This is a genomic window from Brevibacterium sp. UMB1308A, assembly GCF_030230605.1.
Taxonomy (GTDB): domain Bacteria; phylum Actinomycetota; class Actinomycetes; order Actinomycetales; family Brevibacteriaceae; genus Brevibacterium.
In genome coordinates this window covers 1-57,671 of record NZ_JASPDO010000009.1, presented here as the reverse complement: position 1 = coordinate 57,671, position 57,671 = coordinate 1, and the positions used below count along the sequence as shown (strand labels likewise).

The 57,671-nt window shown below is 57.6% G+C and carries 51 protein-coding genes, 1 tRNA gene, 1 pseudogene and 1 CRISPR repeat array (1 of these 54 running past the window's edge); of the genes and pseudogenes, 19 read left to right on the top strand and 34 right to left on the bottom strand.

The features are described 5' to 3' along the window. The 3 genes and pseudogenes from QP868_RS05830 to QP868_RS05820 form a co-directional block, all read left to right on the top strand. Positions 1–251, top strand: partial view of a FecCD family ABC transporter permease gene (locus tag QP868_RS05830; protein WP_245527069.1) — the end only. Its footprint begins 802 nt before the window's first position; only the last 251 of its 1,053 coding nucleotides appear in the window; its start codon lies off the left edge, out of view; it ends in the stop codon at positions 249–251. 20 nt (positions 252–271) lie between these two features. Beyond that, positions 272–1,057, top strand: a pseudogene (locus QP868_RS05825) (ABC transporter ATP-binding protein). Between the two features lie 101 nt (positions 1,058–1,158). Then, the gene (locus QP868_RS05820; RefSeq protein WP_284925667.1) at positions 1,159–2,148 is read left to right on the top strand and encodes an ABC transporter substrate-binding protein; all 990 of its coding nucleotides are present in this window, start codon (positions 1,159–1,161) and stop codon (positions 2,146–2,148) included. 40 nt (positions 2,149–2,188) lie between these two features. Here QP868_RS05820 and QP868_RS05815 read toward each other — a convergent pair whose 3' ends face one another. Continuing rightward, on the bottom strand, positions 2,189–2,800 hold the full coding sequence (locus QP868_RS05815; RefSeq protein ID WP_284925666.1) for a GNAT family N-acetyltransferase: 612 nt from the start codon (positions 2,798–2,800) through the stop codon (positions 2,189–2,191). Positions 2,801–2,805: 5 nt separating this feature from the next. Then, positions 2,806–3,603 carry a serine hydrolase gene (locus QP868_RS05810; protein ID WP_284925665.1) on the bottom strand — a complete coding sequence of 266 codons (798 nt, stop codon included), beginning with the start codon at positions 3,601–3,603 and terminating at the stop codon, positions 2,806–2,808. Positions 3,604–3,718: 115 nt separating this feature from the next. Here QP868_RS05810 and QP868_RS05805 point away from each other — a divergent pair, with 115 nt between their 5' ends. Then, positions 3,719–4,795, top strand: coding sequence for a dipeptidase (locus QP868_RS05805; RefSeq protein ID WP_284925664.1), 1,077 nt, complete (start codon positions 3,719–3,721; stop codon positions 4,793–4,795). A 45-nt stretch (positions 4,796–4,840) separates the two neighbouring features. On the opposite strand, the gene QP868_RS05800 is transcribed toward QP868_RS05805, so the two are convergent. From QP868_RS05800 to QP868_RS05775, 6 genes are all read right to left on the bottom strand, one after another. Further along, entirely contained in the window at positions 4,841–5,383 is a 543-nt protein-coding gene (locus tag QP868_RS05800) for a hypothetical protein (RefSeq protein WP_284925663.1), read from the bottom strand. Positions 5,384–5,467: 84 nt separating this feature from the next. Next, positions 5,468–5,698 (bottom strand): hypothetical protein, encoded by a 231-nt coding sequence (locus QP868_RS05795; RefSeq protein ID WP_284925662.1) that lies wholly within the window; start codon positions 5,696–5,698, stop codon positions 5,468–5,470. Positions 5,699–5,764: 66 nt separating this feature from the next. Beyond that, positions 5,765–6,628 carry a DUF817 domain-containing protein gene (locus QP868_RS05790; protein WP_473964630.1) on the bottom strand — a complete coding sequence of 288 codons (864 nt, stop codon included), beginning with the start codon at positions 6,626–6,628 and terminating at the stop codon, positions 5,765–5,767. Positions 6,629–6,650: 22 nt separating this feature from the next. Beyond that, positions 6,651–8,126: a peptide MFS transporter gene (locus QP868_RS05785; protein ID WP_284925660.1), complete on the bottom strand. Its 1,476-nt coding sequence runs from the start codon at positions 8,124–8,126 to the stop codon at positions 6,651–6,653. A gap of 145 nt (positions 8,127–8,271) precedes the next feature. After that, the gene (locus QP868_RS05780; RefSeq protein ID WP_284925659.1) at positions 8,272–9,081 is read right to left on the bottom strand and encodes a ribokinase; all 810 of its coding nucleotides are present in this window, start codon (positions 9,079–9,081) and stop codon (positions 8,272–8,274) included. Continuing rightward, a complete protein-coding gene (locus QP868_RS05775; RefSeq protein WP_284925658.1) occupies positions 9,069–10,058 on the bottom strand; it encodes a nucleoside hydrolase in 990 nt (329 codons plus the stop codon). The genes QP868_RS05780 and QP868_RS05775 overlap by 13 nt, the downstream gene beginning before the upstream one ends. 82 nt (positions 10,059–10,140) lie before the next feature. Here QP868_RS05775 and folP (QP868_RS05770) point away from each other — a divergent pair, with 82 nt between their 5' ends. After that, positions 10,141–11,019, top strand: a complete 879-nt coding sequence (gene folP / locus QP868_RS05770) for a dihydropteroate synthase (RefSeq protein ID WP_284925657.1) — start codon at positions 10,141–10,143, stop codon at positions 11,017–11,019. A 32-nt stretch (positions 11,020–11,051) separates the two neighbouring features. Next, positions 11,052–11,777, top strand: coding sequence for a pyrimidine reductase family protein (locus QP868_RS05765; RefSeq protein ID WP_284925656.1), 726 nt, complete (start codon positions 11,052–11,054; stop codon positions 11,775–11,777). 10 nt (positions 11,778–11,787) lie between these two features. Here QP868_RS05765 and QP868_RS05760 read toward each other — a convergent pair whose 3' ends face one another. After that, entirely contained in the window at positions 11,788–12,321 is a 534-nt protein-coding gene (locus tag QP868_RS05760; protein ID WP_284925655.1) for a LysE family translocator, read from the bottom strand. Positions 12,322–12,837: 516 nt separating this feature from the next. Beyond that, positions 12,838–12,910, bottom strand: a tRNA-Asn gene (locus QP868_RS05755). A gap of 138 nt (positions 12,911–13,048) precedes the next feature. Here QP868_RS05755 and QP868_RS05750 point away from each other — a divergent pair. Together QP868_RS05750 and QP868_RS05745 are read left to right on the top strand one after the other, a co-directional pair. Next, the gene (locus QP868_RS05750) at positions 13,049–14,845 is read left to right on the top strand and encodes an AMP-dependent synthetase/ligase (protein WP_284925654.1); all 1,797 of its coding nucleotides are present in this window, start codon (positions 13,049–13,051) and stop codon (positions 14,843–14,845) included. A 988-nt stretch (positions 14,846–15,833) separates the two neighbouring features. Continuing rightward, complete coding sequence (locus QP868_RS05745) at positions 15,834–18,251, top strand: HNH endonuclease signature motif containing protein (RefSeq protein WP_284925653.1); 2,418 nt, start codon at positions 15,834–15,836, stop codon at positions 18,249–18,251. A gap of 215 nt (positions 18,252–18,466) precedes the next feature. On the opposite strand, the gene QP868_RS05740 is transcribed toward QP868_RS05745, so the two are convergent. Next, positions 18,467–19,222 (bottom strand): hypothetical protein, encoded by a 756-nt coding sequence (locus tag QP868_RS05740; protein WP_284925652.1) that lies wholly within the window; start codon positions 19,220–19,222, stop codon positions 18,467–18,469. 38 nt (positions 19,223–19,260) lie between these two features. Between QP868_RS05740 and QP868_RS05735 the strand changes: the two genes are divergently transcribed. Then, complete coding sequence (locus QP868_RS05735; protein ID WP_284925651.1) at positions 19,261–20,199, top strand: HhH-GPD family protein; 939 nt, start codon at positions 19,261–19,263, stop codon at positions 20,197–20,199. Here the strand turns inward: QP868_RS05735 and QP868_RS05730 are convergent. From QP868_RS05730 to dacB, 17 genes are all read right to left on the bottom strand, one after another. Further along, positions 20,173–20,697, bottom strand: coding sequence for an amino-acid N-acetyltransferase (locus QP868_RS05730; RefSeq protein WP_284925686.1), 525 nt, complete (start codon positions 20,695–20,697; stop codon positions 20,173–20,175). The genes QP868_RS05735 and QP868_RS05730 overlap by 27 nt on opposite strands. An 85-nt stretch (positions 20,698–20,782) precedes the next feature. Beyond that, a complete protein-coding gene (locus QP868_RS05725; RefSeq protein WP_284925650.1) occupies positions 20,783–23,395 on the bottom strand; it encodes an ATP-dependent Clp protease ATP-binding subunit in 2,613 nt (870 codons plus the stop codon). Positions 23,396–23,525: 130 nt separating this feature from the next. Next, positions 23,526–23,849, bottom strand: a complete 324-nt coding sequence (locus QP868_RS05720; protein WP_284925649.1) for a histone-like nucleoid-structuring protein Lsr2 — start codon at positions 23,847–23,849, stop codon at positions 23,526–23,528. After that, entirely contained in the window at positions 23,818–24,051 is a 234-nt protein-coding gene (locus QP868_RS05715) for a hypothetical protein (protein WP_284925648.1), read from the bottom strand. Before QP868_RS05715 ends, QP868_RS05720 begins: the two co-directional genes overlap by 32 nt. A gap of 45 nt (positions 24,052–24,096) precedes the next feature. Further along, on the bottom strand, positions 24,097–25,599 hold the full coding sequence (lysS, locus tag QP868_RS05710) for a lysine--tRNA ligase (protein ID WP_284925647.1): 1,503 nt from the start codon (positions 25,597–25,599) through the stop codon (positions 24,097–24,099). A 33-nt stretch (positions 25,600–25,632) separates the two neighbouring features. Continuing rightward, on the bottom strand, positions 25,633–26,526 hold the full coding sequence (locus tag QP868_RS05705) for a Rossmann-like and DUF2520 domain-containing protein (RefSeq protein ID WP_284925646.1): 894 nt from the start codon (positions 26,524–26,526) through the stop codon (positions 25,633–25,635). An 8-nt stretch (positions 26,527–26,534) separates the two neighbouring features. After that, positions 26,535–28,259, bottom strand: a complete 1,725-nt coding sequence (locus tag QP868_RS05700) for a PH domain-containing protein (RefSeq protein WP_284925645.1) — start codon at positions 28,257–28,259, stop codon at positions 26,535–26,537. An 8-nt stretch (positions 28,260–28,267) separates the two neighbouring features. Further along, positions 28,268–28,732 (bottom strand): PH domain-containing protein, encoded by a 465-nt coding sequence (locus QP868_RS05695; protein ID WP_284925644.1) that lies wholly within the window; start codon positions 28,730–28,732, stop codon positions 28,268–28,270. Further along, positions 28,729–29,190: a DUF3180 domain-containing protein gene (locus QP868_RS05690; RefSeq protein ID WP_284925643.1), complete on the bottom strand. Its 462-nt coding sequence runs from the start codon at positions 29,188–29,190 to the stop codon at positions 28,729–28,731. Before QP868_RS05690 ends, QP868_RS05695 begins: the two co-directional genes overlap by 4 nt. Then, positions 29,187–30,116: a 2-amino-4-hydroxy-6-hydroxymethyldihydropteridine diphosphokinase gene (gene folK / locus QP868_RS05685; protein ID WP_284925642.1), complete on the bottom strand. Its 930-nt coding sequence runs from the start codon at positions 30,114–30,116 to the stop codon at positions 29,187–29,189. Before folK ends, QP868_RS05690 begins: the two co-directional genes overlap by 4 nt. Further along, positions 30,109–30,900 (bottom strand): dihydropteroate synthase, encoded by a 792-nt coding sequence (gene folP / locus QP868_RS05680; RefSeq protein WP_284925641.1) that lies wholly within the window; start codon positions 30,898–30,900, stop codon positions 30,109–30,111. Before folP (QP868_RS05680) ends, folK begins: the two co-directional genes overlap by 8 nt. Before the next feature lie 5 nt (positions 30,901–30,905). Further along, positions 30,906–31,472: a GTP cyclohydrolase I FolE gene (gene folE / locus QP868_RS05675; protein WP_284925640.1), complete on the bottom strand. Its 567-nt coding sequence runs from the start codon at positions 31,470–31,472 to the stop codon at positions 30,906–30,908. Then, positions 31,472–33,640, bottom strand: a complete 2,169-nt coding sequence (gene ftsH / locus QP868_RS05670) for an ATP-dependent zinc metalloprotease FtsH (RefSeq protein ID WP_284925639.1) — start codon at positions 33,638–33,640, stop codon at positions 31,472–31,474. The genes folE and ftsH overlap by 1 nt, the downstream gene beginning before the upstream one ends. Positions 33,641–33,683: 43 nt before the next feature. Then, complete coding sequence (gene hpt / locus QP868_RS05665) at positions 33,684–34,235, bottom strand: hypoxanthine phosphoribosyltransferase (protein WP_005883997.1); 552 nt, start codon at positions 34,233–34,235, stop codon at positions 33,684–33,686. A gap of 36 nt (positions 34,236–34,271) precedes the next feature. Continuing rightward, complete coding sequence (gene tilS, locus QP868_RS05660; RefSeq protein WP_284925638.1) at positions 34,272–35,252, bottom strand: tRNA lysidine(34) synthetase TilS; 981 nt, start codon at positions 35,250–35,252, stop codon at positions 34,272–34,274. Further along, positions 35,245–36,243, bottom strand: a complete 999-nt coding sequence (locus QP868_RS05655; protein ID WP_284925637.1) for a zinc-dependent metalloprotease — start codon at positions 36,241–36,243, stop codon at positions 35,245–35,247. Before QP868_RS05655 ends, tilS begins: the two co-directional genes overlap by 8 nt. After that, on the bottom strand, positions 36,240–37,664 hold the full coding sequence (gene dacB / locus QP868_RS05650) for a D-alanyl-D-alanine carboxypeptidase/D-alanyl-D-alanine endopeptidase (protein ID WP_284925636.1): 1,425 nt from the start codon (positions 37,662–37,664) through the stop codon (positions 36,240–36,242). The genes QP868_RS05655 and dacB overlap by 4 nt, the downstream gene beginning before the upstream one ends. 143 nt (positions 37,665–37,807) lie before the next feature. Between dacB and QP868_RS05645 the strand changes: the two genes are divergently transcribed. Then, positions 37,808–38,296, top strand: coding sequence for an inorganic diphosphatase (locus QP868_RS05645; protein ID WP_005883990.1), 489 nt, complete (start codon positions 37,808–37,810; stop codon positions 38,294–38,296). A gap of 101 nt (positions 38,297–38,397) precedes the next feature. After that, on the top strand, positions 38,398–39,042 hold the full coding sequence (locus QP868_RS05640; protein ID WP_284925635.1) for a VOC family protein: 645 nt from the start codon (positions 38,398–38,400) through the stop codon (positions 39,040–39,042). Positions 39,043–39,085: 43 nt separating this feature from the next. Here the strand turns inward: QP868_RS05640 and QP868_RS05635 are convergent, their stop codons facing one another. From QP868_RS05635 to QP868_RS05610, 6 genes are all read right to left on the bottom strand, one after another. After that, entirely contained in the window at positions 39,086–39,865 is a 780-nt protein-coding gene (locus QP868_RS05635; protein ID WP_284925634.1) for a CPBP family intramembrane glutamic endopeptidase, read from the bottom strand. Further along, entirely contained in the window at positions 39,855–43,220 is a 3,366-nt protein-coding gene (locus QP868_RS05630) for an efflux RND transporter permease subunit (RefSeq protein WP_284925633.1), read from the bottom strand. Before QP868_RS05630 ends, QP868_RS05635 begins: the two co-directional genes overlap by 11 nt. A 104-nt stretch (positions 43,221–43,324) precedes the next feature. Continuing rightward, the gene (locus QP868_RS05625) at positions 43,325–44,587 is read right to left on the bottom strand and encodes an MFS transporter (protein WP_284925632.1); all 1,263 of its coding nucleotides are present in this window, start codon (positions 44,585–44,587) and stop codon (positions 43,325–43,327) included. Then, positions 44,584–45,156 (bottom strand): peptide-methionine (S)-S-oxide reductase MsrA, encoded by a 573-nt coding sequence (gene msrA, locus QP868_RS05620; RefSeq protein ID WP_284925631.1) that lies wholly within the window; start codon positions 45,154–45,156, stop codon positions 44,584–44,586. Before msrA ends, QP868_RS05625 begins: the two co-directional genes overlap by 4 nt. Then, complete coding sequence (locus QP868_RS05615; protein WP_284925630.1) at positions 45,153–46,013, bottom strand: hypothetical protein; 861 nt, start codon at positions 46,011–46,013, stop codon at positions 45,153–45,155. Before QP868_RS05615 ends, msrA begins: the two co-directional genes overlap by 4 nt. A 47-nt stretch (positions 46,014–46,060) precedes the next feature. Next, entirely contained in the window at positions 46,061–46,774 is a 714-nt protein-coding gene (locus QP868_RS05610; protein ID WP_284925629.1) for a peptide deformylase, read from the bottom strand. A 102-nt stretch (positions 46,775–46,876) separates the two neighbouring features. Here QP868_RS05610 and cas3 point away from each other — a divergent pair, with 102 nt between their 5' ends. From cas3 to cas2e, 8 genes are read left to right on the top strand one after another with little or no spacing between them, the layout of a single operon-like run. Beyond that, positions 46,877–49,735, top strand: coding sequence for a CRISPR-associated helicase Cas3' (gene cas3 / locus QP868_RS05605; RefSeq protein ID WP_284925628.1), 2,859 nt, complete (start codon positions 46,877–46,879; stop codon positions 49,733–49,735). Continuing rightward, positions 49,732–51,372 (top strand): type I-E CRISPR-associated protein Cse1/CasA, encoded by a 1,641-nt coding sequence (casA, locus tag QP868_RS05600; RefSeq protein ID WP_284925627.1) that lies wholly within the window; start codon positions 49,732–49,734, stop codon positions 51,370–51,372. The genes cas3 and casA overlap by 4 nt, the downstream gene beginning before the upstream one ends. Continuing rightward, positions 51,372–51,965 (top strand): type I-E CRISPR-associated protein Cse2/CasB, encoded by a 594-nt coding sequence (casB, locus tag QP868_RS05595; protein WP_284925626.1) that lies wholly within the window; start codon positions 51,372–51,374, stop codon positions 51,963–51,965. Before casA ends, casB begins: the two co-directional genes overlap by 1 nt. A 26-nt stretch (positions 51,966–51,991) precedes the next feature. Next, the gene (gene cas7e / locus QP868_RS05590) at positions 51,992–53,134 is read left to right on the top strand and encodes a type I-E CRISPR-associated protein Cas7/Cse4/CasC (protein ID WP_284925625.1); all 1,143 of its coding nucleotides are present in this window, start codon (positions 51,992–51,994) and stop codon (positions 53,132–53,134) included. Position 53,135: 1 nt separating this feature from the next. Next, positions 53,136–53,840, top strand: a complete 705-nt coding sequence (cas5e, locus tag QP868_RS05585; protein WP_284925624.1) for a type I-E CRISPR-associated protein Cas5/CasD — start codon at positions 53,136–53,138, stop codon at positions 53,838–53,840. Next, a complete protein-coding gene (cas6e, locus tag QP868_RS05580) occupies positions 53,840–54,556 on the top strand; it encodes a type I-E CRISPR-associated protein Cas6/Cse3/CasE (RefSeq protein WP_284925623.1) in 717 nt (238 codons plus the stop codon). The genes cas5e and cas6e overlap by 1 nt, the downstream gene beginning before the upstream one ends. Next, positions 54,549–55,496: a type I-E CRISPR-associated endonuclease Cas1e gene (gene cas1e, locus QP868_RS05575; RefSeq protein WP_284925622.1), complete on the top strand. Its 948-nt coding sequence runs from the start codon at positions 54,549–54,551 to the stop codon at positions 55,494–55,496. Before cas6e ends, cas1e begins: the two co-directional genes overlap by 8 nt. Continuing rightward, positions 55,493–55,855 carry a type I-E CRISPR-associated endoribonuclease Cas2e gene (cas2e, locus tag QP868_RS05570; RefSeq protein ID WP_102238436.1) on the top strand — a complete coding sequence of 121 codons (363 nt, stop codon included), beginning with the start codon at positions 55,493–55,495 and terminating at the stop codon, positions 55,853–55,855. Before cas1e ends, cas2e begins: the two co-directional genes overlap by 4 nt. Before the next feature lie 67 nt (positions 55,856–55,922). Further along, a CRISPR array of direct repeats spans positions 55,923–57,598; the repeat unit is 28 nt; unit sequence GTGTTCCCCACGCCCGTGGGGATGAGCC. Positions 57,599–57,671 lie beyond the last annotated feature (73 nt).

Genomic DNA, 57,671 nt, shown 5'->3' with positions numbered 1-57,671 from the left:
CCGCTGGTGTGGCGATCACGGGAATCATTGCGTTTGTTGGTTTGGTGGTTCCGCACTTGGTGCGTTTGATGTTCCGTTCCGACCACACGTTCTTGCTCCCAGCCTCGTTCTTTCTAGGAGGAACGTTCCTGGTTGTCGCCGACACGTGCGCGCGGATGATCTTTAACCCTGTTGTGCTCCAAACCGGAACCGTAACAGCACTGGTGGGCGCACCATTCTTGCTGTTCCTGGTGATGCGGAGGGCACGGTGACGACAAACGGGGAACAGGCGATGAGTACCGGCGTCACTCTGGAAAACGTGGCGGTTGCGTACGGCAAACGCACTGTACTGAGCGATGTGTCTGCGACGTTCGAACCAGGTCATGTTCACGGCATTATTGGACCCAACGGGGCGGGTAAATCAACGCTTCTGCACGCGATCCTTGGTGTTCGTGCCTACACGGGTTCTGTACGAGTGGACGGTCATGAAATAGCGCACATGAGCGCTCGGGAACGCGCCGAACACGTCGCGTTTGTCGCTTAAGACACGCCACCTCCGGACGACTTCACCGGCCGTGAGCTCGTTTCGATGGGCCGGTACGTGCGCCAAGATCGGTTCACTCTGAAATCTGCCCACGACGTCGAGGTGATTGACGCCGCGTTAGAGCAGGTGGGGGCCACGGACTGGGCTGACCGGCCCGTACGCCAAACCAGTGGAGGCGAGCGCCAACTCACTTCGCTGGCCCGCGCGATCGCGCAGGAAGCGCCCACTCTGGTCCTTGACGAACCCACCTCGGCCTTGGATCTCAACCACGAACAGCGGGTGCTGCAGTTGCTACGCCCGTGGGCCAGCGGACACCGCACCGTGATCGCGGTCCTCCACGACATCACTCAAGCCGCACGGTACTGCGACGAACTCGTGCTGCTGGCTCCCACCTCGGCGGGTTCCCAGGTGGTGGCGCAGGGCCCGCCCGAGGTCGTTCTCACCCCCGCTTTCTTAGAAAGCGCGTACGGGGTCAAAGTGGATGTGCGTCGCTCAGAGGTCACTGGGATGCTAACCGTCACACCTTTAGACTGATGCGACTGTGAGATTGCGCATATGTGCACATGCGAATAGGTGCATGCACGTGTGCGCCGACTATCCTTGAGCTGGCCCGTTAGGGGTCTAGAAGGAGAAAAATGCTGAAGAAGGTTGTCCGATCCGCTGTCCGCACGTGTGCGGTGGGAATGATTGGCGTTCTGGCGTTGACGGGATGTTCGAACGGTCAGTCTGAAGACGCTGGAGGTGCTGGAAACTCTGAGGGCAACGGTGACACCGGTGCTAGTGAGTTCGTTGTTCCAAAAGAGAAGCCCACTCGCGTCGTTGCAACCAGCTCTGAAATATCCGATATGGCTCTCTTGCTCACAGGTGCTGACAACATGGCAGCCGTGAGCGCAAGCTCGAAGAACCCTCAAATGGGCATGGTGCCATTGGAAGCCAGGAAGGTCGAAAACACTTTGCCACCGGGCGTGAACCCAGACGCTGAACAGATTCTGGCGTTCAAGCCTGACCTGGTGCTCACCACCGCGCGTCACGGGGGAGAAAAGTCCGCAGCGGAGCAGCTACAGAAGGCGAACGTGCCGGTGCTGCAGTTGCACACCGAGGACTTCAGCACCCCAGAGAAGTACGCGGAAACGCTCAAACGGGTGGGTGAAGCACTCCACGAAGAAGACAAAGCAACATCCGAATCAGATGCGCTTATGAAAAAGATCAAGGAGATCGACGACAAGCGCATGGACGCTGACCATGAACCGTCTGCGCTCGCTCTCATGGCGCGCGGTGACAAGATCATGGTGATGGACTCAGACCAGATGCTTCCCGGGCTTGCGATCCGTGCTGGTGCGAAGGACGCAACCGAAACGCTGGGTATTGAGAACACCTCACCGATTGACGTAGAAAAGCTGGTCAAAGCTCAACCGGACATCATTTTGCTCGAAGACTTTATGGGCAAGGGCAAGGAGCCGTTCGAGTCGCTTCTCAACAACCCGGCCGTTGCGCAGATTCCTGCCGTGAAGAACAACCAAATCCACGTGGTTCCCATGACCGAGGCATCCGGTGTGGCTGGTGTAAACCTTCCAACCGGATACCAAAAGGTGCTGTCGATCGTTGCGGAGTCGAAGGCGTCTTAACGTGGGCCTCAGCGGTTCCGCTACACCCGGCCTGTGGGCTTTAATCTGGCCACGGGCCGGTGTCGGTGCGCGGGTCTTTGGGTGTGAGGGTTGCGATTCGCGAGTCGTAGAGCTTGCCTTTGTTGGTGTGTTCTAAGCGGATCGTGCCGTCGTAGACAAAGCCACACTTTTGCGCCACACGAGCACTCGCGTAGTTAGGCACACCGTCGTGGACTTCGCAACGCCAACCGATCGCGCCTAGCCCCAGCTCAAAACCCCAGTCGATGATCGCGTTGAGTGCCTCGCTGGTGTAGTCCTTGCCGCGGTGTTCGGGGTTGGCCCAGTAGCCAACCTCGCCGCGGTCTCCTGCGATGAGTGGGTTGTTGTACGAAATCATGCCGGCAACCTGCGCCGAGGCGGTATCGGCGTCCGCGTCTGGGGAGCCTTCCGTGAGTGCCTCCTTGAGGAGCATGATCCAGGTGGGCTGGTCGGATTCCCACCATTGGGTTGTCAAAGAGATGAACGATTCCGCATCACTGAGCAGATACGGTGAAGGGACCATGGTCCACTTTTGGATCAGTGGGTCCTGGCAAATGTCGCAGATGGCCTGTGCATCACCGGGTTGCAGCGGACGTAGCACCAAACGTTCAGTTTCGATTTCAACAGGTTGCATAGGTTTTAGCCTACATGCGCAGATCTACCCGTGACATACGCGCGCACCTGAGCACCCAGCGCACGCATTCTCTGCATGACTGGTTCACGTTGATCGTCCATCCCTTTCCAGTTCGCAAGTACCGCGTATGACACTGTGGCCTTTGGGCCGGTGACGATACCCACATCAGCCCGGACGACCTCGGTGGTTCCTGTCTTATGACGCAACAGCACTCCGTCTTCATGAATGTGCGCCAGAGGGTCAAGGTAAAAGGCGTCAGCGAACATAGACGTGTCCGCATCGGAGGCAAGCCACGACAACACTTGAGCGCTCACCTCGGGAGAGACAACAGTGCCATGGTGCAGCTGTTCCATGACGTGCGAAAGTTCCCGGGCAGTTCCAGCTGAAGATGCCCAGGGGAGGTCAGGTGTGCGTTCTTCGTCGCGAATGAAGTCCAAAAGTGCCGTGTGCTTATATCCTAGTTCGCGGGAAACGGAACGCACAGTATCCAACCCGCACATGTGAATGAGGGCGTTGGTTGCCAAGTTATCTGAGAACGCGCCCACGAGCAAAGCCGCGTCAGCAACTGCAATGTTTTGATTGACGAACCTGTATAGGATTCCCGATTCTTCAACTAAGTGGTCTTGCGGAATGTCGATGGGGGACGTGGGATCCAGGTCGCCGTTCAGGATTCGGCGTGCGACCTCTACGAGAAGGAAGATTTTGCCGATGCTGGCGGTTTCGCACAGAAGATCGGCACCTTCTTCATGTAGTACTGGAGCGTCGATGTCCCTGATGTCGATACTCCAACGAACAGTGTCCACAACCAATCTCCTTTGTGCGTTTGCGACGAACAACTGGGGGTGTCCGCATGCTTGGATGCCCATGTCGCAGTCCTACTCTCTTCTGACATGATAGAAGCCACGAAAGGAGCGATTCATGTACCCCGTAATCGACGGACACAACGACCTGGCTTGGAAGAGCCGCGTGGAACGCCAGTACCGCACAGAAGGGCTGGATGGCGAAGTTCCGGTTCTCCACACTGATATTCCGCGTCTGCGCGCCGGTGGGGTAGCCGGGCAGTTCTGGTCGGTATGGATCGATCCTGTGTTGGAAGGTGCGCAACAAGTCACTGCCACGCTTGAACAGATTGACTTTGTTCACCGGCTCATCGCGTCGTACCCTGAACACTTCCAGCTGGCTTTGACTGCTGATGACGTGCGTGCGTCGATGAAAGCCGGTGTGATCGCGTCGCTCATTGGTGTAGAAGGTGGGGCACAGATCGACGGGTCCCTAGCAGCGTTGCGCCAGTATGCGCGCTTGGGCGCTCGGTACATGACACTCACGTGGTCAAAGACCACCGAATGGGCCGATTCCGCAACCGATGACGCGCGTCATGGCGGACTCACCGACTTTGGGCATGAGGTTGTGAAAGAGATGGAGCGGATCGGCATGATTCCTGATCTGGCTCACGTCGCCCCCAGTGTGATGCGCCAAACCCTTGACTTGGTAGACACGCCTGTTCTGGTCACACACTCAGGTGCACGAGCGCTGTGTGAACACCCGCGCAACGTACCCGACGACGTGTTGGCACGCATTGGTGACGCCGATGGAACCGTGATGGTTCCGTTCGTTCCCAAGTTCATTTCGCAAGAACGCTATGAGTGGGAAGAAAGCGACCAGTCAACACCCGCACCTGCGGTGACCCTCAAACAGGTTGCCGATCACGTGGACCACGTGCGCGAACTCGCCGGGGTCGACTCCGTGGGAATCGGGGCGGACTTCGACGGCATCGACGCAACGATTGACGGCCTTGGCCACGTGGGAACGTACCAAGACCTGTTCGCAGAACTTGAGTCACGCGGGTGGACACACCAGGAGCTCGAAGGGCTCGGAAATAAGAACGTGCTCCGCGTTCTTGAAGCCCATGACCCCGCTTACCGTGCATTCGTTCGTGGCGAAACAGTTCCCACTGAGCCACGTCAGTTCGCCCCGCGGGTGGACACGGAAAGCTAGCAACCACCTCGGCCGGGGGCCGGGACGGCATCATGAGCCGGGCGTTTACTCTTGCAGACGCGTGGTGCCGTCTGGTCCGCCGGTGGTGTTGATTTGCTTTGCGTAACAGTGGTCAGCGTCTAAGGAGTAGAAGCGGCACCACTGGAGGGCGTCGTCGGGATCGTCGTACGACGAATCGATGACCGTGACGTAGTAGCCCGGCTGGCGATACGAGGCATAGTCTTCCGACTTCAGCAGTAGCACTTGCGAGGCGCCATACTCGTTTGCGAGTTCCTGGTGTTCTTCGTAGATAGCGTCTTCGTCCCACACCTGGCCGTCGGCTTCCATACCGACTTTCTTTGACGAGATCTGAGGGACCCATTTCCCAATCAGATTCTGATCGACGACAACTTTGTCTTCTTCAACTTTCTGGTCGAGCTTTTCTGCACTGCTGAGGCTGGTGTCGTCAGAGGTGTCTGAGCCTTCAGCGTCGTCTGACACCGCCGGTTCCTCTTCGTTGCTGCCTACGCCTGACTGGTCTGGCTCGGCGTCCTGCTGGTCTTCAGCCACAGGTTCGGGGGAGGACACTGTAGCGTTGTCGTCGCGCATAAACAGGTAGGTGCCACCCACCGCAAGGGCCGCGACAAGAATGAGCGCGCTTACACCTATGAGGATTCGGGACGTTTGGGATCCCTACGCCGAGGTGGTTGCTGGCTCCGCAGAGTGCGTGGGTTGCGCTGACTGAGCGGGGTGCGCTGGTTGCTGGGAAGGCATGGCCGGGGCAGGCTGGCCGGGTTGAGGCGGTTGTGCAGCCTGACCGGGTTGAGGTAGCTGTGCAGGATGTGGCGGTTGTGTCGTGTTTGAGGCCTTTTTGAATTTCGACTTGAATTGCGCAACCTTCTGCGGATTGAAGTTGGCGCTCATCGCCACACCCCGTTCTCTTCCCAACCCACGCTATTTCGTTATGCGTAATTGTATAGGGCGACAGGTTCAGACTTTCTTGTAGGGCCGTGGCGGGTAGACAAAGGTTACGAGCACTACGGAGATAATCATGAGCAGGAACCACGCGACAAGTTTCTGGATAGACACGAGTTCCCAGCCGTTTTGTTGGGAGGGGTAGATCCAGGCACCTGCCCAGGTGGCAATGTTTTCGGCTAACCAGATGAAGAATGCTGTGCCTATAAAAGGGAGAAGAAGCGGAAGATGCCGGTAGGGGCGGCTACGGTGATTTTTAAACAGCATGACGCACGGGGCGAAACATGCGATCACTGCAAAAGTAAGGATCCAGCGGAAATCGAAGATGTAGTGGTGGGTAAAGAAGTTGATGTAAATGGCCAGTGCGATCACCGCGGTGAGCCAGCGTGGGGGATAGCGGTTAAACCGAAGGTCGAACAGCTTATAGACGCGCACCATGTATGAACCGACGGCGGCGTACATGAACCCTGAGTAGAGGGGAACGTGCCCAATACGAAGCACGCCGTGATCGCCGTAACTCCACGAACCCACGGCGGTTTTGAACACTTCCATGCCGGTACCAACGACGTGAAACAGCATGATGATCCACAGCTCTTTGCCCGTCTCGAGCTTCAGAGTGATCATGAGGATTTGGATGATCACTGCAGCGATAACAAGTGCGTCGTTACGGCTGACGATTGCGCTTTCTGGCCACCAGAGTCGAAACGCAATAAGAACAACAAGGAAGCTTGCGCCAAAGATGCAAGCCCACGCCTGCTTAAGAACAAACACCGTGAACTCCACGACCCAACGTGTGAGTCCCGAAGCGTGACGGTGTTTGTATAGCCAAGCGTGGGCTTTGCCGTCTAAGTAGTGTTCAAGCTGAGTTGATTCGAACATCATGTCAGCGCAATGTAGATGCTTACCGGACACCCTTCATGAGCTTCACAACTGGTTTAGCAACTGCCAAGACCACAATTCCCACTACGATGGATCCGGCACCAAGAGCAGACCAATAAGGAACTTGGTTAGCAGCGTCATAGTACTCAGAGAAGACTCCAGACAGGGCAGTTCCTACACCAGAGGACAAGAAGAACACAGCAATCATTTGGGATGTGTAAGCCTTGGGCGCCAAACGGGTCGAGAGGCTCAAACCGATAGGCGAAATCAAGAGTTCAGCGATCACGAACAGCATGAAGATGAGGGTGACCCACAGGAGTGGGACGGTGTTCTTTTCTGCATTCGCGTACACCAGGAACATGAGGAAGGCGCCACCAATGATGATCAGTGCCAGACCGGCTTTGACAGGGGCTGAAGGTTGACGGTCACCCATTTTGAGCCAGATAGCGGAGAAAACCGGTGCGAGTGCGATAACGAAGATCGGTGGGATCAGCTGGATCCAGTTGATTGGCATTTCCCAGCCGAACAGGGTGCGGTCCAGCTGGTTTTGCGAGTAACTGGTCATGACGTTGAAGATCTGCTGGTACAGCGACCAAAAAGCAATGGACGCAATGAAGTAGGGAATAAACGACAACACACGACTGCGCTCTGTGCTGTTGACGTCCTTGGAAGCGAGCATGACGGTAAAATAAATCACCGCGGCACCCAAGGAAACAAGAGCAGTCCACGTCGCCAAATTCTCCTTGTTCATCAGACCGCTCGTCCACAGCGCGAAGATCGCGAGCACAGTTCCAATGATCGAGGCTGGTAGAACCCACATCTTCTTGCGGGGGAGTGGTTCCGGGACGTGGCGGGCTTCAACAGGCATCTTGTGGCGACCAGTCAGGTAGATGACAAGACCCAACGCCATTCCTGCCGCTGCTGCACCGAAAGCAATATGGAAGCCAATACGCTGCTGCAAAATACCTGTAAGAAGAGGCCCCAGTAAGGCGCCCAAGTTCACGCCCATGTAGAAGATCGAGAAACCGGCTTCACGGCGGGAGTCCTTTTCGTCGTAGAGGCTTCCCACAAGAGCTGATGCGTTAGCTTTAAGGCCTCCAGACCCCAAAGCAACCAGGATCAGACCAACGGCGACACCGCCTAAACCAGGGAGCAAAGCAAGAGCAATGTGCCCAGTCATGATGATGACAGCTGACCAGAAGAGAACAGGTTCAGCGCCCATCAGGCGGTCAGCAATCCATGCTCCCAGCACGGTCGCTAAGAACACTGCACCACCATAGGCGCCAACAATTGCCAGCGCTGTAGGTTCTTCCAGGCCAACACCGCCCAGGTCCACGGCCGTGTACAGGTAGAGGGCCAGAAGCCCGGTCATTCCGTAGTAGGAAAAACGCTCCCACATTTCGAGCCCAAACAGTTGGGCGAGAGGAAGTGGATGGCCGAAAAAGCGAGTGTCCCTCGTCTGAGAGTGTTCTCCCGTGTGTGTGGCTGCTGAAGCCATGCGAATCCTTAGGTTACGACAATGTATGCAGAGCCAAACCTTAAGGGTTCAGAATGAACGAAAGCCACTTCAACGGGCGGATTTGGTGCAATGGTGATGAATAACACACTCAGTGACGTGGGTCAATGAACGGTGTTGACGTGGCTCACACCGTCCAGATTTGTGCGCCCTGATGGGTCACAGAGTGCGACCCTTTGTGCACCGCAACCGTGAGTGCGTCTTCCTTTGACGCGCCCTGGGCGAGCATGGCACACAAGGTGCCGGTGAAAACATCTCCTGCGCCGGTCGAATCGAACGCTTCAACTTCTGGGGCGGGTGCGAAAATGCCGTCCCACAATGCTCCACGAGCCCCGAAAGTCATGGCAATCGAGTGGTTTTCGCTTCCTAACTGTTGTGACTCGAACTCGTTAGCAACCACAATGTCGCACATCTCCACGAGTCTGCGCATGTCCTCTTCCCACGGGGACGGGTTGAACACGGTGGTAGCCCCGCCCTCTTTTGCCACTTCCAGTGCACCAATAATCGCTGGGGTGGGGACTTCGTTCATGCTGGTCACAACGTCACCGGGTTCTACCAGTTGTCGAACGGCTTCGATCTGATCGTCGCCCACGTGCTGATTCGCGCCGGGGTCCACTACGATCGAGTTTTCGCCGCGTGAATCCACCACAATATATGCAGAGCCTGTGTAGCCGTCGACTTGTCCTAAGTGGCTGACATCGACATCGCAATTGACTAGGTGCTTGCGATACCTTTTGCCGTCGTTGTCACTTCCTGTGAGACCCACCAGGTAGGTCTTTGCGCCTGCTCGTGCAGCTGCGACGGCCTGGTTCGCGCCTTTGCCGCCTGGCTGGATGACCAGTTTGTTCGTAAAGATTGTTTCGCCGACGCGCGGGTGCCGGTTAACCATGAGGACGGTGTCGACGTTGACGGATCCGACGACGATTACTTTGCCCATGTATCTTCTCCTGCAATGACGGTGTTGATAAAAAGCTGTTCCATAGCTTCGTAGTCGACTTCTGTGATGACCTGCGTGTGGAATGGCTCATCATCTGGGTGTGTGTCCGTGTGCGAGGTCCGTTCGTCCATCACCGTGCGTCCGCGTGTGAGAGTGCCGTCGAGTTCAATGTCTACAGCAAACCGCGCATGAGTAGTGAGTTCTGGTGCGGCAACACTCATAACGGCACCTGCATCGCCCAGGCATGAAGCCGCGTGGTCAGGGATACGGGTTTCACCTGCGTTGCGGGTTTGGGAGTATGCCAGCATCTGTCCAATGGTGCGGATCCGCGCATCCTCCGCCGAGGTGTACTCGGCTACTTGCTGGCTGCTGACAGTGACCGTGTAGAAGGGTTCCAGGGGGTATAGCGTGATGGGGATTCCGCTGTGGAGTACTTCGTGGGCAGCCTCAGGGTCGCTCCATGCGTTGAATTCGGCAGATGCAGTGACGTTACCGTACCGGCGTGCCCCACCCATCCAGACGATCCTGTCAATGTGTGTGCGTGCCTGTGGGTATGCGCGAAGAAGCAGGGCAATGTTCGTCAATGGTGCCAGAGCGATGAGAGTGACCGGGCGCGACGACTCAGAAAGTACGCGGTAAAGAAACTCAGTGGCAGGTTCCTCCACGGGTTGTCGTGGGGAGCGGGGGAGCTGTACTCCGCCCACACCGTTTTCGCCGTGATAATGGTCCGCACTACGGTGGTCATCTGCCAGGGGGCCGGTCGCGCCTGAGGCGACGGGCACCTCGGCCGCCCCACTCATGTCCAAAACGTCCAAGGTGTTGCGAACAACCTGACCCACACCCACGTTGCCAGCCACGCACGTCACACCTAGTAGGTCGATGCTGGGGCAGCGGGCGGCGAACATGAGGGCGTAGGCGTCGTCGAGTCCGGTGTCAACATCGAGGATGGCGGGAGTGGAAGGTTCGGATAAGAGCACATGTATATGTGTACGCTGTAGTGACGCGAAACACAAAATTGCCGGTCCTGGTGGTGTTGAGACGTGGAAGTACTATGTGTGTATGCGAGGGAGTATAGGGCCCACGGGGCTGGGGAAGAATGAAAAAGTCGCGATTATGGCGGTCGTGAATCGAACTCCCGATTCCTTCTATGACAAGGGTGCCACTTTCGGTTTGGACGCCTCGGTGCGGGCGGCGGTGGGTGCGTTGGACGCGGGTGCTCACTGGATTGACATTGGGGGAGTGCCATTTGGGCGCGGGCCGTACGTGAGCGCAGAGGAGGAGTGCGAGCGGGTGGTGCCGTTTGTGCGTGCGCTGTTGCGGGAGCGGCCAGAGGCGGTGATTTCCGTGGATACGTACCGGTCGCAGGTTGCGCGTGAAGCGCTTGAGGCTGGGGCGCAGATCATTAACGACACGTCGGGTTTTGTGGACGCCGACATGATCGACGTCATTGCGCAGGCGGGTGCGTATGCGATTGTGTGTCATTCGGCCGGTAAGCCGCGTGAAGAGAAGTCGGCGGCGTACTACGACGATGTGGTGGCCGAGGTTGTGGCGTTTGTGCGGGAGCGCGTTGAGCGTTTGCAACAGGCCGGGGTGGCGAGTGACCGGATCATTGTGGATCCCGGGCACGATTTGGATAAGAACACGCTGCACTCTTTGGAGTTGACTCGCAGGTTGGATGAGATGGTGGACCTGGGGTTCCCGGTGATGGTGGCGGTGTCGAATAAAGACTTCATTGGCGAGTGTACGAAGCGGGAGCAGGGTCAGAGGTTGGCCGGTTCGCTTGCCGCGATGACGGCGTGTGTGATGTCTGGTGCACGGATTGTGCGCATGCATGACATTGATGCGACGGTGGATGCGGTGCATATGACCGAGGCGATTTTGGGCTTGCGTGAACCGTTTGAACTGATCCACAACACGCATCCCACGCATAACGTTTAGGGGCTAGGGGATTGCTTGGCTAGGGGAGTGGGATGGAAATTCACGAATTGGACCAGCTGACCGACGATGAGTTGTTGGACATGTATGCGTTTCCGTCTGGACCGTGGGTGCGGATGAACTTCATAAGCTCCATTGACGGTGCGGCCACGGTTGACGGGCTTTCCGGCGGGTTGGGTGATGAGCACGATCAGCGGCTGTTGCGGTTGCAACGTTTGCCTGCGCATTGTGTCATGGTGGGGTCCGGCACGTTGAAAGCTGAAGGGTACGGGGCTATGCGGATGTCGCAGGCGGACCAGGAGTGGCGGGTGCGTCATGGGCTTGCGGCCCACCCCACGTTGGTTGTCGTGTCTAACAGGCTCAGTGTGGAACCTGAGGAGGCGATGTTTGTTGAAGCGCCTGTGCGGCCCGTGGTGGTGACGAGTGAGGCTGCTCCGGCTGGGAGGCGGGAGCGGTTGGCAGATGTCGCCGAGGTCGTTGTCGCGGGCGAGCATTCCGTGTCTCCTGTCAGGGTGGTTGAGGAGTTGAAGGCCCGGGGGTTGACGCACGTTCACGGTGAAGGTGGTCCGCAGGTGTTTGGCGAGTTCGTTGGTGCGGGTGTGGTGAACGAGCTGTGTGTGACGGTGGCGCCGTGGATTGTGGCCGGTGAGGCACCTCGCATTGCGCACTCCGAGGCCGAACATCCAACCAGGATGACCCTCACCTCGGTGCTTCGCCAGGGGAGCGAAATTTTCCTGAGGTACCGCCTGTGCAAAAGGTAAGTCGCAGGAACTAGGAGATCAACGTATAGACGACGAGAATTGCGAGCATAACCGCTGACAACTGATTAATCAGTTTTATCCGCCGTGAGCTTAAATAGGTGTGAGCGGCGCCGCCAAGCCAAGCCCAGAGGAGATGAGACACGACTGCGCAAACCCAGAACACGGCGATCGGTGTGATTGCTCGGTTTTCATGCGGAACCAAGACTGTAAAGGCAATAAATGGAAACAGCCAGGCCTTCAATGAAGTGACGTGGACAAGAAACCCGGCACCGAGGCCCGTCACAATACTTGTTGAGGGTGTCGTTTCTACTCCAGCTTCCCGCCACAGTCGGTACGCAAGGTACAGAAGATACAGCGAACCGACTATCTTTAGAGCCAGATAAAACGGGCCTGCTAGTTCAACTCCCCAGCGCACAAGAACTTCGCTGGTGGCAAGTACTACAAGAAATCCGCTCACGACCCCGATCACAAACGGGAGAACGGATCTAAGCCCCTTCTGCGACGCTCGGCCGAAAATGGCTACATTGGCAGGACCTGGAGTCACACTCGATATGAAGGCATAAGCCGTAAAAAGTGCCAGTTCTATTTCAACTCACCTCGTCCTATAACCGCTTCAGCATGCTGGTTTCAGTCGATCGCACTCGATCCCTTAACGGTCTCGGTTGGGTTTGCGCCTCCTATCCAAGGACTTGCTCTTGTTCACTTCCCATCGTGGTGGTGGCTGTGCATGCCACTTTTTACGTTCACTGCAGTTTATGGTGACACATATCACATGTCACATGTCAATAGCTTGGTATGACTTGAAACAGTGGCCGTACGTTGCGTATAGCTTTTCGTGCGCTACGCCCTGCGAATTGGTGCGCCATCGGATAGTGATCTCGGCTAGTGCGAGAGTCCTGAGATGAATAGCAAAAGTGGCACACTGAACCACTTTTGCTGTGTGCCACTTTTGCATTGCACGTTCGAGTCGACATCTGCCTGCACGTCTGATAAGCAAACGTTTCCCCAGGTCAGGGCACTAAAAAGCGGGACACGCACTGCGCGTCCCGCTTTATTTATGCTCCCCCGGCTGGGCTCGAACCAGCGACCCTTCGATTAACAGTCGAATGCTCTGCCAACTGAGCTACGGAGGAATATCGTGCTGAGCACGAGAATTAACAGTAACAGCTTTTTAAACGAACTCAAAATTGATGCGCCACGCGGTTCGTATATACGCGCTTTCAAACGTAAACTGAACGGTTGTAAAGTCTCTCCAACCCCTGAAGGTCTACGTGTCAGTTCGCGAAGCGTCGACGCCTGTCGAAGAAAATCTGTCCTACCCGGCGAGTATTCCGGCGGTCCTTGTCGAACGTCTACGGGACTACCCGAACGACGTTTACTGTGAGCGCCGCGGCGCATCGGGCATGTTTGAGCAGATCACCGTGCGTGACTACGCTCGTGACGTGTTCACCATGGCGCGTGGGTTGATCGCCCACGGGTTGAAGCCCGGCGACCGTGTGGGTCTTATGGGCAACACCAGTTATGACTGGGTCGTGTGCGACTTGGCTGTCATGTGCGCCGGTGGGGTGGTGGTCCCCATCTATCAAACGAGCTCCACGAAGCAAGTGGAATGGATCGCAGAAAACTCGGACCTGACCACGCTGATCGTGGAGTCAGAAGAGTATGAGAAGGTCACCGCTCCTGTTGTGGAGCAGATGTCCCTGGATCTTCACGTGATCGACAGGGGAGATGTGAAACGTCTCCAGGATGCCGCAAATGAGACCCCGCAGGACGAAGTCGATACCCGCATCCACGCACTCCAGCCCGATGACATCGCAACCATCGTGTACACCTCGGGAACCACGGGAAACCCCAAAGGCGCGCTACTGAGCCACGCCAACTTCATGCACCACGCCGTCAACGGTGTGGAAAACCCGGCGCTGGGCGGGACAGTTCTGGCTGGTCAAGACAGCCGGATCCTCATGTTCTTGCCGCTGTCGCACGTGTTTGGACGGTTCATCGAGTTCGTGTGCCTGTACAGCCGGTGCGTTGTGGGGTACACGCCGTCGATGAAAACGGTCGTTGACGACCTCGGCGATTTCAAACCAACCTGGCTCCTGGCTGTGCCTCGGGTCTTTGAGACCGTGTTTAACAAGGCACGCAACGCGGGCAAGCTGCAGAAGATGATTTTCGATTGGGCGTCCCGCGTCGCGTACGCGTACTCGGTGGCCCAAGACCGAGGTGGCCCCGGGTTGGCTCTGAAAGCCCAGCATGCAGCGGCGGACGCGGTGGTGTTCTCGAAACTGCGCAAGGCCCTGGGTGGCGATGTTGCGTACGCGATTTGCGGTGGCGCGCCGCTGGGGCAGTGGTTAGGGCATTTCTACCGCGGGCTTGGGATTCAGATTCTTGAAGGCTACGGGGCGACGGAGACAGCCGCTCCCACATCTGTGAATCTTCCCGGGCATTTGAAGGTTGGCACGGTGGGGACAGCGTTTCCTGGTGCTTCTTTGCGAGTAGTGGAATCCGGCGAAATTCAGATTAAGGGGCCGCACGTTTTCCGTGGCTACCTGGATAACCCTGAGGCGACCAAGGAAGCCTTTGACGACGGCTGGTACAAGACGGGCGACCTCGGGAAGTTGGACGACGAAGGTTATCTCACGGTGACGGGGCGCGTGAAGGAGCTGCTCGTGACGGCTGGTGGCGAAAACGTGCAACCGGCAGTTCTTGAAGATGCACTTCGCAGGCACACGCTCATCTCTGAAGTGGTTGTCGTGGGGGACCGGGAGCGGTTCGTGGGAGCCATGATTACGCTCGACGGTGAAATGCTTCCCGGCTGGCTCAAGACTAATGGTTTGCCTTCCATGAGCGTTGAAGAGGCTGGGCGCCACCCCAAGGTGCGCGAGGCTATCGACACTGCCGTGAAGTATGCGAACGAGAACGTTAACCGCGCGCAGTCGATTCGCAAGTACGTGGTGCTGCCGCGGGATCTCGAGCAGACAAAGGACGAGCTTTCGGCGTCGCTGAAGGTGCGGCGCCCAGTTGTCCTGAAGCACTTCGCCCGGGAATATGCCGCGCTGTACGACAAGTAGTTTGTGTGCCTGTGGGTTGTTGGGGGTGGTCCAGTCAACTGTAGTTGTGCAGTTGCTGTGCTCTTGCGTTTCTTGTTCCCTTCGGTTGCGGGCGAGCTGGTAGAGGCCGTTTAGGGCGTATTGTCGCCGAGGCCGTAGCTAGGCCTTGTTTTCGAGTTTCCGGTTGTCATCTTCCGCTCGCTGGAGTGTTGATTAAGTACGGCGCGTCCTCCTGCGTGGTTAACGACCTTTCGCGACCAGATCGCGCTAAGTGAGCGAGACGGCGCATTATATTGCGCAGTCTTGCTCGCTTTGCGCCGTTTCGTGTCTGGGTGGGGGGGCTGTTTCTTGTCCGGGCGCCTGGCTTGTTTAGCTACGTGCCTTTGCTTTCACTTCCGAAGCTGGTGTTTGGGTTTGTCTGGCATCGCCGCTCGTATGCCCGAGGTGGGTGGTGACTGGACTTAGGGGACTGTCGGGTAGTTCCTCACATTGCCGAGGTGGCTCATTGCTGTCACTTGGTTGACTGCTGGCTGATTAGTAGCTCGAGAGTGTGCGTGGGCGGAAGTTCAGCCTCTTTGTTCTGTCGGGGTAGCCCGCGGTAAGGAACGCTAGACGGGTACTCGCTTCCGAGTGGGGTTGTGGCTAGCCGAGTGTTTACGTTCTTGGTTATCTTTCATGTCCAGGTGGCGCAAGGTGAGCGAGACGGCGCGTTATATTGCGTGGTTTTGTTCGCTTTGCGCCGTTTCGTTGCTCGCCAGGGGCTGTTTCTTGTCCGTGCGCCTGGCTTGTTTAGCTACGTGCCTTTGCTTTCACTTCCGAAGTTGGCTCGCGGTGCGCTTGCTGGCGTCCGCATGTCCTCCTATCAGCACCGGTTTCTTCCGTTGTGGAAGGTTTTTTTGTGTGTGCGACTGAACGCTCGTTCGAACACAAATAGAAACAAAATGAACAAAACTCTTGACCCGCCAATCGAACGCAAATAGAATAGAAGAAAGCAAGGAGGTGAACCCACATGACCACAACACACGCGGATACGCGCAACGGCATGCACGACGGCCCGGCTGCTGAACTATTCGAAACAGTCAAAAACACCACACGGATGATGGACGAAGTGAGTGTGAAACAAGCCGAAGCCGTAGCTGCCGTGATTAGCGCCCACATCACCCCAGTCGATGAGTTCACTCATGGTTTACACGCAGTGTTTACCTCTAATCCCGGGGCTGGCCCACTCGTCACAGGCGGCACGGCAGGGGAAAGCTCAAATGCGGGAGCAGTTGCTGGCTCTTCCTTCGGCGCGACTTCTTCTCACACGGCTTCTGTGGGTGTGGATGATGTGGTGGCGTGTGTGGTGTTGCCCTCGGGTGAGGTGGCCACAGTGGCTAGTGTGGAACGTGTGCCGGATGAGTTGCCGACCCCGACCGAAGGGGTGTTAGCGAAACTGTTGGATTGCACACGGTCCCAACTCATTACCCGGGTGCGGAAGATGATGACAGCGGTCGTGCTCATGCCCAAGTTGTGGTCACTTGCTAAGGCTGGTGTGGTTGGGTTTGACCGGGTCTTGTATACGGTTGGCAGAGTGAGTCGTGCTGGGGTGTGTATCCCGGTGTTTGATGACATGCTCACCAACAAACCCGTGAACGTGCCCTGGAAAACGTTTAGGCGGCACGTCAACGAGGTCCTCGCCATGCTTACGACTCCTGAAACCCAGGTGGAGAACGCGAAGCGTAACCGGGGCGTGTCGTATTGGGTGAATGATGATGGGACAGCCACGCTGTCGCTGACGGGGCCGGTGTTGGAGATGGAAGCGTTTTATCAGCGAGTGCGTGGGACTGCCAGGGCGATCCTGGCAAACCACATAGAACCCTTTACCGCCAGGCTGACAGATGAACAACAAGCCTTGTTTATTACCGAAACCAACGGAGACACAACAGAAATACGCGTAGGCGATTTGGGTCGGGTTGAGGTTGATGATGACCGGCTCATGGATCAGTTGACTCTGGATTTGATTACCGGGGCTAAACCCTCAACAACCCTGCGTGTCCGCGTGACCCCGACAGGTAAACACGCCCCCATCAAAGCCACCTACACCAAAGACACCTTCGACCCAGGTGTTCCTGGCGCGGAAGCCGATGGCGTTTTCGAAGTCGGCGGTCCAGGTGAGGAAAACGCCCGTGGCGATGCCCGTGATGTGGGTGGCCCTGGTGTGGGTGGGTCTGGTTCTGTGTGGGCTGAGAAACGTGAAGCTCGGCAGGCTGAAGGCGTGTACGAGCTTGAGTTGTGCGTGTCGATGCCTGAAAAAGAAGAATGGTTAAAAGCCCAAGCCGGTATCACCGTCACAGTCCCAGTCCTGCACTTCCTCACGCACAACCCACCACCAAACAAACACAGAGACAAATACCGGAGCGATGGTTCAGGAAAAGACCCCGGGGCAGACAAACACAGACCCGAAAACCAAGACCCCGGAAGAAACCAAACCGACGAACGAATACATGAGAACCAAGGGAGCAGTGCGCCAACAGGGACTAATGTGCCGCCGGGTAGTGAAGAAACTCTAAATCCGGAAGAGTTCTTGAACACCGCGGAACGCCTGAATGTCGGTGAGACCCTGGGTGCTGATAGTGCTACGGGTAGTGAGCTTGATTTTGGGTTGCCAGTTGAGGTGGATCCAGGTGCGCGGGTTCCGGTGATGATGAATGGCCGGGTGCCATTAGACGTAAAGACTGCTGATGAGGTGATCGTGCAGGCGAAGTGGGTGTACCGGATGTTCACAGACCCCGAAACCGGGGTAGTCCTGGAATCCACACCGACGAAGTATTACATACCAGCAGCTTTGAAACGCATGGTGGAAGCTAGGCATCCTGATTGCAGTGCCCCGTGGTGTGCCACACCTGCCCGGGTGTGCGAAAAAGACCACATCGAACCGTTCAACCATGAAGACCCCGAGTCGGGTGGGTTGACGGTGATGGAGAATCTGCACCCGTTGTGTAAGCGGCATCATCAAGAGAAAACCCAGAAACGACTCCGCGTCGACAAGATGGATGACGGTTCCCTGGCGTGGGTGTTGCCCAGGATTGGTGCCATGCTGGTCTACCCGCCAGAATCACGGATTAACCAACTCCAGTACGAACGGTTACTTGAGTACTTCGACACCGGTGACCAAGACATCAGCCACACCATCAACGAATACCTAGCAACAGAACACGAAACCACGCACCGCTCTCAATCCGGGACTGGTCATGGTGCAGAACCCACGGAGGCAGGCAGCCCTGAGTCCACGGCCGCGAACCGCTTTGAACCAGGGACTGCTGAAAGTCCAGGGTGGGCCCAGGAGTTCCCCCGTGAGGTTGCAGACGAGTACGCAATCGCAGCGGAAGTGTTCAACGGGGACACCCGCCCCTGGGAACCCAGCGAAGAACCACCACCATTCTGACCAGGGAATGCCTAAACTTGGCCGCTATAAACAGGGTCGCTCTAACCTCGGTCTTTCTGACTACGACGAGGGCCAGACCGCCGGGTCACGGCCGGGACTAATGCTGGATTACCGGGAAGTGGGGGGCTACGAAAGGGCGGGCTATTCTCCCACGGCGACGAAAACTTTCCCCGCCAGCCCTACTCCTAGCTCTAACCTCAGCCTTACTCCGGGCCTTAGTTCTGTTCCTTGTCCTGAGTCTTTTCCTCGCCTGCAGGCTTGTCCTCGCCCTCAGGTTTCTTCTCTTCTGGCTTTTCGACCACGAACTTAGCCGGCTGGCTCTCGATGTCGCCCAGCTTGGTCACTAGCGTGTATTCGCCCGGGTCAAGTGTGTCTTTTGTGCGGTTGCACTTGTCGTCCGTGGGGATCATGTCCCACGGCAGAACCGATTTCTTGTTTGCACCAGCCACAAACACCTGCGTTTGGTCCTTCTGCTCGCCACTCACACAGAACGCGGAACTCCACACGGTGTCCTTGTCCTTTTTCACCGTGAACGTCTGTTTCTGCGGCCCCACGTCGATTGCGCACGACGCGTTGTGCTTATTCGTCACGCCCAGCTCTAGTTTGATGACCGAATTGGGCTTGTAGCTGGGCTTGTCGGTCTTGGCTGAAATCTCAACAGCTTCAGTAGGGCACTTACCCGACGCCTCATCAGGCCCTGGTTCCGCAGGCTCCCCACCAGCACCATTGGTCCCATCAGACTCACCTGCGCCGCCCTGCGAACCGTCTTGGCCCTGCTCATTACCAGACCCAGCTTGCACCTGCGACTCCCCCGGCCCAGCCGTGTTCTTTGTGAGCCCTTGCGCCAACAGCACAATGCCCACGGTAAACAGGGCCAGAACAACAACCGCCAACCCCAGCACGGTAATGCGCCGCCTGCGGTACACGGAGGCGGGCAATCGACCAGGACGAGAGTTGTTATTCTGAGACATCACTTGAAGCCTAGACCGCCAGCCGGAGATGTTAAACCTTGACACACCAAAAAGTCGCTCGCGCGCTCACTCACTGGTTCGCCAGCGCACAGCGGCCCCTCCCCTGGAGAGCCGCGGACACCTCGGCCTGGGCGGTGCTCGTCTCTGAAATCATGTCCCACCAGACCCCCATGAGCCGAGTGGAACCGGTGTGGCGGGCGTGGATGGAGCGCTGGCCCACTCCCCGCGCGCTGGCTGACGCCCCCACCGCCGAGGTGTTAGTCGCCTGGGGCTCGCTCGGTTACCCCCGGCGCGCATTGCGGTTGCAGGAATGCGCCCGAGCGATTGGGGACGGCGAGGTTCCGCGCACCGAAGAAGGCTTGTTGGCCCTACCCGGGGTGGGACCGTACACGGCGGCCGCGGTTGCGTCGTTTGCTTTTGGTCAGCGCACGATTGTGCTCGACGTGAACGTGCGGCGGGTGTTGTCGCGGGTGTTCGCCGGCGTTGACCACCCCAAACCAGCCTTGAGCAAAAAAGAACACGCATGGGCCAGGCAGTTCGTCCCCAAGGACCACCACGTTGAGTTCAACGCCGCGGCCATGGAGTTGGGTGCTTTGGTGTGCACGTCCCGCAACCCCTCGTGTCACGAGTGCCCACTAGCGGAGCACTGCGCATGGCTCAAAGCTGGGCAACCAAAAAGCGGCGCCCGACCCAAAACCCAAGCGTGGCACGGCACCGACCGGCAGCTTCGCGGGGCCATCATGACCGTACTTAAAGAGTCCGCGGTGCAAGGCTGTGCACTGCAAGAAGACTACTTTACGGCTCCGGCCGCTGATTTTGAGGACAGCGTCATCACAGAGCTTCCAGAGCCTGTGGGTTCGTCCCTGACCCGCGTGCGAGCTTTGGGGACACACGACCGGATCGCCCGGCTCATCGATGACCTGGTGAGCGACGGCCTAGCAGCCCGCAACTCAGGCGTTCTCAGCCTGCCCCAGTGAAATCATCATCCGGTAGTTGCCCAACGTGTTGGGTTTCACCCGGGCCAAGTCCAGGAATTCGGCCGTACCTTCGTCCTGTGAACGCAACAGTTCAGCGAACACTTCAGGAGACACTGGGGTTCCCGTGATCTGCTCAAACCCCACGGAAGCAAAGAAATCGCGTTCGAACGTTAAACAAAACACCCGGTCGACGCCCAGGTCTTTTGCCCGCTGAAGGAGACTCTCAATGAGCGCGCGACCCACACCTCGGCGGCGGAACTGAGCGCTGGTTGCCACTGTCCTCACCTCTGCCAAGTCTTCCCAGAACACGTGGAGTGCGGCACAGCCGGCCAAAGTGCCGTCGGGGTCTGTCACCACCATGAACTCTTGAATGTTCTCGAAGTAGTTCACGTGGTCTTTGGGCACCAGGATCCGTTCGTCAATGAGCGGCTGGCACAGTGCCCGGATAGCGGCCACGTCCGAGGTGCGGGCCGGCCTGATGAGCAAACCGGACTCCAGTTGCTGGCATCGTTGGCCGTCGCCCGCACCGTGAGGTTCTAGCTTGGTGGGTTCAGAAGAAGTCACACACCAATGCTAGATCCTCTTACTCTTCGGTGGTTTGGTTAGCCTGTGCTACCGCTTTTCCACCTGCACCGTCAGTGTCGTCCGTGACGTCCGGTTTGCCAGCCTCTTCGTTCGCAAGACCAGCTTCCGGAATCGCGCCCGTGTTGTCTTCTTCGTCCTTGGAACGTGTCAGCACACGGTCATCCATTTCACCGCGGAAGGTGAACGTGGCCAGAGGCCCTTCGCCTTCCACATCCACGTAGATGCGCTGTCCCGAGTGCAACTCGTTGAACAGGATCTTTTCCGACAGTGGATCTTCGATGTCCTGTTGGATGGTGCGACGCAGAGGACGTGCACCCAGAACTGGGTCGAACCCACGGTCCGCAAGAGCGTTCTTGGCGTCGGCAGACACCTCGATGCTCATGCCCTGATCGGCCAGACGCGTGTCCAGGCGAGTCAGGAACAGGTCCACAATCTTGACGATTTCGTCCTTCTGGAGCTGTGGGAACACAATCGTGTCGTCGACACGGTTGAGGAACTCAGGACGGAAGTGCTGCTTGAGCTCTTCGTTGACCTTTTGCTTCATACGGTCGTAGCTGGTTGACGTGTCGTTGTCAGCCTGGAAGCCCATGGGGGTTCCACGGTTGATGTCGCGCGTACCCAGGTTCGTGGTCATGATGATGATGGTGTTCTTGAAGTCCACCTCACGACCCTGCGAGTCGGTCAAACGACCGTCTTCCAGGATCTGTAGCAACGAGTTGAAGATGTCCGCGTGGGCCTTTTCAACCTCGTCAAACAGCACGATTGAGAATGGACGGCGGCGCACCTTCTCTGTGAGCTGCCCACCTTCTTCGTATCCCACGTATCCCGGAGGCGAACCGAACAGACGCGACACAGTGTGCTTCTCAGAGAACTCACTCATGTCCAGGCTGATGAGCGCGGACTCGTCACCGAACAAGAACTCAGCGAGTGCCTTAGCGAGCTCCGTCTTACCCACACCGGTAGGACCGGCGAAGATGAACGAACCGGACGGACGCTTGGGGTCTTTCAGCCCAGCACGCGTACGGCGGATTGCCCGCGACACCGACTTGATCGCATCGTTCTGACCAATAATGCGCTTGTGCAGTTCGTCTTCCATGCGCAGAAGACGCGACGACTCTTCTTCCGTCAACTTGAACACAGGGATGCCGGTGGCCTTAGCCAGAACTTCAGCGATCAGCTCTTCGTCAACGATCGCTCCGCCACCCTTAGCACCTGAACGCCACGCTTTTTCGGCCTTGTCGCGTTCCTTAGTGAGCTCCATTTCCGTGTTGCGCTCATCAGCTGCAAGCTCAAAGTTCTGCTTGTCGATCGCAACTTCTTTACGCTTGCGAGCTTGTGCGATCTTCTCGTTGAGATCCTTGATTTCCTGCGGTTCACTCATGCGGGTGATGCGCAGTTTGGCACCAGCTTCGTCAATGAGGTCAATCGCCTTGTCCGGCAGGTAGCGGTCGTTGATGTAGCGGTCAGAAAGGTTGACTGCAGCTTCCAACGCACCGTCGGTGATGGTCACCTTGTGGTGGTTTTCGTACTGGTCACGCAGACCACGCAGAATCTGAACTGCGATATCGAGCGTAGGTTCTGGCACCTGGATAGGCTGGAAACGACGTTCCAGAGCCGCGTCCTTCTCGATGTTCTTGCGGTACTCGTCCAACGTGGTGGCACCAATTGTTTGGAGTTCCCCACGGGCCAACATGGGCTTCAGGATCGAGGCGGCGTCAATCGCACCTTCGGCTGCACCCGCACCCACCAGGGTGTGGATTTCGTCAATGAACAGGACGATGTCCCCGCGAGTACGGATTTCCTTGAGGACCTTCTTCAGGCGCTCTTCAAAGTCACCGCGGTAACGCGAACCAGCCACCAGTGAACCGAGGTCCAAGGTGTACAGCTGCTTGTCTTTGAGTGTTTCAGGAACGTCACCGGCCACGATCGCCTGCGCGAGACCTTCGACAACCGCCGTCTTACCTACACCGGGTTCACCGATGAGAACCGGGTTGTTCTTGGTCCTACGCGACAGCACCTGCATGACGCGTTCCATCTGCTCTTCACGCCCAATGACCGGGTCCAGCTTGCCTTCCCGTGCAGCGGCGGTGAGGTTGCGCCCAAACTGGTCAAGCACCAGCGAACCAGACGGCGTGCCTTCTTCACGCGCACCGGTGGAAGCGGGTTCCTTGCCCTGGTAACCGGAAATGAGCTTGATAACTTCCTGGCGCACACGGCCGAGGTCGGCGCCCAGCTTCACGAGTACCTGAGCGGCAACGCCTTCACCTTCGCGAATGAGGCCCAAAAGAATGTGCTCGGTACCGATGTAGGTGTGTCCCAACTGCAGGGCTTCCCGCAGGCTGAGCTCCAACACTTTCTTTGCACGCGGGGTAAAAGGAATGTGACCGGTAGGAGCCTGCTGGCCCTCACCAATGATGTCGACTACCTGTTCACGTACACCCTCGAGGGAAATGTCCATTCCTTCGAGCGCTTTGGCAGCGATCCCTTCACCTTCGTGGATGAGCCCCAAAAGAATGTGTTCGGTTCCGATGTAGTTGTGCTTAAGAAGCTTGGCTTCTTCCTGTGCCAGCACGATGACTCGACGGGCACGATCTGTAAACCGTTCAAACATTTGCCCTCCTATTTCTGGATTTCTAAGACTGTAACCATGCGGGCCAGTGTTTTATTTGCAGTTTCGCCATCAGCCGAAACAGTTCGGCTGATGGCGAAATTCTGTGGATCCTAGACGGCTTATGAGGTTGTTAGGCCAGTGACTTCTCGTATGCTTCGATCACTTCACTCGATAGACGACCGCGCGCTGAAACTTCGAACCCGTTGTCGCGTGCCCAGTCCCTGACCTTGGTCGCATCGACGCGGCTGGACGATGCCTTCTTCTTAGGAGTGCGTGAACCAGCGACGCGACGGGCCTTAGAAACATACGGTTCAAAAGCACCGCGGAACTTAGCCGCGTTGTCGCTGTTCAGTTCAATCTCGTAGTGATTTCCGTCAATCGAAAATTCGATGGTTTCGTCTGCGGGAGTTCCGTCGATGTCGTCAGTGAGAACGACCTTCATCGTGCGTGCCATGTGAGCCACCTTCCGCTTGGTCAACCTGATCGTTGTGGGATCCCGGCCGCGCCGTCGAAGCCCCTTCGGATTCAGCTAGCTGAGCGTAATACTTGTCCATTTGTTTACGTTCGATGCTGTCTGATCGAATAATGGCACGAAGCACATACCAAAAAATCAATCCGACAACGATCGAAGGAAGCAATACTTTAACGTATTCCACTATCTATCCTAGCGTTCGGGCTAATGTCATTACTTTCAGTAATCATTAATTTTCAATTGGCTTCACAAGCGGGAAAAGAATTGTTTCACGAATTCCCAATCCAGTAAGAGCCATGAGAAGCCGGTCGATTCCCATTCCCATTCCACCTGATGGGGGCATTCCAAACTCCATCGCGGTGAGGAAGTCTTCGTCCAAAGGCATCGCTTCGTCGTCACCCTTTGCGGCGTTACGCGTCTGCACTTCAAAGCGTTCCCGCTGGATAACGGGGTCTACCAACTCTGAGTATCCGGTAGCCAGCTCGAACCCACGCACGTAGAGGTCCCATTTCTCAACAACCCCAGGCTTTGAGCGGTGTTCACGGACCAAGGGCGAGGTGTCAACCGGGAAGTCTGTGACAAAGGTGGGCTCCCACAGCTTATCTTGGTAGAAGTGCTCCCACATTTCTTCCACGAGCTTCCCGTGCCCTCGGAAAACACCTTCCACGTCGATGTTGCACTTTTTGGCAATCGCCAGAAGTTCGTCAACTGTGGTTTCAGGTGTAACGGTTTCCCCGCACTCTTCAGACAGGGTTTCGTACATGCTCACCGTGGCCCATTCGCCACCGAAGTCGTATTCGGTCCCGTCAGCCAGAGTCACTTGCAGCGAGCCAGTGGCTTCTACCGCAGCATTTTGAATAAGCTTTTTCGTCAATTCTCCGATTGTCGAATAATCACCATATGCTTCATATGCTTCAAGCATTGCGAATTCCGGAGAGTGTGTAGAGTCCGCACCTTCATTTCGGAAGTTGCGGTTAATTTCAAAGACCTTTTCCAACCCGCCAACAACAGCGCGCTTGAGGAAAAGTTCAGGAGCAATACGCAAATACAGTTCCATGTCGTACGCATTCATGTGCGTAGAGAATGGGCGTGCGGCAGCACCAGATGGAATTGTCTGCAACATAGGGGTTTCAATTTCAAGGAACCCGCGTTCGTCGAATGTTTTGCGTAGCGACTTCATCACGTCGGAACGAATGTGGACCGTCTTGCGTGCGTCCTCGCGCATGATCAGGTCCAAATACCGCTGACGCATACGGCCTTCGTCGCCCAGCTCAGTGTGCTGCGGTGGCAACGGACGGATCGCTTTGGCCGCCATTTCCCAACGGGAAGCAAAGATCGAAAGCTCGCCGCGCTTAGAGCAAATCACGCGCCCTTCCAAGAAAACAATGTCACCTAAGTCGACATCAGCTTTCCACGCGTCCAGCGCTTCTTGTCCCACCTCGGCGAGGGACAGCATTCCCTGCAAGCGGGTGCCGTCACCAGACTGCAGGGTCACAAAGCAGAGCTTTCCGGTGTTGCGGAAGAACACAACGCGACCAACGACGCCAGCGCGGTCGTCAGTTTCTTCTCCGGCTTCCAGGTGCGGATACGCCTCGCGGATTTCCTGCAGAGTGTGAGTGCGCGGAACGGAAACGGGGTACGCTTCACCGCCTGCGTCGAGCATGCGCTGACGCTTTTCTTTGCGGATGCGCAACTGTTCAGGGTCGAGGTGTTCTTCGTGATCGGTAGGCATGGTCTTAGGCTACCGCGTTTATATGTTCAGCTCCTATTTGGGATCTGTGCTCGACGCCTGCAGCACGTCCAACAGGGCGGTGGCTTGCGTGTCAGTGATCGTGCCGTTTGTGAGAGCACGAGCAACGGTTGCGCGCGCCAAGGCCACATAGGTGTCACGGGTCGCCACGCCTTCCTGTGCAAGGCTGAATTCGGCCAAGGCTCCCAGGTGTGCTTCGACTGTACCGATGTCTCCACGAGACACCGGGCCGGTGAGCGCACTGGGACCAGACTGCAGAGTGTTGTTCACGCTCGCGTCGACAAGCGAGTGCAGAACCTGAGCCGGGTTCTCTAGGCCCACGCTGGCCAACAGTTCCAGCGCCTGGCTGAGGATCACTACCGTGTGATTGGCCGCGTGTGAAATAGCTGCGTGGTACAACGGCCTGTCCGCAGGGGCGACGATCACTGGCTCGGCCCCAATTTCCACCACCAGAGCCTGACCAATCGGCAAAACAGGTTTGGGGGCCGTTACCGCGATCGTTGCCTGGCGCAGACGTGGTAAGTCGATGCTCGTTCCGGTAAACGACAAAGACGGGTGCAACGCAAGGGGGATGGCTCCGGAAGGTTCTAACACCTCGGTCCCATACCGGCCCGCGCAGTGGGCCACAATCTGACCCGAGTTGAACTTCCCCAACTTAGCCAGCCCCGCCACCAATTCCGGGAGGATGTCATCTGGAACCGTGAACAACACCAGTTCGCTGCGCTCAACCACCGTTTCTACGTCCAGAATGGGGACGTCAGGCAACATGGCAGAAGCACGGTCACGGCTGGCTTCAGAACTGGCGGTACACCCCACGATCGCGTGCCCGGCTTCGCGCAGTGCGCGCCCCATCACGGCACCCACGCGCCCGGTCCCCACGATGCCAACGCCCAAGCGAGTCTGGTCCATATGTCCTCCTAGGCTTCGACTCCGTCAAGTACACGACGCGCGCGCACGGTACGTTCTGCGTAGTCGTTCAGCAGTGCATGCCCATCAGCGCCATCGAAGTGGTAAATGTGAGGGTGAACGGGCCCGCTGGTGGAATGGATGCTGATCGACTTGAGCCCCAGGGCAGATTGGAGGGGCCCTTCCTCTAACGCCAGTGACTGCACACGGGCGTGCGGAACCAGCTGAACCGTTCGCTCTAGCACTCCCCTACGCACCACAAGCATGGTGTCGGTGAAAGCAAACACGTTGGATTTCCATGAAATCGGGTCCAGCCACTTAGACGACGCAGGCTGGTGTGTGAACATGCGCGCGGCCGGCCCCACCGGCTCACCCTTGGACTTCTTCAGCGCCGCTTCACGGATCAGGTCACCACCGTGGATGTCCTCAGGAACTCCAGGGTCGGGAAGCACCAACCCCAAAAGCACCATCACCTCATCGAGCGTCCCCACGGGAAGAAGAACAGAGCCTTTGTCGCCCTCAGACGTTCCGGCCAGGTTGAACGTGGCACGCCACCACCCAAATGGTCGCCACAAGATACTCTGGGTCAGTTCGACAGCCTGGATACGGTCCAAAGGGATCATGCTCCGGCGCGTATCCAGCAGCCCGGAGGTGATCGCCAGGCCGTCACCAGTGATCGACACAGCAAAGTTGGATTCAGCAAAACCCTTTTTCACCACTGAGGCAAGACCTGCGATGATACCAACAAAACCGGCCAGCCCACCGAAGCTGAACGATGCGTTGGGCAGTAACGCAATCACGGCCATGGCCACGAGGATCACCAGCGCGCTGAGAACCAACGCAAGCGTCGTCCCGGAAACTAGCCGCGAAAGAATCACGCGGTGCGCCGGAACCATGAGCAACCGGCCGTCGGCACTCACATTGGATTTAATGCGGTACGGCATGAGCACGGAATCCACGGTTTCCGTAAAGTCTTCTGCAACTGTGCTAATCCCGGTGCTCAGACTTGTCGTGATGCGACTTCCGGCAGGCGCACCGTGGCGATGGGCTTTTGCATGGTCCGCCGAGGTCGTTTCCGGGGCCTCAGTGTGCGGACTGTGCGCGGGGATATCTTCGGGGGCGAGGCCAGTCGGGGCGACCTCGGCCGTTGGTTCCGCAGGCGCACGTTTCTCATTCTTCACGGCACGGACTTGCGCGAGCATGTCTTCGCGCAGGTCTTCGGCCTGCTTCTTGGTGAGGAACTTGATAGTGACTTCCGAGCCTTCTCCACCGGCGACGTCGAAAGTGAGTTCCGCCATTCCGAAGATCCGTGCCATGAACCGCTGCCGGATATCGATCGACTGCACACGGTCTAAGCGCGCTTTACGCAACTGTTTGTTAAGGATCCCCCAGCGCGAGTACACCGCGTTGTGGTCAATCGCGTATGCACGCACCCGCCACGACCACCAGTTGAGGGCAATAACTCCAGCAAAAACTGCCACACCTACCAGCAACCAGGCGAGGTTCTTGAGAATAAAGTCGAGCGTTCCGTGTTCGACCGCAAAGACCACAAGCTGAATAAGGTCTTGAACTTGGTTGAACGAGAAGGACACGAATGCCACGACGAGCGCGATCAGCCCCAATCCCACGTCGAGGAACGGGGTGGCGGGGTGGACTCGGCGCCAGTCAAGCTGGTCTGGCTGCGCGTCTCTCTCTGTGGCCGGGGCGTTCTGTGCGTCTGGGTTTTCCTGTGACACCGGCGGCCTCACAATCCGGCCAGGTGAGTTTCACCGCGCTGCGCCAGAAGTTCGCGCAGGTGGTCTGCGTCTTGAGCGGGCAACCCTGGAATGGTTGCGTCTGAGGACGCCGAGGCGGTGTGCAGTTCCACTGTTGCCAACCCAAAGAAACGGCTCACAGGCCCGGAGGAAACGTCGACGAACTGCATGCGCCCAAAGGGCACGACCGTGGTGCTCCGGAACATGATCCCTCGCTGGATGAGCAGGTCATTTTCCCGGATTGCGTACCCCAAGTTCTTCACCTGACGGTAAGCAACGATAACCCACCAGACAATTCCTATGACAGCGGCAGCACCAACTGCGACTGGAACCCACCAAGGAAGAAAAACTGCTGCCACCACGCACGCGACAACAGCAACAACAACGAACCACAAACCGTTCACCAGCCACACGTAGAACAGTTTGCTGTCTACTTGAACGATTTGATCATTCATGCCGGTTCGGTTCCTTCTGGGTCATCGGGAGGCAATTGGCAGTATGACTCTACGATAAGGCCCACAATCATCAAAACCGCTGCGGAGGCTACTGCCAAAAGCATTCCAGCCCCGGTAGAACTGCGTGCGCCACCGCCGGTTGTGAGCAAATACACCGCGCTTCCTGCGTACCACCCGGTGAGGCTCGCGCCGGCAAGCGCGGCGGCTTTAGCCATGATTGCCACGCGAGCGGCTTTCAGCGGGTCGAGGACGCGGGTACGGTCGCCTTCGTTCCACTTTTTAATGGGAAGGCCAACAACCAGAAGAACAACCGAAAGGATCAACATTCCCACGATTGCCAGCCACGGGATTCCTGGCAACACTTGCCCGTAGGATTCCCACATGAAGTTGAACACGTAGGCAAGTGCCAGCCCAAGTAAACCTGCAGTCGCAAGCGTCTTGGGTTTGGTCTGGCTCATGCTCGTTCAACCCCCTGGTCGCCAAGTTCTTCCAGTCGTTCACGAAGCGTCAGCGTTGTGCCGTCTACGTCTATTGTCGCGCTGGGATCAATTTCATGCCAGGGTACGAGCACAAACGCTCGGTTGCCCGCTTCCGGGTGAGGCAGTGTAAGCACCGGATCGGTGAGTGTCAGTTCGGCGGTCGCATCGCCTATGTCCGCACCCCGGCCCAGCCCCTCATGCGAAGTGAACCGGATGAGGTCCAGATCCAACGTGCGTGGCCCCCACCGCACGTCACGTGTGCGGCCGTGCGCCAACTCAACACCTTGGCACACGCCCAACAGTTCATACGCGGACAGCGTAGTTTCAACCGTCATCACCGCGTTGATGAAGTCGTCTTGTTCGACTCCTCCGACGGGCGCGGACCTATACAGCGAGGACCTTTGCAAGACCGTGATGTGCGGGTGCAGGTCAAGCGCGTCCATGGCGCTTTGGACCGTTTCAGCGGGGTTGCCCATGTTGGCACCCACACCGATTACAGCCTGCCCGCCGCGCACCAAGTCCTGCACCAAACGCTCCGACTGGCCCTGGGCACCAGACCTGCGCACGGTCACCGAAACATCTTGGAAGTCCTGATCAATGGGCGCCTGTGGCTTGTGGACTGTGACTTCCACCGAACCCGCCACACGCAACAAATCGCCCGCAATTGCCCACGCCAGAGCTTCAATCAAGTCAAAGGGCTCACCCGTGACGCGGTCCGCCACAATCTGCGCGACATCCGCATAGTTGATGGTGTCTTCTAACCGGTCTGACGCCCCAGCCTGCGCGTGGTCGGCATGCAACACCACGTCGACCACAAAATCTTGACCCTCGCGTTTTTCAAAGTCAAAAACCCCGTGAAAACCACGCGCTTTCAACCCGGTCAGAGTGATCCGGTCGTCACCCATGGAGGGCCCGTTCGGTGACGCTGGCGACCACTGCCGAGGTGCGCACATCGTGGACGCGCACGCCCCAGGCGCGCGCGTGGCAGGCAAGGGCGGTCAACGCCGAGGTGGCAATATCCAAATTGCGTTCGTCCACCTCGGCGCCGGTTTCCTCCAGATGCGAGGACAGGAACCTTTTGCGCGAACCTGCCACCAGCAGCCGGGGACCCAAACTGGCCAGCCGGTCCAGGTGGGACATGAGTGTCCAGTTGTGTTGCGCGTTCTTCGAAAATCCCAGCCCTGGGTCCACGATGATGCGACCGGGGTTCACGCCCGCGTCCACGGCGGCGTCGACTCGCTGGCTCAGTTCTTCGCGCACTTCTTCTACTACGTTGTCGTAGTGGAATACGGCGCCCGCGTCAGACAGCAGGCCACGCCAGTGCATGAGGATGATTTCGCTGTGCGTTTCAGCCGCCAGTCGTAGCATGTCGGGGTCCATTTGCCCTGCTGACACGTCATTGATGTACTGCGCCCCCGCCTCTAAGCAAGCGCGCATGGTGGACGCGTTCATGGTGTCCACGCTCACCGCGATCCCCTGTTTGGCAAGCTCTGTCACCACGGGGAGCACGCGGCGTTGCTCCTCTTCTTCACCCACCCGGGCTGAACCGGGGCGCGTCGATTCGCCTCCCACGTCAATGATGTGGGCGCCGTCTTCGACCATTTGGTGTGCGTGGTCGAGCGCACTCGTGGTGTCGAAGTAGCGCCCGCCGTCAGAAAAGGAATCTGGGGTGACGTTCAAAATCCCCATGATTTTCATGTTGTGCCTCGGATCAAACTCATAGCTTCGGCACGCGATGTTGGTTTGCGCAAGCTACCGCGTACAGCTGACGTAATTGTTGACGCGCCGGCCTTGTCCACACCGCGCATGGACATGCACAGGTGTTCGGCTTCGATCACCACGATTGCGCCCCGGGGCTCCAGGTGTTCCATGAGCGCGTCGGCGATCTGGCCGGTGAGCCGTTCCTGGACCTGTGGCCTGCGCGCGTACAGCTCGACTAAGCGAGCCAGCTTCGAAAGCCCGGTCACACGTCCCGAGGTGTTGGGGATGTAACCCACGTGCGCAACCCCGTGGAACGGCAACAAGTGATGTTCACACGTGGAGAACATTTCGATGTTGCGCACCAACACCATTTCGTCGTGCCCGATTTCGAACGTGGTCGACAACACTTCTGCCGGGTCTTGCCCCATTCCGGCGAACAGTTCCGCATACGCACGGGCTACTCGCCCGGGTGTTTCCTGTAGTCCGTCGCGGTTGGGGTCTTCACCAATCGCGTACAGGATTTCGCGGACCGCTGCCTCAATGCGCGGCTGATCCACCATTAGCGTTCAGTCCACGGTGGTTGCTGGTCACCCGGTGTTCCAGGTTCCGGCACCCCAGGGCCTGCCTGAGGTGGCTGGTTACCGGGGTTTGGGTGCGTGTCGATGGGCGGCTGTCCCGACTCCCCTGGTTGCGTTTGGGGCGCGTCAAGTGGCGCTTCCCACACCTCGGGGCTTTCAGGACGCACACGTTCCGGAACCGCGATAGGCGGAATGTTGGAAACAGGACGCGACGGGTCAGCCAGCCACACATCACGCTTCGGAGCCTTCTTAACCTCGGCAAAGATCTGGGCAAGCTCCGCCTGATCCAAGGTTTCTTTTTCGAGGAGTTCGTGGGCTAAGCGGTCCAGGATGTCGCGGTTTTCATTCAGCGCGCGGTAGGCGTCGGCGTGCGCCGCGTCAACGAGTGCGCGAATCTCCAGGTCGATCTGACGGTAGGTTTCGTCAGATGCGTGAGCTTCTGCACCTTGCCCACGTCCGGCAAACGGCTCAGAGGAAACGTCACCAATCTTGACCATTCCAACGCTTTGCGTCATGCCGTACTGCGTGACCATCTTCTTGGCCGTGCTGGTGGCTTTTTCAATGTCGTTGCTGGCACCCGTTGTGGGGTCGTGGAACACGATTTCTTCAGCAACGCGCCCACCCATCGCATAAGCAAGCTGGTCTAAGAGTTCATTGCGCGTGGTGGAGTACTTGTCTTCGCTTGGAAGAACCATGGTGTATCCCAGCGCGCGACCACGTGGGAGGATGGTCACCTTTGTCACCGGGTCGGTGTGGTTCATGGCAGCGGCAACAAGCGCGTGCCCACCTTCGTGGTACGCGGTGACCAAACGTTCTTTATCGTTCATGAGGCGGGTACGCTTCTGTGGCCCTGCGATCACGCGGTCAATCGCTTCGTCCAGGATTCGGTTGTCGATCTGCGTGCGACCCGAACGTGCAGTAAGCAAAGCAGCTTCATTGAGGACGTTCGCCAAGTCTGCACCAGAGAAACCTGGGGTGCGTTTAGCGATTTGCCCAAGGTCCACTTCAGGCGCAAGCGGTTTGTTGCGCGCGTGGACTCCCAGAATGTGTTGGCGTCCCTTCATGTCGGGGACTTCCACGTTGACCTGGCGGTCGAAACGTCCAGGACGCAAAAGAGCGGGGTCCAGAACATCGGGGCGGTTGGTTGCCGCAATGAGGATCACGTTGGTGGTGGCGTCAAAACCGTCCATCTCAACGAGCAACTGGTTGAGCGTCTGTTCGCGTTCGTCGTTACCGCCACCCATTCCGGCTCCACGCTGACGACCAACTGCGTCGATTTCGTCAATAAAGATGATGGCCGGTGAGTTGTTCTTAGCCTGTTCGAACAGGTCGCGGACACGTGAAGCACCCACACCCACGTACATTTCAACAAAGTCGGAACCAGAAATAGAGAAGAACGGCACGCCCGCTTCTCCAGCAACAGCACGGGCCAATAGGGTTTTACCGGTTCCGGGAGGGCCGTAGAGCATGACACCCTTAGGGATCTTGGCTCCCAAGTCCGTGAACTTCTTTGGTTCAGCCAGGAACTCCTTAATTTCCTGGAGCTCTTCCAGCGCTTCGTCTACACCCGCAACGTCCTTAAACGTGACGTCAGGGTGTTCTTTGTTGACCATTTTTGCTTTGGATTTACCAAAGTTCATGATCCCCTTGGCGCCCCCGGACATCTGCGAGAGCAGGAACCAGAAAATGGCCAAGATGATGACGAACGGGATGACGTTGAGAAGCAGAGAGGTGAGGAACGACCGCTTAGGAACTTCGTCGGTGTAGCCCTTTTTAATGTCAGCGTCGTTGATCGCCTTGATGACCTGATCTCCACGTGGCTCCACGTAGAAGAATTGCACGCGCTTGCCGTAGTTCCGGTCGTCGACCTTGTAATCTTCGGTCAACACCATGTCTACACGCTGGTCACCGTCAACAACCTTGATCTGTTCCACGGTCTTGCCGTTGAGCAGTTCAAGTCCCTGTTTGGTGTCGATGCGCTGGTAGCCACCCCCGGACAGCCACATCATCCCAATAGAAACGATGACAATTGCGAGCACGATCCACAGGACGGGTCCACGCGTCAACTTCTTCACGCCGGACTTGCTGGAATCCTTATTGTCGGGCCCTTTAGGTTCCCGACGTTTCAGATCGTTGTTGTTGTTGGCCATTAATTCTCTCTGTACGTGCTTGCGGGTCGTTCTTGCAGGACTACTAACTGTAAACGTGTGGCGCTAGAGTCGCGACAAACGGTACGTTGCGGTACTTCTCGGCGTAGTCTAGCCCGTATCCCACAACAAACTTGTTAGGAACGTCAAAGCCTACATAACGCACATCAATGTCGACCTTAAGGGCTTCGGGTTTGCGCAACATGGTGCAAATCTCCACCGAAGCCGCACCGCGGGACTTAAGGTTAGACAGAAGCCACGAAAGCGTCAGACCAGAGTCAATAATGTCCTCCACAATCAGGACGTGCTGGTCTTTGAGGTCCGTGTCGAGGTCTTTAAGAATCCGGACAACACCAGAAGACTTGGTGCCGGAGCCGTAGGAAGATACAGCCATCCAGTCCATGCGAACGTGCGAGTGCAGGGCACGGGCCAGATCAGCCATCACCATGACAGCGCCCTTGAGGACTCCCACTACCAGAAGGTCTTTACCTTCGTAGTCCCGGTCGATGTCGGCTGCGAGTTCAGTGAGTCGGTGTTTGATCTGTGTTTCGGTTACCAAGATCTCTTCAATGTCATCGCCCAGGTCGCGCTGATCCACGTTGCGTCCTTTCTTGTTTTCGCTGCTCGTTTTAGCTTACCTGTAAATGGGTGCTTGCCCGTCACGCCTGCGGAACTGGACGTCACCGGCGCGGGTGCGGACCACCTCGGCGGCGGGAGGACACGACACCGCACCTGTCCGCACTCCTGTCAGCAGGTCATCAATTGCGGTGACGTGATGGAAGCCCGCTTCGTTGGTGGGCGAGAATTGCCACAGCCAGTCCCGGATCACGCGCGTGCGCAACGCGACAGGCAACTCAGCGGCGGTGTGCAGAAGTGTGTCACCGCGGATGTGCGCCTGGGCGTCGGTTTGGGATTCCAGTTGGTCGGAGTCCATGGCCAGAAGGCGGGCGGTACGTGCCAGGTTGGCGTACACGCCGGGGCCTGCGACCTCGGCGAGCGCGGGCATCAGCTGGGTGCGCACTTTGACCCGTGTGAAGCTGGGGTCTGAGTTCATGGGGTCGTTCCACACGGGAATGTTTTGCGCGGTGGTGGCGGATTCGGTTTCGGCCCGGGTGATGCCCAACAGTGGGCGGATATACCGGCCGGCGCGGGGCCTCATGCCGGCAAGGGATCGCGCGCCGGAGCCCCGTAGGAGCCCCAACAGCACGGTTTCGGCCTGGTCGTTTTGTGTGTGGGCCAGCAGAACGCCCGCAGCTCCCCTCTCCTTGGCTACCCGGTCGAGGGCCGCGTACCGGGCCGTGCGCGCGTCGGCTTCAAGGCCGTCCGAGGTCGCCGTCACCTCCGCTGTTTCAACGGTTGTGGTGAGTCCCAGGTCGGTCAGCGCCCGCTGGGTGCGGGCTGCGACCTCGGCGCTTCCTTCCTGTAACCCGTGGTCAACGGTGACCGCTACAAACTCATAGTCCTTGCGGGTGAGGAACGCGCATGCGGCGGCCAGGCTCATGGAGTCCGCTCCCCCGGATACCGCAATGAGGTATGTGTGACCGGGTTCCAGCGCGTCTTCGACAGCTTTGCGGATTTTCGCCGAGGCGGGATCCAGCCTGGGTCGTCTAGGCACGGATGCGCTCCAGCCAGAGTTCGGGGTTGCCCAGTTCCGCCTTAGTTGGCAGGTTTTCAGGCGCTTGCCACAGTGGGTGCAATCCGGCATGGCCACGGTGCTTGACGACTCCGCGGATAAACGCGGCGCCGGTGGTGTACTGATCCATTTTGTTTTGGAATCCCAAGAGTCGGTTCAGCCCGTTGACGCTGGTGGCTCGCCTGCGGTCGAATGCGCGGCGGATTCTGGCAACAGTGGGGATCACGGATGGCCCGCACGAGTCCATGACGACGTCCGCGTGGCCTTCGAGCACGCTCATGACCGCGGTGATTTCGTTGACTGCTTGACGTTTGTCGGGGGTGGTGATGGCGTCGAGCAGAGACCCGCCTTTGAGCGCTTCAATCCAGTTTTCGTCTTGCGTGGACTTTTGTACCAGGATGCTCACTCGCTCAATCATGTAGTCCCGCAGCCACGGGGCCATGGCGAACTGCACGCGGTGGGTTGTTTCGTGGAGGGTCACCCACAGGCGGAAGTCGCGGGGATTCACTTCAAGCCGCCGCTCAGTTTCTAACACATTGGGTGCGACCAGCATGAGCCTGCGGTGGGAGCCCAGCGGGTCGAACTGGCCTAGGACCCGCCCGGCCAGGACGGCAAGCACGGTGCCCAGTTGCGCGGAACCCACGCGAACCACTGGGTTGATGCGGAAGATGGACGGTTTGGGCGGGGTCATGAAACTGGCGCCTAGCTCTGCGAATGTCTGGGCGTTAGCGGTGAGCCACCCCATCCGGTCGACCACTAAGACGGTGTCGCCGGTGACAGTGTTGCGGACGTTGTCTTCCCATTCCCGTGGCAGGTTGACGGTGCGGAGGACCAAATCGACCGAGGTGTCCGCAGCTTCGCGCAGATCCTGCACCAGGGTGCGGGCAGTGTCCGCGTCAGGAATGGGTCCAGGGGCTACGAGTTCACGTCCGGTGCGCACAACCGTGGGCACGTGAAAAGGTTGTTCGGTCACCCTGAGCACCCACATTCTGCTAACGCAGTAACTGCTTTGTCTACGATTTGACGCGCTTCGCCTGCCCCGCCGCGTTCTAGACCGTCGGCCATGATGGTGAAGGTGAGGAGGCGACCGTCCTTGGTGGTGACTACACCGGACAGGCTGGTCACGGTTGCCAAGGTTCCGGTTTTGGCGCTGACGACTCCGGCAGCTGACTCAGTTTCTGGGTCGTCATAGCGTTTGACGAGCGTGCCCGAAAGCCCTCCCACCGGCATGTTGGGGAGAAGCTCTGCTAGTTCTTCACGTTGGGCGACACTGGTGATGATCTGGGTGAGTTCGTTGGGCGAAATCCGGTTGTCGTAGTTAAGCCCTGACGTGTCGCCCAGAGTGATCGACGCGGTGTCGAGTTTCATGTCCTTAAGCTGATTGAGCACAGCTTGCGGGGACGCCTCAAGCCCTGGTTTGTCGCCACGTTTGATGGCCACTTCGACACCCAAGTTTTCCGCAACCACGTTGTCGGAGTGCAAGAGCATGTATCGGATCACGCTGCTGACCGGGGCAGATTCCACTTGAGCTGCTTTCTCAGCAGACTCCGGCGTCGCTTGGGGCTTTTCCACCTTTACGTCGATCCCGCGGTCTTTGAGCGCCTTCTCAAAGTCTTTGACGGCACGGTTCACGGGGTCTTGTTCACGCGAAGAAAAGCGTGCGCGCTTCACCAACCCGGCGTCCACCATGAGTGGTTTGACGGGCGCGATATAGCCGTTGCCAATGTCTGCCCGGTCCCATTTCTTGCGAAAGTCGGCGCCTTCATACCGGGAGACGTCCGCGCGCAGCGTCACGGAGGTGCGACCTCGGTCCTTTAAGAACGCCGAGGTGGTTTCTGCCAGTGTTCCTAGCCCTGCGTGCCCAATGATTGAGTTGGGGTCGGACTCGCCGGCGCCAAGTAACACGTCTCCCCCACCTTTGAGAAACAGGGTGTCGCCGTCAAGGAGGGCTTCTGTTGTGAACCGGCTGGAAGGTCCCAGCGCGTCCAGGGCTGCGGTGGCGGTGAGAACTTTGGTGACCGAGGCGGGTGTCCGGGCTCGGTTGGCGTCCTTGTCATAGAGTGTGTCGCCTGTTTTGGCGTCCCGGACTTCGGCAGAGAACGCGGACGGGTCTTTTGCGGAGTCGAAGACTGGGTCGAGCCGATGTTTCAGATCGTGTGGCACAGGCGCGTCATCTGCCAGCGCGGGCATGTCGACAGAGCTGTGCGATTCAGGCGCGGGCTGCGGAAGTGCTTGCACTTCGATGGGTGGCTTGGTGGTGAGGAAACCAGGAGCGATGTCCGCTACGTCAAGAGCTACATAACCTGCGAGCGCTACGATCACTCCCGCACTGGTGATCATTAGACCGTTTTTTCGGTTGCGTTCTTGACGACGACGGGCTTTTCGACTGGTCATACTCTTCCAATTGAGATTGTGGGTGAGGGGTGGTGCTTTCACCAGTGCACTCCGCTTATTATTCTCTATGCTAAGGGAGGTATCTCTCAGGCGCGTTTTCCGTGCGTGCCTACTAGCCAGCACTAGCCAGAAATGGAGCATTCATGGAGCTTTTGGCCACAATCGAAATTCCTGCCGGTTCGCGCAACAAGTACGAAGTGGACCACGAAACCGGGCGCGTCAAACTGGACCGCTACCTGTTCACCTCGATGGCTTACCCCACCGACTACGGGTACTTCGAAGACACCTTGGGTGAAGACGGTGACCCACTGGACGTTCTGGTTCTGCTCCACGAATCAGTGTTCCCTGGTTGCCAGCTTGACGCTCGCCCTATTGGTGTTTTCAAGATGGTTGACGAAGCTGGTGGTGACGACAAGGTTCTGGCTGTTCTCGCCGATGACCCACGCTTCGACGACATCACTGATGTGAAAGACATTTCGAAGTTCCAGCTCGATGCGATTGAGCACTTCTTTGTTCACTACAAGGACCTGGAGCCAGGCAAGTACGTCAAGGGTTCCGAATGGGCTGGCCGTGAAGAAGCCGAGCGCATCGTGAACGAGTCGATCGAGCGCTTCAAGTCCGAAGGACACTGAGCTGATCGTTTGTGCTTCAGCGATCTGAAGTGCCAACGAGCCATCTCATAGTTAGGTTGACCTAACAAGATGATCCAAGTGCCGTGTGTCACAGTACACACATGCACTTGGATCATCTTTCGTTTGCGGCACAGCCAGATGGATACCAGGCAACAGCAGAACGCCTGGCTGAGAAACTCGGCTTGTCTTTTTACGATGGTGGAGTGCATCCACGCTTCGGAACCCGCAACCTGATTTTCCCTCTTACGGGTGGCCACTATGTTGAGGTCGTCGAGGCGCTTGAACACCCGGCAGCTTTTGCAACCCCCTATGGCCAGGCGGTGCGTGCACGGTCCGAGCTGGGTGGCGGCTGGATGGGTTGGTGCGTGCGCACCGACAATCTGACTAGCGTAGAGGAGCGCCTGGGGCGCAAGGCTGTTGACGGTAACCGACAGGCCGTGGATGGCCCGGAACTCGAATGGAAGCAGATCGGCGTCAAGGGGCTCATGGCAGACCCTCAGTTGCCGTACTTCATTCACTGGCTGTCACCCGTTGCGGATCAGCCGGGGCACTGGAAGTCACCAAGTAGTGACGTTGCGATCAAGTCCTTGCAGATAGCAGGTAACCGCGACAGGGTGCGCGAATGGCTGGGAACTGACGACCCTAAGCCGATTCCAGAAATTGGGATCGACTGGACGGCACCCAATGCGGCGCCTGGCCTTATTTCGGCCACATTCACCACGCCTCAGGGCGAGGTTGTGATTTAAGCCTGGCACTGTTTTAGGCCAGCGCTGTTTACAGCGACACGTCTTATGCGTCTACAGCGTGAAGGATTCCAGGTGCGGTGAACCCCACCACGTCAATGAACGTGTGCGCCCACACAAACGGCATGACTGAACCGCGGATAGAACGCGGGCCAAAGAAGTATAGGTAGCCAAAGAGCAGGCCCATGAGCACGTTGCCCACAAACGGCCCGATCCCCTGGTACAAGTGGTAAGAGCCACGAAATAGCGCCAGGCTAATGATTGCCACCCATGGGCTGATGCGCATTTTGTGTAACCGGTCGGTGGCGTAGCCCAGAAGCAAGACTTCCTCTAAGACCCCGTTCTTGATGGCGTGCAGGATGAGCACGGGAACGGTCCACCAGTAGGCGTTTAGGTTATTGGGCATGATCTGTGCTGTGATCCCCAGCGTGCGCCCCAGGAAGTAGACCCCCAAAGTGCCTACACCGATCACCGCGAATAGGCCCGCACCCCACAAGATGTGAACCAGCCAGCCACGCAGGTTGCCGGGCCACCCCATGCGTGTGCGCAGTGACGGGGTGGATGGGGCGGTGTCCTTGTCACGGGCCATGAGCCACATAGCAAGGGCCACCGGGACCACCGCAAACCCAATCCCTAACAGCTGGTACAGCAGGTCAAAGAGCGGACGGATGGACTCCGAGGTGTTGAGTTTGGCCTGTGCGTCAGAGATGGGTCCACGGGTGGAAATGTCAACGAGGCGCACAATCGCGTAGATCGCGGACTGCCCCAGTGAGACAGCCGCGATCAGTGCGAGTTCAGCTCCCCAGCGGGAACGGTCAGCTTTCACTGCGTGCTTCGGCCTTGTCGATCACGCTTGACCGTGCCATTTCCTTGATGATTTTCTTTTCGCGGCGACGTTCCTTGAAGCCTTCGATCAGCTGGTACAGAACGGGCACCAGGATCAGGGTCAGCAGGGTTGAGCTCACAAGTCCACCGATCACCACAATGGCCAGTGGCTTGGAGATGAACACACCGCCTCCACCAGTGAGGCCAAGTGCCATCGGAATCAGCGCGAAGATCGTGGCAGCTGCGGTCATGATGATGGGTCGGAACCTCAAACGAGCGCCGTTGATCACCGCGGTACGCAGGTCCACACCGTGAGCACGGAAATGGTTGATGAGGTCAATCAGCACGATCGCGTTAGTGACTACAACACCGATCAGCATGAGAAGACCAATCAACGAGGCCAGTCCTAGTGGGGTGTCTGTCAGCAGCAGAAGCCCAATCGACCCGGTGGCAGCGAATGGGATCGACACCAGGAGAATGAGCGGCTGGATCAGACTCTTAAACGTGGCAACCAGGATCACGAACACGATCAGGATCGCGGCAAGCATGGCCAGACCCATCTGCTTGAACGCATCGGCCTGTTCGGCACCCACACCAGACGTGTCCTGAGACACGCCGCTTGGCAGTTCGGTTTCGTCAACCTTGTTGTTCACCGCTTGTACCACTTGGCCCAGGTTGTCCCCTGAAGGTGTCACGCTGATCTGTGCGGAGCGGAGACCTCCCGAGTGCCGAATAACGGGCGCGGTTTTGATTTCTTCAACCTTCGCGATCTTGGACAGGCGAACAGTTTTCTCTTCCGTCGTTGGCGTGCCGGGCATTCCCGGAATTGGAGAAGCCTGAACAGTCTGTTCCGTGTACGGGATCTTGAGGTCTTCCAGCTTCTTGACGGTATCGGCAGATCCATCGAACAATTTCACGCTACGTGTCGATGAGTCAACGATGAGGTCACCAATGTCCTGACCTTCGATCGCGCGTTGCACATACTCACTGACTTGAGCTTCAGTCAGGCCCTTTTCTTTGACTTTCTTTGCGTCAACCGAAACTTGAACAATCGGTTGCACGGCCTGCAGGTCATTGGTAACGGTTTGCACGCCGTCGACGTCCTTCAGCTCTTCTGTTAGCTTCTTGACACCATCTTCCAAGGCCTTGGTGTCGTTAGAGGTGAGTGTCAGGTCGATGGAGTCACCACCGGGGCTTGAAGTTGCTGACATCACTTCAAGTTCGCCTACACCATCAAGTTCGTCAAAGCGTTTTTGGATGTCGGCAGACACCTCCGAGGTGCTTGCCCCCGTTTCGAGGTTGATGAAGTAGTCGCCGGAAAGTCCACCTCCGTCACTTCCGAATGAGAGACCTGCGTCGCCGATGGAGAACTGGTAGGACTCCACACCGGGGGTCTTCGAAAGCACTTCTTCGACCTTTTCAGCTTGTTTTCCGGCTTCTTCTAGACCAACCCCAGGTTCGAAGGTCTGTTGAGCCTGAACAGTTTCTTCGCCGGTGTCACCCAAGAATTCAGTCTTCAGCAACGGAGTCATGGCCAAGGTTCCCACGAGCAAGACCACACTGACCACAATCGTGACAACAGGATGACGCGTAGCCCACCGCACTACGGGGGTGTAGGTCTTTTGCAAGCGAGTCTCAGGTGACTTGAGGCTGGCAAGTTCGTCGACCTCGGCCGCGGAACCTTCATCCTCACCCAGCACAGAGGCTGCGGTTTTGCCAACCACAGGCATTTCCGAGGTGGCCCTGCGTGGCCCGGTTCCTCCGGCGCGCGCACGCTTGCGGCTCTCTTTGCGTTCCTTCTTCCACTGCTTGAGGTTTTCCTTGCGCAGGGTACGAATTTCTTGCTTGTCCGATCTGGTGAGCTTGACACGCGATTCACGTGCACGCAGGAACCAGTACGCCAATACCGGAACGATAGTGAGCGACACCAGCAGCGAGGACAAAAGCGCGATCGAAGTGGTGAGCGCAAATGGGCGGAACAACTCACCCGTCTGTCCCGTGATGAACGCGAGCGGAATGAACACCGCAACCGTGGTCAGAGTGGACGAGGTGATCGCCCCGGCGACTTCGGATACGGCGGCGAAGATGTTCGCGAACTTGGTGCCGCCCAAGGTTTGGCGACGGCGGATCGATTCGATGACCACGATCGAGTCGTCCACAACGCGCCCAATAGACATGGTCAACGCCGCCAAGGTGAGCATGTTCAGCGAGTAACCGGTACGCCAGATCGCGATCATGGTGATCAGCAAGGACAGCGGAATGGAGATCGCTGTAATTGCGGTTGCGCGGAATGACAGCAAGAACACCAGGATGACCAAGACGGCGAAGATCAGACCCAAGCCACCTTCACGCACCAGATCTTCGATTGACTGGTTGATGTAAGGAGACTGGTCGAAGACCGTGGTGAACTCGGCATTGTTGCCGATTTTCTTTTCCAGTTCAGGCAATACGTCTTTGACGCCTTCCGCCACATCCACCGTGTTGGAATCAGGTTTCTTAAGGACTTGGATAGTCAGGGCATCTTTGCCGTTCGACCGTGAAATCGATGTGATGGGTTCGTCTTTAAGTTCAATGTCAGCGACATCGCCCACCTTGACCGGCTTTGGTTTGCCGTTCTTTTCTCCTGTGACATAGAGGTTTTTGATGTCCTCAACAGTGGTCAGACGCTTTCCCACTTCGACGGGGGCGGCACCGTTCGATGCTTTAAGTTCACCTGCGGAAACCGGGACACCGTTGGTCTTGAGGATCTGGGCAAGTTCGTCAAGTTGCACACCCTTGTCTTCCATGCGCTTTTTCTTGACCCGGATCTCAATTTGTTTTTGTGTTTGGCCTGAAACAGACGCGTCGCGAACGCCGTCGATCTTCTTCATTTCAGGGACCGCGATGTCTTCGAGGTCCTTTGACAGCTTTTCGATGTCGTCACCGGATACGGACATCACGAGGACTGGGAAGTCGTCAACGGACCCTGCGATCACCGTTGGGGTCACACCGTCAGGGAGCTGGCTTTCAACTTGTGACACGGCGCGTTGAAGTTCGCGAACAACGTCGTCCGAAGAGGTGCCGTACTTCGTTGTGACAGTGATCTGGCTGTTTCCCGTTGAGGAGGACGAAGACACCTCGTCCACCGACTGCACGCCAGCCAGCGCGGACTCAAGGGGGTCAGTCACTTCCCGTTCGACCGCCTCGGGGGCGGCCCCTGGGTACTGGCTAATCACAATGGCCTGAGGAACGTCAAAAGAAGGAAACAGCTCCTTCTTGAGACTGAACGTGGCTATGGTCCCAAAGATGATGGCGACGACGGTCACAAGTGCGATGAGTGAGCGGTTTCGCAGGCTCAGTCTCACAAGATGTTTCACAAGTTCCTCTTTCAGGTCTGGGCTACTGCTCAATCCTACTTTTGGGACGGGCGTGACGTGGTGCGGTTTTCCCCACAGTGTGCGTGGAGATATCCCGTCAGTGTTTAGTTCTGCTGCTGGCTGCGAGCTGGCGGTTTGTTCATGGGTTCTGGCGTGAACAACCACACAACACTTGCCAGCAGACAGAACGCGCCAGCCACGGCGAAAGCCACCGCGTAAGACACGTTTTGGGCAAGAGCAGCGGTGGCGATTGGACCCACGATTGAACCGAAGTCCATGGCCATTTGGAAACGTGAAAGCACTTTGCCGGACGGGCGTTCACTGCCGACGACATCGGCGATTGCGGCTTGCTGAGCGGGCATGATGAGTCCGGCACCCATACCGGCAACCGTGGACAGGGCCAGGAACATGGGCAGGTTGGGCCAGACACCTAGTAGCAGGGTGGCGATTCCCATGACGGCGAAACCGGCGGATACAAATGGGACGCGGCCGTAGGTGTCGGCGAATCGGGATGAGGCGTTGATGGCGATTGCGTTGCCCAGCGCGAAGAACGTGAGAGCTAGCCCGGCTGCCTCAGGGCCCACGTTGAGAACGCTCAGGGCGAACAGCGGGTAGATCGCAACGCGGATCCCCATGGCTGACCACCCGGAGACAGTGGCACCGAGGAGGGCGGCGCGGTAGGCCGGCACCTGCCACGCTTCGCGTACACGCATGGGTGCCAAAGTGGGGCTGGAGGTGTCACGCTGGGAGGTGTCGTCTGGGGACACAGTGGCGCGCACCTCGGCACGGGCAACCCGGGTAGAACTCGCCAGCTTTACATGCACGACGGCGGCCGCAATCACGAGCCCGGTGCCGTAAATGATGAAGGGAACCTTGAGCCCAAAACCGGCCAACAGACCGCCCACAATGGGCCCGGCGATGTTGCCGATAAGGAACGAAGTGGCGTAGAGGCCAGTGGCTCGGGCGCGGGCGTGAGGCGGGGCGAGTTTCACGATGATGGCCATGGCCGACACCGTGAACATGGTGGAGCCCAGTCCACCCAGGCCGCGGAAGATGAGGAGTTGCCAGTAGGTCTGCGCAAACGCTACGGCGTAGGTTGAGGCGGCCACAATGAGCAGGCCGGTGACGTAGATGGGGCGTTCGCCCAGGCGGTTTACCAGGGAACCGCCGGCCGGGGCGGACACTAAGCGGAAGAATGCGAACGCGCTGACAACAACGGCGGCGGCAGTTTCGCCCACGTTGAACGAGCTTGCAAACTGCGGCAAGACCGGCGCGATGATTCCGTAACCAATAGCCACGATGAACGCGGCAATGACCATGACCCAGATGTCAGCTGGGATGGCAGTTTTGGGTTGCTTCTGTGTCATTGGATCCAATCTGCCCACTGTTTGCGTGCCTGCGCCAATTTAGGATCGATGACGAATGAGCAGTACCCGTTACCGGGGTTACGGGTGTAGAAGTCCTGGTGAACGTTGTCTGCAGGGAAGAACGTGCTCAGTGGTTCGAGTGTGGTCACGATTGGTCGGTCGTAAAACTGTTGGGCCTGGTCGATAGCGTGCTGGAAGCGCTCTTTTTGTTCCTGATCCTGGTAGAACATGGCAGACCGGTACTGGGTGCCCACGTCGTGGCCCTGCCGGTTGAGGCTGGTGGGGTCGTGAGTGGTGAAAAACATGCCCAAGATGACGTGTTCGGGAATCGTGTCTGGGTCGTAGGTGACTGCGACGGCCTCAGCGTGGCCCGTGGTGCCTGAGCACACCTGATGATAGGTGGGGTTGTCCACGTGACCGCCGATGTACCCGGATACCGCATCGATGACGCCACGGGCGCGGCGCACCACGGCGTCGAAGCACCAGAAACATCCGTTCGCCAAGGTGATGGTGCGGTGGTGGGTGTGTGGCTGAGACTTCTGTTGGTTCTGCGGTTGAGCTTGGGTCATTGGGTGCGCTCCTCATCGAATTCGCTGATGAACTCAACTACGCCAGCACGGTATGCGCTTATCCATTCGGACAGCGTGGGCGATTCTTCGTCAAATTCGGCGAGTGACAAGGCGGATGCGTGGCCTTCGTGCACCTCAAGGTTCAGACGGTGTTCAACACCGCTGAAGCTGGCGCGGGCGTAGACGGGGTAGGTCTGTGTGCGCGGGGTAATCACACTGACGTCTGCATCTGATGGAAGTGTGAGTTCAATACAGCAGTCGTCGAGGAACTTTAGCGGGTCTTGGTCCGACGAGGCATAGATGGTCGCACGCAAGACCGGGATCTGAGTGGCAAGCGCCTGGGCTGCGCCCGGTGTGAGGTTGAGTTCAGGGTGGGCAAAACCGGTGAGAAAGTCGCGGAGATCACTGGGTAAGTCACGTTCGTAGCCCTCGCCTGCGACGGCCATCCATCCGAAGTCACTCTCTTGCCGTTCTTCCCACGCCGCAAACGCTCGCAGCGCAATGAACGCTGCCAGGCCGGTTGCCACCTCGGGAGCGGGGATACCCCACGCGCGCAGGCGCCGGTCCACAGCCTTGTCGAGGCGGTCGGAGAGCCCCCAGGTGGCGTAGGTGAGGGTGGCCGTGGCTGTGCCAAGACCTGCGATGGTGCCACCTGAGATGCGGCAGACATCCCGGGTGTTGAGCGCGTAACCGGCGGCTACGAGCCCTGTAGCCAGTGACGTGCCTAACCGCAGCGCGGGCTGGTACTTGGCGGGCACGTGATGAGTGCGGACCGCGGACAGCCCCGCGGTGGCGAGGTCTAGAACGCGACCGAGTGCGCGCGACGGCGGAACGTTGTCGGGAATGTATGTGGTCATGGAGTGTCTTTCGGCTTACAGGGCTGGTGGGGCGGCAGGCTGGCGGCTTACAGGGCTGGCGGGGCTGGCAGCTCGAAGCCCAGAGCGGCGGCTGCCTGTTGTGTGGTGGGTTGGTTCCACCAGCGGGCGACTTGTTCGTGGGTGGCCAGGGAGCGCATTTCGGCTTTGTCGAGGTAGAGGATGCCGTCGAGGTGGTCGGTTTCGTGCGCGATGATGCGCCCGGCCCAGCCGGTGATGTCCTTGGTGATGGTGGTGCCTTGGTGGTCGTGCGCGGTGAGGGTGATGGTGCGCGGGCGGGCCACGACGGCTTGGTAGCCGGGGATGGAGAGGCACCCTTCGTAGAAGGCGACGAGTTGGTCGGTGGCCGGCTGGTAGGTGGGGTTGATAAGTGCGGTGAACGGCAGGGGTGTGCGTTCGCGGGCTGCCGCATGTTCGGCCGAGGTGGTGCCCGGGTCTTCGCACACGGCCAGCCTGAGGCTGATGCCGATTTGCGGGGCGGCGAGCCCCACACCGGGGGCTGCGAGCATGGTGGTGCGCATGGCGGTGAGCAGTTCCAGCAAGGTGGAGTCGTCGATCTGGCCGTCGAAGCGCGCGGTGGTGGCGCGCAGAACAGGGTCACCTGCAGTGACGATGGGAATGACGCCGTCGTTGTGCGCGGCCGCGGTCAGGGCCCGGTCGACTTGTTCGCGGATGGTCTGCGCCGAGATCTCGTTGCCCTGACTTCCGTCATTGGAGCGTGGCTGAGTCATGGAAGTGTTCACGGGTGTAACTCTACTTGTGTTGAGCAAAGAACGTTTGAGACGCTGGGGAAGCATGGCTGTTGTTTCTTTGGAACAACGAGTTTCTTTTGCCACGCACGTGGCATGACCCTGTCTACTTCTTGGATTCCGGAGTCAGTATGTGAGCGCCTTTGCAGAAAAAACCGTCTCACTCAAAAGCAACTTACATCCCTGATCGGGTTTCTAACTGGAACGCACGATGCCGGTAAAGCGACAACAGCATTCAGCGACCAGATTGCGAACGTCCCCGAACTTGAGTGGTTAGCAAACCAAGCTCGGCGCGCTATGTCACACGACGGTTCCGCCCCTTTTGTGAACCCTGCCTTTAAACCACCACACAGTTTGGCTTCTGACGCCATTCTCAGACGGGAGCTCGCCCGCATTTTCCCTGAGGCTGAGTACACAGCGATCTGCACTCTCACCTCTGCAGCTGGCGCTCATCATGGCCGCCCCAGCGAACTACCCATGCATGACGGCCCGCTAGGTGGTGAACGCCTCACTACCGTTAACCAGTACCTTGACCGTCATGGCCCAGTGTGGGCACAGGCGTGGAGCGAACTCGTCGTGGACATCCTCGAACGCACACAGGCAACTTCGACGCTTTCACAGGTCCTGAACCAAGGCGGTTTAGACATCACCGACCAGATGCTTTTGGCCGGGCTTGTAAGCATTGCAGACTGGATCGCGTCGAACCAAGAGCTGTTCGAACTTACCGAAAGTGGGTGTCACACATCAGACCAGTCACGCGCAGGCGATGCTCTGGAACAGCTTGCGTTAACTCCGCCGTGGAGAGCAAAACGCGACGCCGTGCCACCATTTGAACGACGGTTTGGGTGGCCCCAAGGCTCTCGTCTGCGTGCGTGTCAGCAGGTCGCAGTTGAAGCAGCGATGGAACAAACGGGACCCGCGCTATTCATCATTTGTGACGAAATGGGGCGAGGGAAGACTGAGGCCGCGCTACTCGTAGCTGAAATTTCAGCGGGGCGTACGGGCGCAGGTGGAACTGCCTTCGCTTTGCCTAGCCAAGTGACCTCAAATGCAATGTTGCCCCGCATTACTCACTGGGTGGAGTCGCTGGATCAAGAGTCACCACATTCTCTTCGCCTCATGCACTCAAACGCACATTTGAGCCCTGAGTTTGAGTCGCTCATCCATCGCACACGTGCGATTAGCGACGGGACCGACCATGATGACGTGATTGCCCATCAATGGTTCAGCGGGCGTAAAGGGCTACTTTCTGAATTTACTGTTTCGACGGTAGATCAAGTCCTCATGCTGGCGCTCCAAAGCAGGTACGTCGCACTCAGGCATTTTGGACTTGCAGGAAAAGTCGTCATCATTGACGAGGTTCACTCGTATGACCACTACACGCGCTCATACCTGGAGAAAACCCTCACATGGCTCGCAGCTCACGGAACCAGCGTCATCTTGTTATCGGCGACCCTCGCGTCGTCAGTTCAGTCTGAATTTGAGAAAGCTTATGCGGAAGGAGTCGCACAGAAAAAGCCCACGCAGGGCAAACGGGTCAAACGAAAGGTTGAACTGCCCCAACCGACTGAAACGTTCACTTTCCCATCAGTTTCCGTCACCTCACAGGCTGGCACAAAACGTATGCCCGTCGAGGCTGAAAAGAAGTCGAGAGAGGTACGCCTGACGAGCGTTGAAGACTCATTGGCGGATTTGCAGTCTGCGCTTTCCACCCGGCTAAGAGACGGAGGTGTTGTGGGAGTTGTGTGCAACACCGTCTCTAGGGCACAACAAGCGTTCTCTGCGCTCAGGAAGGAATACGGCGAAGATGTCGTATTGCTTCATTCGCAACTTACCGTCGCCGAAAGATCGAGCCTTGAACGCCAACTTGTAAACGACCTCGGTAAAAACGGGCGCAGGCAACCTTCTGACGCACAAACTCAACGGCCTTTCCGGCGCCTCGTGGTTGGCACACAGGTGTTAGAGCAGTCTCTTGACGTCGACTTCGACCTGCTCGTTTCAGACTTCGCGCCGGTTGATCTGTTAGCCCAACGTGCTGGACGACTCCATCGTCATGGGAGACCTGCGCACGACCGGCCCCCGGCCTTGCGAGAACCCGAAATGCTAGTACGAGGGCTCAACCGCGGTGGAATTTCGTCTGCCATCGTTCCAGATTTCGAATCAGGTGCAGAGAAAATTTATGGGCAGTATTTGCTCCTCGCCACGGCCGCTGTTCTGCGTACTCACGTTAATGGCTCCCCTTGGTGCATTAGGCACGACCTTTATCCGAAAATTGAAGCTGTCTATACGCATACACCAGACATTCCAGAAGTGTGGGCCACTCGTTTTGAAGAAGCCAAGAAAGCGTACGACCACGATAAGAAGGCAGCACGAGTACGCGCGGAAAAGTTTCAGATGCCGACTCCGCGGAAAGCTGGGGCCGACCTGACACAAGCGCTTGGCTCTGCTAGCAAGCTCGATGCTGATCGAGATCAACGTAAAGCCGTCGCAAGTGTGCGCGATATCCAGCCCACGCTGGAAGCAATCCTGCTTTGGGAAAACGACGGATACATCTACCCGTTGCCATGGCTGCTCGACGACGAAACAGAACTGGTGCCACTAAGCGAAACCCAACTGCCACCCCGGAAAATATCCCGTCTGCTCGCCGAATCAGTAGTCAAGATTCCGTACTGGCTTGTACCCGAGTGGTCGATAGATCCTGCGATTGACGAATTAGAGGCACAAGGCATTGCGGCGTGGCAAGACGATTTTCGTCTGAGAGGCCAGCTATTACTGCGCGTCGGACATGATTTCAGCGGACAACTCTTGGGCCGAAGCTTCTTTTATCTACCTGCTATTGGATTTGTCCAACCTGATCACGTTCATGAGTTTGATTGTGTAACGCGAGCACCCGAAGGAGATTTCGATGACGAGCACCTTGACTATCCCTACGACTGCGGAGGCGATTTTTCATGAAACCGACGTTTAACCTGCTGGATGAGCCGTGGATAAAAGTGAGAACCCTGCACGGAGACTCCGAGGTCGTGGGCCTTAAAAAGTTCTTTAAGCGTTGCGACCAGTTCGCGACGTTCGATGGAGAGACGCCAACTCAAAACGTCGCTATTTTCCGTCTTCTCATGGCCATTTACATTCAAACGATCCGGCAGTTCGACGGATGGGCAGACCTTTCCGAAAAAGAACTGTGGGAAGCGGTCTATGACGACGACGAAATGGGTGACGAAGTTTGCGCATACCTAGAAGAACACCGCAACAGGTTCTGGCTGATTTCGCCAGACACCCCGTTCTACCAAGTAGCTGACCTCCACACGAAAAAGGGAGAGTACAAGTCAGCAGCAGAGCTCGTGCCTGACGCTGGTCCTTCTCTTTTTTCCACTCAAACACGTGAAACCGCCAATCAGCTCCCCCTTGATTTAGCAGCACGTTGGTTAGTACACCGGCAGGCTTATGACTTTTCTGGAATCAAGACAGGCGTCGAGGGTGACCCCCGGGTTAAGGGCGGAAGAGGTTACCCCATTGGCCCCGGGTGGGCTGGGAATTTAGGCCATACCTTGCTCACTGGGGCTACGCTCAAGGACCTTTTACTTCTTAACCTGCCAGTTAGCGCAATTTTCACCGATAACACATCCGCTATTACGCAAGATTTAGCACCGTGGGAAAGAGAACCAGATACGGCCTGCCCCCGCACAGAGGGTTTCATTGAACCCAACGGAGTCGTGGACATTCTCACGTGGCAACAGCGTCGCATCCGTCTTTTTCTGTCTATGGAAGGCACCACTGTGCATGAGGTAATCATCGCAAATGGTGACCGCATTAATCCGCAAAACTGTTTTCCTGAACCGTACTCCGCCCAGCGGTACTCAGCGAATAAGTCAAAAAAGGGTGTCGATGTCTACTTCGCGCGAGACTTGGACCCCGTTTTAACCGTGTGGAGCGGAGTACAAGCGACCTTGATGAGTGGCGGGCAACAGCAGAATGACAAGGTGGCGCCTGTCGTTGAACAGTTGAGAGGCGAGGTCGGAGCTGCGATAGGTGAGGCATATGTCGGCAAAATCGTGGGACTCTGGCTAGTGGGGATGACGTATGGAACGAACCGTTCGCTGTTTACAGATGAGATTTCAGAAATTTTGCCTATACACCTGGGATTGCTCACACACGACGGGCAACGCCTGCGCCAAAGTGCACTTGAAGCGATCGACGTCGTCTTCAAGCTTCGTGGCAATTTGAGGCGGTTCTACCGCGGTTTGAAGCGTAGCCTGGGTGGCTCTCGTAACAACGATGTCGAAGCTCCGCTAGGGGCGTGGATATCGCGACTGGAAACTGAGTTCACGCACTGGCTTTCGACCCTCAATCTTGGTTTTGACGCGGAAGAAGCACTCAAACGGTGGCTTGAAATTGTTAGAACAGTGACGCTTCAAACTGTCCGAACCGCAATTGAGGAAACCGGCCCAAGAGCAGCTATTGGAGTAGTTGTTACCGATGAAAACGGCAACGAAACACTTCACAATGCCGCACGGTACGAACTGTGGATTCGCGCAAGAATCCGAGAGCTTACACAAGTTGAAAAACCTCTAACGCAAAAGAATGAGGACTGATGAGAATGCAGCACCAGGATAAAGATGACTCTTTGCAGTCACGTGTCAGCGAACAGATCTACAAGTTACAGTCGCAATATCTGGCAGGAGTCCCCAGCGCACGCGGTTCACTTGCCGAGCTTCGCAAAGCCGTAGACGAAGAGCCGGGTATAAATCCACACGTCTGGTTTATGACTATGGAAGCTGTACCAGAGCGGTGGGCCGGGACTTCTGATACACCCACCTACAGCGAGCTGGCCGCGTTCACTGCACTAACGCTTTATGCCGTGCATCAGCGTGGAAAGAACGCTCCCATGCATGTGCCAGGAACACCGTTCGCAAAGGCCACGGGAGAGCTTGTTCGTCAGCGAACGGCATCCATGAAGAGGCGGTTTGATGCCGTTCTCACAGCCACAACATTTGATGCCCAGCGCTATCACCTTCGCTCGCTCGTTGGCCTTCTCAGCAGTGACGGCATCGGCTTCGACTACGGGCGTTTCGCTAACGACCTCGTACACCTACAGCGCACAGACAGCCGACCAGGTGTTCAGCGCGAATGGGGACGACAGTTCTACCAGTCCTACGCATTTACTCCAAAGAACGAATCTAAATAACAGAAGAAAAGAAAGGTACCTCAAAAATGACTACTTTTATCGACTTTCACGCACTCCAAACCCTCCCACCTTCAAACATCAACCGTGGAGAAGACGGCGCCCCCAAGAGCGCTGTTTTTGGTGGAAAACGCCGCCAAAGGATCTCTTCACAAGCACTAAAATCAGCACAACGCCGTGATTTCAAAGACTTGCTCGACGATTCACAGCTGGGCATCCGCACTAAGCAAATTGCCGCTGAGGTGGCAGACCGAGTTACTAAACTCAATCCAGATGTGAGTCTGAAAGATGCACAGAAACGGGCAGCCGACGCATTCAAAAAAGCAGGGTTGAAGCTAACGGTTCCCAAACCAAACGCGAAGAGCGACGACGAAGGCAGCGCTCCTACCGCCGAACAAACTGGTTACCTCGTTTTCATCGGCAATCACCAGCTCGACCGCCTCGCAGATGCCATTGTGAAGAAAAATGGGGAAGCATTCAGCAAAAAAGAGGTTGTGGAAATCATTAACACAGAGCACGCCGTCGACGTGTCCTTGTTTGGCCGCATGCTCGCTGAAGACGCTTCGCTTAACGTTGATGCTGCTGTCCAGACGGCACACGCGATTGGGGTTACCGAAGCTCAGCCAGACTTCGACTTCTTCATTGCGGTCGATGACGTAAGCGAGCGAGAAGAAGAAACCGGCGCAGGCATGATGGGCACCATCGAAATGATGTCGTCAACGTTCTACCGTTATTCAACATTGAATATTGACCAGCTCGTGCACAACCTCGGGGACGTCGAGGCGACACTGCGCGCAGTGGAAGCGTACGCCCACACCTTCATCCAGTCCCTTCCAGCTGGTTACCAGAATTCCTTTGCTGCACACACACTTCCGGATGTTGTGAGCGTAGCCGTGCGAAAGCGTCCGGTCAGTTATGTCAACGCTTTCGAACTTGCAATCAAACCCGACGGAGACGAAAGCACCGCGACAAAGGCTGGTCGTGCAATGGCCAAAGAAGCACAACAGGTCTCTGACCTATACGGTTACGTGCCAAGCCACTCGTGGTACATCGCACCTGACGCAACCAACGAAAGCCTGAACGACCTCGGCGAATCAACGAACTTTGAAGCACTTATCGCTGACGTTTCACAAACGGTTGCTGAGGTCCTTAACGACCGCGCTGGTGAGTAAGATGAAAACTCTTGTTCTCAACCTTAGTGGTCCACTGCAGTCGTGGGGGGTGGGATCACGGTTTAGTCGACGTTCGACCCAAACAGAGCCCAGCAAATCAGGTGTGCTTGGGCTGCTGGCGGCGGCCCAAGGGCGCCCCCGGGAAGCATCTCTTAACGACTTGGCAGCGCTTTCTCTGGCGGTACGTGTCGACATGCCTGGTGAGCTAGTCGAAGACTTCCACACGGCACGCGCACCGCGCTCCCAGGACTCGAACGTTTCGCGGCGTCACTACCGTTCTGATGCCGCTTATGTGGCAGCTGTTACGGGTAACGACGAACTTATACACGGCCTTTCAGATGCGCTCAGAGAACCCAAGTTTCCGCTTTATATGGGCCGGCGTTCATGCCCCGCACCCATAAACCTGGTAGGTGGAATCGTGGACAACGGAAATGCCGAGGAGGTCTTGCGTGACCTTTCCACGGCTCCGTGGCAAGCCTCTGAGCAGTACCGCAAGAATGCTCCTATGGAGGTTCGATTGCCGATTGCTCGTGATGCTCGTCCGGGTGAGATCGGTGAGTCAGTTTACGACGTTCCAGTGAGTTTTGATCCGCGCCATCGCAAGTATGACGCGCGAATAGTGGTGCGACCGGAGCCAGTGCTCGTACGCAACGACGTAGGCGTGAAGTACGCAGATCCGTTTTTCCAGACAGTGCAGGAGGCGTGATGTATTTCAGCAAAGTACTGATTAATCCTGAGCTGCGGAAGAGTCGCGCTATGCTGGCCGATCCACATATCACTCACGGGATGGCGACCAAAGCGGTTCCACCACACTTACAGAGCTCTGACGGTGGTCGAATCTTGTGGAGAATTGACCGCAATGACACCGAGACGGCACTGTATTTAGTTACCCCGGTACAGCCCAGGCTTGACCACATTGTGGAGCAAGTTGGGTGGCCTTCAGCCCCTGCCCAGACGACGGATTACGTCCGGTTCCTTGACAGTCTGACGCGTGGTCAGGAGTTTGCTTTTAAAGTGACATTGAATCCGGTGAAAGCGATCAGGGACGAGCAGGGCCAACGCCACAAGGTTCCGCATGTTTCAGTGAAGCACCAGATGCAGTGGTTTCTCGAACGTGTTGACGGGTGGGGTTTTCGAATCGCAAATTCTGCCGATGACGATCAGGACACCGCGGTGAGAGAAGAGTCGTCGCTGAGCGGCATCCCTGCGAATGTGAACATTGTGCGTCGTGAAGAACTGCGATTTAACCGGAAGAACGGGGAGAACGGCCGTGATCGCGTTGTGCATCGGGTAGCGACGTTTGAGGGTCTTCTTGAAGTCACTGATGCCGAACAGTTGAGGCACGCACTTTGTCACGGGATGGGGCGAGCTAAGGCGTACGGGTGTGGTCTTATGACATTGGCAGCGAGTAGCAATGGCTGAGATTGTTCCGCCTACAGTCAAGGAGCTTGGCAGAGTTCGTGATCGGTTGTCGTTTGTGTATGTCGAGCGGTGTGTTTTACATCGTGACTCGAACGCAGTTACTGCAACAAATCAGCAAGGCACCGTACACATACCGGCTGCAATGGTGGGGGCGCTGTTGATCGGACCTGGGGTTCGAGCGTCCCATGCAGCTGTGGCGTTGTTGGGTAGTTGCGGTGTCACTGTGGCGTGGATTGGGGAAGGGGCGGTCCGGTGCTATGCCACCGGCCGGCCTCTTGCCCGGTCATCGCGGATGCTTGAGGCTCAAGCACGAGCTTTTTCAAACCAGTCAGAACGTTTGCGGATCGCGCGACAAATGTACGAGTTGCGGTTTCCCGGCGAAGACGTCTCGGGACTCACTATGCAACAATTGCGAGGGCGTGAAGGTGCTCGAGTCCGTGCACTGTACCGCCAGGAGTCCGCTCGGACCGGTGTTGAGTGGGATAGGCGCGACTTCGACCCCACAGCATTCGACGCTGGGGACGACATTAACCGCGCACTTTCGGCTGCGAATGCATGTTTATACGGGACAGTTACGGCTGTCATAAACGCGTTGGGTATGACGCCTGGGCTGGGTTTTGTTCATGTAGGTAACACGCAGAGTTTTACTTATGACGTGGCTGACCTAGTGAAAGCTGAGACAAGCATTCCTGCTGCATTTGATGCTGTCGCGCTTGGCGACGGTCAACCCGACCGCACAGTAAGGGCGTTGCTTCGGGACCGTTTGGTGCGGGCTGGAGTGATGGACAGGCTCGTTAAAACTTTGCAGCTGTTGTTTTTAGAGGCCGGTGAAGTCGAAGACGAGCCAGAGTACTTCTACAACGATGAGCTGTCGATATGGTCTGGGCGAGGCGAACAGCGTTTGCCCAGTGGCGAGAATCATTGGGAGCGGTTCTCATGATTGTCATTGTGTTGTCGTCATGCCCAACCGGATTACGAGGCGATTTAACCAAGTGGGCGCTTGAAGTTTCAGCAGGCGTTTTCGTTGGCAACGTGAGTGCGCGAGTCAGGGAGCTGCTGTGGCAGCGGATCGAAGAAACAGCGGGCACCGGGCAAGCTCTCATGGTGTGGCCAGCGCAAAACGAGCAACGGTTGCAATTCAGAACAAAAGAACACAAATGGGAACCTGTCGACTTAGACGGGCTCACTTTTATGAGACGACCCGCACCAGAGTCCGGATACGGGCGAAAAACCATGCAAGGCGGTTGGAGCAAAGCGCGTGCCATTAGAAACGCGTCTAAGTACTCCAAGTATAGGTAGGTTTTTCTTCAGCCGAAAAGTGAATGAGCTAGGTATGCAATCCTGGTATCGTTGCTGATCAATTAGAGTGTTCCCCACGCCCGTGGGGATGAGCCCAGTTGGTGACACGACCAGGTTCACTTTTGGTAGTGTTCCCCACGCCCGTGGGGATGAGCCCCGCGTTCGACAACATGGACGTGCGATTAGCCGGTGTTCCCCACGCCCGTGGGGATGAGCCCTTCGCTTTCTTCTTGTTAAAACCCTGGTTTATGTGTTCCCCACGCCCGTGGGGATGAGCCAATCAGCACTATCACGGAGCGCTGTCACCTCAGGTGTTCCCCACGCCCGTGGGGATGAGCCCAACACTCGACTATCCAACCAGTGATCATTATGGTGTTCCCCACGCCCGTGGGGATGAGCCCACGTTTCGCCCCGGTGATCGGCGCTATCCACGGTGTTCCCCACGCCCGTGGGGATGAGCCCTCGCCAGCATCAACGAGGCCATCGACACGCTCGTGTTCCCCACGCCCGTGGGGATGAGCCCCATCGTTTCCGAGGCCGGTATGTACGAAGTCGGTGTTCCCCACGCCCGTGGGGATGAGCCCAGAAAGCCCTCGAAGAGCTAGCCGAGCTTGATGTGTTCCCCACGCCCGTGGGGATGAGCCCGCGGTGGCCCGTTTCCCGGACCGGATGGACGAGTGTTCCCCACGCCCGTGGGGATGAGCCCACGTGCCCGTTAGAGTCGACTCTGCGCCACAAGTGTTCCCCACGCCCGTGGGGATGAGCCGTGAGGTTTGAACACCTCGGCAAGCGGGCTAGAGTGTTCCCCACGCCCGTGGGGATGAGCCGACACCGCTATCGCTAGGGCTGTCCGTGAAGCTGTGTTCCCCACGCCCGTGGGGATGAGCCCGACAGACATCGACGTTCAGACCCTAGATTTCAGTGTTCCCCACGCCCGTGGGGATGAGCCCTGGGCCGTGAATGTAGATTCTTGCCGGGGTTGGTGTTCCCCACGCCCGTGGGGATGAGCCCGTCGGTTACGAAGGGTCGGCCAGGTTTTCTGACGTGTTCCCCACGCCCGTGGGGATGAGCCCACGCGCTATCTCGTCTCCCTCAGTACGCCAAGGTGTTCCCCACGCCCGTGGGGATGAGCCCTCAACAACAGCGTAACGCTCTATGACTGGGTAGTGTTCCCCACGCCCGTGGGGATGAGCCTACCGGCCCGCTTAAGCTCAGCGCGTAGCTTCCGTGTTCCCCACGCCCGTGGGGATGAGCCGGCCCAGCTGGCGAAAGACGGCACGGACAAGCTGTGTTCCCCACGCCCGTGGGGATGAGCCCGCTCTACTGGGAATCCCCGCTCGACCGTCCCAGTGTTCCCCACGCCCGTGGGGATGAGCCGCGTGGTCCCATTACACGGGGGTTTCGTTGCAAGTGTTCCCCACGCCCGTGGGGATGAGCCGGCATTAGCGACGCTGTTAAGGTGCTTGAAGCCGTGTTCCCCACGCCCGTGGGGATGAGCCGGCCACGACGGATGCCTCGCATCGTTGCTTGTGGTGTTCCCCACGCCCGTGGGGATGAGCCCGCCCAGACGATACCCTGCCAGATACGCTTCACGTGTTCCCCACGCCCGTGGGGATGAGCCGAATGTCAAGCGCGGTGCGCGTGGTGATGTCGTGTGTTCCCCACGCCCGTGGGGATGAGCCCTTTACTACGGGCCATTCGCGAAACTCAACAACGTGTTCCCCACGCCCGTGGGGATGAGCCCGTTACATTCATTTGTAGGTCCTCATCAGAGGATCTGGTCGCTGGTCCTGGTATGGCTTTTTTGCCCTGTCAT

Excerpts from the sequence above, each read along its gene's own strand:
- QP868_RS05765 (WP_284925656.1), top strand. The coding sequence starts at position 11,052 with ATGGAAATTCACGAATTGGACCAGCTGACCGACGATGAGTTGTTGGAC.
- QP868_RS05690 (WP_284925643.1), bottom strand. The coding sequence starts at position 29,190 with ATGAGCCAGACCAAACCCAAGACGCTTGCGACTGCAGGTTTACTTGGG.
- casB (WP_284925626.1), top strand. The coding sequence starts at position 51,372 with ATGAGAATGCAGCACCAGGATAAAGATGACTCTTTGCAGTCACGTGTC.
- dacB (WP_284925636.1), bottom strand. The coding sequence starts at position 37,664 with ATGACCAGTCGAAAAGCCCGTCGTCGTCAAGAACGCAACCGAAAAAAC.
- folP (WP_284925657.1), top strand. The coding sequence starts at position 10,141 with ATGCGAGGGAGTATAGGGCCCACGGGGCTGGGGAAGAATGAAAAAGTC.
- msrA (WP_284925631.1), bottom strand. The coding sequence starts at position 45,156 with ATGACCCAAGCTCAACCGCAGAACCAACAGAAGTCTCAGCCACACACC.
- cas3 (WP_284925628.1), top strand. The coding sequence starts at position 46,877 with ATGACCCTGTCTACTTCTTGGATTCCGGAGTCAGTATGTGAGCGCCTT.
- QP868_RS05645 (WP_005883990.1), top strand. The coding sequence starts at position 37,808 with ATGGAGCTTTTGGCCACAATCGAAATTCCTGCCGGTTCGCGCAACAAG.
- QP868_RS05725 (WP_284925650.1), bottom strand. The coding sequence starts at position 23,395 with ATGTTTGAACGGTTTACAGATCGTGCCCGTCGAGTCATCGTGCTGGCA.
- cas7e (WP_284925625.1), top strand. The coding sequence starts at position 51,992 with ATGACTACTTTTATCGACTTTCACGCACTCCAAACCCTCCCACCTTCA.
- cas6e (WP_284925623.1), top strand. The coding sequence starts at position 53,840 with ATGTATTTCAGCAAAGTACTGATTAATCCTGAGCTGCGGAAGAGTCGC.
- folK (WP_284925642.1), bottom strand. The coding sequence starts at position 30,116 with ATGGGTGACGACCGGATCACTCTGACCGGGTTGAAAGCGCGTGGTTTT.
- QP868_RS05800 (WP_284925663.1), bottom strand. The coding sequence starts at position 5,383 with ATGCGCGACGACAACGCTACAGTGTCCTCCCCCGAACCTGTGGCTGAA.
- QP868_RS05805 (WP_284925664.1), top strand. The coding sequence starts at position 3,719 with ATGTACCCCGTAATCGACGGACACAACGACCTGGCTTGGAAGAGCCGC.
- QP868_RS05625 (WP_284925632.1), bottom strand. The coding sequence starts at position 44,587 with ATGACACAGAAGCAACCCAAAACTGCCATCCCAGCTGACATCTGGGTC.
- folP (WP_284925641.1), bottom strand. The coding sequence starts at position 30,900 with ATGGGGATTTTGAACGTCACCCCAGATTCCTTTTCTGACGGCGGGCGC.
- QP868_RS05720 (WP_284925649.1), bottom strand. The coding sequence starts at position 23,849 with ATGGCACGCACGATGAAGGTCGTTCTCACTGACGACATCGACGGAACT.
- QP868_RS05745 (WP_284925653.1), top strand. The coding sequence starts at position 15,834 with ATGACCACAACACACGCGGATACGCGCAACGGCATGCACGACGGCCCG.
- QP868_RS05815 (WP_284925666.1), bottom strand. The coding sequence starts at position 2,800 with ATGCAACCTGTTGAAATCGAAACTGAACGTTTGGTGCTACGTCCGCTG.
- ftsH (WP_284925639.1), bottom strand. The coding sequence starts at position 33,640 with ATGGCCAACAACAACAACGATCTGAAACGTCGGGAACCTAAAGGGCCC.
- casA (WP_284925627.1), top strand. The coding sequence starts at position 49,732 with ATGAAACCGACGTTTAACCTGCTGGATGAGCCGTGGATAAAAGTGAGA.
- QP868_RS05780 (WP_284925659.1), bottom strand. The coding sequence starts at position 9,081 with ATGGGCAAAGTAATCGTCGTCGGATCCGTCAACGTCGACACCGTCCTC.
- QP868_RS05820 (WP_284925667.1), top strand. The coding sequence starts at position 1,159 with ATGCTGAAGAAGGTTGTCCGATCCGCTGTCCGCACGTGTGCGGTGGGA.
- QP868_RS05705 (WP_284925646.1), bottom strand. The coding sequence starts at position 26,526 with ATGGACCAGACTCGCTTGGGCGTTGGCATCGTGGGGACCGGGCGCGTG.
- QP868_RS05790 (WP_473964630.1), bottom strand. The coding sequence starts at position 6,628 with ATGTTCGAATCAACTCAGCTTGAACACTACTTAGACGGCAAAGCCCAC.
- cas2e (WP_102238436.1), top strand. The coding sequence starts at position 55,493 with ATGATTGTCATTGTGTTGTCGTCATGCCCAACCGGATTACGAGGCGAT.
- cas1e (WP_284925622.1), top strand. The coding sequence starts at position 54,549 with ATGGCTGAGATTGTTCCGCCTACAGTCAAGGAGCTTGGCAGAGTTCGT.
- QP868_RS05695 (WP_284925644.1), bottom strand. The coding sequence starts at position 28,732 with ATGAATGATCAAATCGTTCAAGTAGACAGCAAACTGTTCTACGTGTGG.
- QP868_RS05640 (WP_284925635.1), top strand. The coding sequence starts at position 38,398 with ATGCACTTGGATCATCTTTCGTTTGCGGCACAGCCAGATGGATACCAG.
- lysS (WP_284925647.1), bottom strand. The coding sequence starts at position 25,599 with ATGCCTACCGATCACGAAGAACACCTCGACCCTGAACAGTTGCGCATC.
- cas5e (WP_284925624.1), top strand. The coding sequence starts at position 53,136 with ATGAAAACTCTTGTTCTCAACCTTAGTGGTCCACTGCAGTCGTGGGGG.
- folE (WP_284925640.1), bottom strand. The coding sequence starts at position 31,472 with ATGGTGGATCAGCCGCGCATTGAGGCAGCGGTCCGCGAAATCCTGTAC.
- QP868_RS05795 (WP_284925662.1), bottom strand. The coding sequence starts at position 5,698 with ATGAGCGCCAACTTCAATCCGCAGAAGGTTGCGCAATTCAAGTCGAAA.
- QP868_RS05785 (WP_284925660.1), bottom strand. The coding sequence starts at position 8,126 with ATGGCTTCAGCAGCCACACACACGGGAGAACACTCTCAGACGAGGGAC.
- QP868_RS05615 (WP_284925630.1), bottom strand. The coding sequence starts at position 46,013 with ATGACCACATACATTCCCGACAACGTTCCGCCGTCGCGCGCACTCGGT.
- QP868_RS05740 (WP_284925652.1), bottom strand. The coding sequence starts at position 19,222 with ATGTCTCAGAATAACAACTCTCGTCCTGGTCGATTGCCCGCCTCCGTG.